The 57,671-nt window shown below is 53.5% G+C and carries 45 protein-coding genes (1 of these 45 running past the window's edge); 6 read left to right on the plus strand and 39 right to left on the minus strand.

Annotated elements, in window-relative coordinates:
• Positions 1-196 precede the first annotated feature (196 nt).
• The 16 genes from ACMWKA_RS21375 to ACMWKA_RS21450 all read right to left on the minus strand — a co-directional run bounded on the left by ACMWKA_RS21375 (position 197) and on the right by ACMWKA_RS21450 (position 24,511).
• The gene (locus ACMWKA_RS21375) at positions 197-619 is read right to left on the minus strand and encodes a DUF1240 domain-containing protein (protein WP_414760589.1); all 423 of its coding nucleotides are present in this window, start codon (positions 617-619) and stop codon (positions 197-199) included.
• On the minus strand, positions 619-1,884 hold the full coding sequence (locus tag ACMWKA_RS21380; RefSeq protein WP_250182141.1) for a PAAR domain-containing protein: 1,266 nt from the start codon (positions 1,882-1,884) through the stop codon (positions 619-621). Before ACMWKA_RS21380 ends, ACMWKA_RS21375 begins: the two co-directional genes overlap by 1 nt.
• Positions 1,885-1,917: 33 nt before the next feature.
• Positions 1,918-3,516, minus strand: a complete 1,599-nt coding sequence (tssA, locus tag ACMWKA_RS21385) for a type VI secretion system protein TssA (RefSeq protein ID WP_250182142.1) — start codon at positions 3,514-3,516, stop codon at positions 1,918-1,920.
• On the minus strand, positions 3,516-6,989 hold the full coding sequence (locus ACMWKA_RS21390; protein ID WP_414760590.1) for an ImcF-related family protein: 3,474 nt from the start codon (positions 6,987-6,989) through the stop codon (positions 3,516-3,518). The genes tssA and ACMWKA_RS21390 overlap by 1 nt, the downstream gene beginning before the upstream one ends.
• Entirely contained in the window at positions 6,986-8,194 is a 1,209-nt protein-coding gene (locus tag ACMWKA_RS21395; RefSeq protein ID WP_414760591.1) for a hypothetical protein, read from the minus strand. The genes ACMWKA_RS21390 and ACMWKA_RS21395 overlap by 4 nt, the downstream gene beginning before the upstream one ends.
• An 82-nt stretch (positions 8,195-8,276) precedes the next feature.
• On the minus strand, positions 8,277-8,750 hold the full coding sequence (locus ACMWKA_RS21400) for a hypothetical protein (RefSeq protein WP_040023730.1): 474 nt from the start codon (positions 8,748-8,750) through the stop codon (positions 8,277-8,279).
• A 3-nt stretch (positions 8,751-8,753) separates the two neighbouring features.
• Positions 8,754-10,829 carry a kinase gene (locus tag ACMWKA_RS21405; protein ID WP_414760592.1) on the minus strand — a complete coding sequence of 692 codons (2,076 nt, stop codon included), beginning with the start codon at positions 10,827-10,829 and terminating at the stop codon, positions 8,754-8,756.
• Positions 10,830-10,840: 11 nt separating this feature from the next.
• A complete protein-coding gene (locus tag ACMWKA_RS21410; RefSeq protein WP_414760593.1) occupies positions 10,841-13,192 on the minus strand; it encodes a type VI secretion system Vgr family protein in 2,352 nt (783 codons plus the stop codon).
• Positions 13,189-15,825: a type VI secretion system ATPase TssH gene (gene tssH / locus ACMWKA_RS21415; RefSeq protein WP_414760594.1), complete on the minus strand. Its 2,637-nt coding sequence runs from the start codon at positions 15,823-15,825 to the stop codon at positions 13,189-13,191. The genes ACMWKA_RS21410 and tssH overlap by 4 nt, the downstream gene beginning before the upstream one ends.
• Before the next feature lie 172 nt (positions 15,826-15,997).
• On the minus strand, positions 15,998-16,489 hold the full coding sequence (hcp, locus tag ACMWKA_RS21420) for a type VI secretion system effector Hcp (RefSeq protein ID WP_038985100.1): 492 nt from the start codon (positions 16,487-16,489) through the stop codon (positions 15,998-16,000).
• A gap of 5 nt (positions 16,490-16,494) precedes the next feature.
• On the minus strand, positions 16,495-18,201 hold the full coding sequence (locus tag ACMWKA_RS21425; protein WP_250181656.1) for an OmpA family protein: 1,707 nt from the start codon (positions 18,199-18,201) through the stop codon (positions 16,495-16,497).
• Positions 18,198-18,890 (minus strand): type VI secretion system protein TssL, short form, encoded by a 693-nt coding sequence (tssL, locus tag ACMWKA_RS21430; protein ID WP_129318172.1) that lies wholly within the window; start codon positions 18,888-18,890, stop codon positions 18,198-18,200. The genes ACMWKA_RS21425 and tssL overlap by 4 nt, the downstream gene beginning before the upstream one ends.
• The gene (gene tssK, locus ACMWKA_RS21435) at positions 18,887-20,227 is read right to left on the minus strand and encodes a type VI secretion system baseplate subunit TssK (RefSeq protein ID WP_414760595.1); all 1,341 of its coding nucleotides are present in this window, start codon (positions 20,225-20,227) and stop codon (positions 18,887-18,889) included. Before tssK ends, tssL begins: the two co-directional genes overlap by 4 nt.
• Positions 20,228-20,244: 17 nt before the next feature.
• On the minus strand, positions 20,245-21,780 hold the full coding sequence (tssC, locus tag ACMWKA_RS21440; RefSeq protein WP_045903418.1) for a type VI secretion system contractile sheath large subunit: 1,536 nt from the start codon (positions 21,778-21,780) through the stop codon (positions 20,245-20,247).
• A gap of 40 nt (positions 21,781-21,820) precedes the next feature.
• Positions 21,821-22,312 (minus strand): type VI secretion system contractile sheath small subunit, encoded by a 492-nt coding sequence (gene tssB, locus ACMWKA_RS21445; RefSeq protein WP_414760596.1) that lies wholly within the window; start codon positions 22,310-22,312, stop codon positions 21,821-21,823.
• Between the two features lie 582 nt (positions 22,313-22,894).
• The gene (locus ACMWKA_RS21450; RefSeq protein ID WP_335279013.1) at positions 22,895-24,511 is read right to left on the minus strand and encodes a peptide ABC transporter substrate-binding protein; all 1,617 of its coding nucleotides are present in this window, start codon (positions 24,509-24,511) and stop codon (positions 22,895-22,897) included.
• A 182-nt stretch (positions 24,512-24,693) separates the two neighbouring features.
• Here ACMWKA_RS21450 and mpaA point away from each other — a divergent pair, with 182 nt between their 5' ends.
• Positions 24,694-25,407, plus strand: a complete 714-nt coding sequence (gene mpaA / locus ACMWKA_RS21455) for a murein tripeptide amidase MpaA (RefSeq protein WP_100168871.1) — start codon at positions 24,694-24,696, stop codon at positions 25,405-25,407.
• On the opposite strand, the gene ycjG is transcribed toward mpaA, so the two are convergent.
• Positions 25,398-26,363, minus strand: coding sequence for an L-Ala-D/L-Glu epimerase (gene ycjG, locus ACMWKA_RS21460; protein WP_414760597.1), 966 nt, complete (start codon positions 26,361-26,363; stop codon positions 25,398-25,400). The genes mpaA and ycjG overlap by 10 nt on opposite strands.
• Positions 26,364-26,470: 107 nt before the next feature.
• On the opposite strand from ycjG, the gene tpx reads away from it, so the two are divergent.
• On the plus strand, positions 26,471-26,977 hold the full coding sequence (gene tpx / locus ACMWKA_RS21465) for a thiol peroxidase (protein WP_250181657.1): 507 nt from the start codon (positions 26,471-26,473) through the stop codon (positions 26,975-26,977).
• Positions 26,978-27,296: 319 nt separating this feature from the next.
• Complete coding sequence (locus tag ACMWKA_RS21470; RefSeq protein WP_150056685.1) at positions 27,297-28,505, plus strand: aldose 1-epimerase family protein; 1,209 nt, start codon at positions 27,297-27,299, stop codon at positions 28,503-28,505.
• 36 nt (positions 28,506-28,541) lie between these two features.
• Here the strand turns inward: ACMWKA_RS21470 and tyrR are convergent, their stop codons facing one another.
• The 3 genes from tyrR to ACMWKA_RS21485 form a co-directional block, all read right to left on the minus strand.
• Entirely contained in the window at positions 28,542-30,083 is a 1,542-nt protein-coding gene (tyrR, locus tag ACMWKA_RS21475) for a transcriptional regulator TyrR (RefSeq protein ID WP_013096421.1), read from the minus strand.
• Between the two features lie 113 nt (positions 30,084-30,196).
• Positions 30,197-31,249 (minus strand): YcjF family protein, encoded by a 1,053-nt coding sequence (locus ACMWKA_RS21480; protein ID WP_020689208.1) that lies wholly within the window; start codon positions 31,247-31,249, stop codon positions 30,197-30,199.
• Positions 31,246-32,643, minus strand: a complete 1,398-nt coding sequence (locus ACMWKA_RS21485) for a YcjX family protein (RefSeq protein ID WP_013096419.1) — start codon at positions 32,641-32,643, stop codon at positions 31,246-31,248. Before ACMWKA_RS21485 ends, ACMWKA_RS21480 begins: the two co-directional genes overlap by 4 nt.
• Before the next feature lie 151 nt (positions 32,644-32,794).
• On the opposite strand from ACMWKA_RS21485, the gene ACMWKA_RS21490 reads away from it, so the two are divergent.
• Positions 32,795-33,805, plus strand: a complete 1,011-nt coding sequence (locus ACMWKA_RS21490; protein WP_013096418.1) for a LacI family DNA-binding transcriptional regulator — start codon at positions 32,795-32,797, stop codon at positions 33,803-33,805.
• 34 nt (positions 33,806-33,839) lie between these two features.
• Here the strand turns inward: ACMWKA_RS21490 and ACMWKA_RS21495 are convergent, their stop codons facing one another.
• The 15 genes from ACMWKA_RS21495 to pspA form a co-directional block, all read right to left on the minus strand.
• Complete coding sequence (locus tag ACMWKA_RS21495; RefSeq protein WP_038419574.1) at positions 33,840-34,754, minus strand: OmpG family monomeric porin; 915 nt, start codon at positions 34,752-34,754, stop codon at positions 33,840-33,842.
• A gap of 66 nt (positions 34,755-34,820) precedes the next feature.
• The gene (locus ACMWKA_RS21500; protein ID WP_414760598.1) at positions 34,821-35,903 is read right to left on the minus strand and encodes an ABC transporter ATP-binding protein; all 1,083 of its coding nucleotides are present in this window, start codon (positions 35,901-35,903) and stop codon (positions 34,821-34,823) included.
• A 2-nt stretch (positions 35,904-35,905) separates the two neighbouring features.
• A complete protein-coding gene (pgmB, locus tag ACMWKA_RS21505; RefSeq protein ID WP_414760599.1) occupies positions 35,906-36,583 on the minus strand; it encodes a beta-phosphoglucomutase in 678 nt (225 codons plus the stop codon).
• Entirely contained in the window at positions 36,573-38,852 is a 2,280-nt protein-coding gene (locus ACMWKA_RS21510) for a glycoside hydrolase family 65 protein (RefSeq protein ID WP_346720715.1), read from the minus strand. The genes pgmB and ACMWKA_RS21510 overlap by 11 nt, the downstream gene beginning before the upstream one ends.
• Positions 38,846-39,904: a Gfo/Idh/MocA family protein gene (locus tag ACMWKA_RS21515; RefSeq protein ID WP_414760600.1), complete on the minus strand. Its 1,059-nt coding sequence runs from the start codon at positions 39,902-39,904 to the stop codon at positions 38,846-38,848. The genes ACMWKA_RS21510 and ACMWKA_RS21515 overlap by 7 nt, the downstream gene beginning before the upstream one ends.
• Before the next feature lie 11 nt (positions 39,905-39,915).
• Complete coding sequence (locus ACMWKA_RS21520) at positions 39,916-40,704, minus strand: sugar phosphate isomerase/epimerase family protein (protein ID WP_038420918.1); 789 nt, start codon at positions 40,702-40,704, stop codon at positions 39,916-39,918.
• 18 nt (positions 40,705-40,722) lie between these two features.
• A complete protein-coding gene (locus ACMWKA_RS21525) occupies positions 40,723-41,775 on the minus strand; it encodes a zinc-binding alcohol dehydrogenase (protein ID WP_346720713.1) in 1,053 nt (350 codons plus the stop codon).
• 28 nt (positions 41,776-41,803) lie between these two features.
• Entirely contained in the window at positions 41,804-42,646 is an 843-nt protein-coding gene (locus ACMWKA_RS21530) for a carbohydrate ABC transporter permease (RefSeq protein WP_013096410.1), read from the minus strand.
• Positions 42,633-43,514, minus strand: a complete 882-nt coding sequence (locus tag ACMWKA_RS21535; RefSeq protein ID WP_013096409.1) for a carbohydrate ABC transporter permease — start codon at positions 43,512-43,514, stop codon at positions 42,633-42,635. The genes ACMWKA_RS21530 and ACMWKA_RS21535 overlap by 14 nt, the downstream gene beginning before the upstream one ends.
• Positions 43,515-43,537: 23 nt before the next feature.
• Positions 43,538-44,830, minus strand: a complete 1,293-nt coding sequence (locus ACMWKA_RS21540; RefSeq protein WP_348569066.1) for an ABC transporter substrate-binding protein — start codon at positions 44,828-44,830, stop codon at positions 43,538-43,540.
• Between the two features lie 15 nt (positions 44,831-44,845).
• A complete protein-coding gene (locus ACMWKA_RS21545; protein ID WP_414760601.1) occupies positions 44,846-46,531 on the minus strand; it encodes an alpha-amylase family glycosyl hydrolase in 1,686 nt (561 codons plus the stop codon).
• 209 nt (positions 46,532-46,740) lie between these two features.
• Complete coding sequence (pspD, locus tag ACMWKA_RS21550) at positions 46,741-46,962, minus strand: phage shock protein PspD (protein WP_013096406.1); 222 nt, start codon at positions 46,960-46,962, stop codon at positions 46,741-46,743.
• Positions 46,963-46,974: 12 nt separating this feature from the next.
• Positions 46,975-47,334: an envelope stress response membrane protein PspC gene (gene pspC / locus ACMWKA_RS21555; protein WP_013096405.1), complete on the minus strand. Its 360-nt coding sequence runs from the start codon at positions 47,332-47,334 to the stop codon at positions 46,975-46,977.
• Positions 47,334-47,558 (minus strand): envelope stress response membrane protein PspB, encoded by a 225-nt coding sequence (gene pspB, locus ACMWKA_RS21560; RefSeq protein WP_013096404.1) that lies wholly within the window; start codon positions 47,556-47,558, stop codon positions 47,334-47,336. The genes pspC and pspB overlap by 1 nt, the downstream gene beginning before the upstream one ends.
• A 54-nt stretch (positions 47,559-47,612) precedes the next feature.
• Entirely contained in the window at positions 47,613-48,281 is a 669-nt protein-coding gene (pspA, locus tag ACMWKA_RS21565) for a phage shock protein PspA (RefSeq protein ID WP_013096403.1), read from the minus strand.
• Positions 48,282-48,447: 166 nt separating this feature from the next.
• Between pspA and pspF the strand changes: the two genes are divergently transcribed.
• A complete protein-coding gene (gene pspF / locus ACMWKA_RS21570) occupies positions 48,448-49,425 on the plus strand; it encodes a phage shock protein operon transcriptional activator (protein ID WP_284958549.1) in 978 nt (325 codons plus the stop codon).
• 56 nt (positions 49,426-49,481) lie between these two features.
• Here pspF and ACMWKA_RS21575 read toward each other — a convergent pair whose 3' ends face one another.
• Genes ACMWKA_RS21575 through ACMWKA_RS21590 form a run of 4 tightly spaced genes read right to left on the minus strand, consistent with a single transcriptional unit; the run spans position 49,482 to position 55,634 of the window.
• Positions 49,482-51,215, minus strand: a complete 1,734-nt coding sequence (locus tag ACMWKA_RS21575; protein WP_414760602.1) for a lipase — start codon at positions 51,213-51,215, stop codon at positions 49,482-49,484.
• A 27-nt stretch (positions 51,216-51,242) separates the two neighbouring features.
• Positions 51,243-52,601, minus strand: a complete 1,359-nt coding sequence (locus tag ACMWKA_RS21580) for a TolC family outer membrane protein (RefSeq protein ID WP_058660366.1) — start codon at positions 52,599-52,601, stop codon at positions 51,243-51,245.
• A 2-nt stretch (positions 52,602-52,603) separates the two neighbouring features.
• Complete coding sequence (locus ACMWKA_RS21585) at positions 52,604-53,917, minus strand: HlyD family type I secretion periplasmic adaptor subunit (RefSeq protein ID WP_414760603.1); 1,314 nt, start codon at positions 53,915-53,917, stop codon at positions 52,604-52,606.
• Positions 53,910-55,634 carry a type I secretion system permease/ATPase gene (locus tag ACMWKA_RS21590; RefSeq protein WP_414760604.1) on the minus strand — a complete coding sequence of 575 codons (1,725 nt, stop codon included), beginning with the start codon at positions 55,632-55,634 and terminating at the stop codon, positions 53,910-53,912. Before ACMWKA_RS21590 ends, ACMWKA_RS21585 begins: the two co-directional genes overlap by 8 nt.
• Positions 55,635-56,336: 702 nt before the next feature.
• Between ACMWKA_RS21590 and sapA the strand changes: the two genes are divergently transcribed.
• On the plus strand, positions 56,337-57,671 hold the 5' portion of the coding sequence (gene sapA, locus ACMWKA_RS21595; protein ID WP_038419595.1) for an ABC transporter substrate-binding protein SapA. The gene runs 306 nt beyond the window's last position; the window shows 1,335 of its 1,641 coding nt (coding positions 1-1,335); it begins with the start codon at positions 56,337-56,339; its stop codon lies off the right edge, out of view.

The raw sequence follows: 57,671 nt of genomic DNA on the forward strand, positions 1-57,671 counted from the left end.
ACATATAACACTTTTCAATGGCTCAATTGTTTCACTCTCCTCGTTTAAATGAATATCTCATTAATAATCCATTATGATTTTGCATTGTATTAACACAGCACAAAGTAATCCATGTTTATTTTTCCTTGATTAACTGCTAATTTATAAACGGTGAAAAATCCAGCTGCGCAATATAATAAGATGGTTTTAAATTTTTTCAATTTATGAGGCAGATAGACGGATCTTTAACGTAGCGGGTTGCGGTTCCTGCCATCCAGCCTGATGGAATACCATTACAACGGACATATCCCTTGCTGAGCAATTCTTTAGGGTACAAACAGGAAAATAACACCCCTAATATTAAGATAGCAATGCAACTCCACTTCAAATAAGAAACATAATTATCCATTGTTTTTAAAGCAAAGCCCCTCCCCTTAAAAATCATCAGAATAAAATAAGTAAGTGGGAAAATCATCACAACAGGCAAGGCAATTAATGCAAAGCTTAACCATGAGAACACAATGCTATCTTCGAAAGAGAAGTATGACTGAAATATACTATTCCCAAGATAAATACTCAGCGCACATAAGCCAAGGATTATTACTATAGCAAGAAAAGGACGCATTTTTTCTTCAAACATCAGTACAATCTCCGTTGAATACTCGTCAGATTATCACGAATATAATTGCGAACCTCCTCAATAATCACATCCTTTCCTCTAATTAGCATTTGTTCAGCAAACATCGCCCCAAGATCCAGTAATCCCTGTTCAGCCTCTCTGGCTTTGTTTGCAAATTCTTGTTGTGCTGACTCTATATAGGCTACAACCTTGTCAGTCGCACCAAATTTTTCATCAAGAACATTTAAGGTAATGGCAGCAACACCGCCAACGACAACAACTATTGCTAAGTTTGCAACGATCCATGGAGTTACCAGAACCAGTCCCACCCCCCAAACGACAGCAGATGCTATACCAATTTTAACTGCATCTGTTGCCAGACTACCAATAAATTCAGCGAAGGAAGTTTCATCATTCATTATGTAATCGATAGTGCGATATGCTGCAGCCACATAAAAGGTTAATCTTGCACCTTCTATGATCGATTTCTTCAGGCCATACTTGCCTATGCCTATATCTACAACCTTAGGGTTCTTTGCGGAAAAAACTGGCGCATTTAATATTTTCCTAACTCCAGGGTAGCCACTAATTTTAATCAATTCTGTGCCTTTATGATTCACATATACCGTGGCCTTTATCCCAAAACTACCTAACTGCCCCACCAACATGGATGTTGTGACGACATCCTTTATATTTGTACCATAGTTAACAATTATTTGACCTGGTGTGCTTTCAGTTATCGCAATCCAGCCGTATTTCCACGCCCCCCAGGATGACAATATATCAAACACTTCGGGTAAAGTTAATAACATGATGTCTTGGTTATTTTGCTTAAACATCATTCTTAACTTTTCATCAGGTAAATCATGTGTGTTTTTTAACACAGGGTAATCAGATACAAATCCCGTTGGCTTTTGTTCACCAGTGAGATAAGAGGGCAATTCCGGGGAAGTTTGCCCCGGCGCCACAAAACCTGCTGCTGATTCTGCTGTAGATGCTCCGCTACTCTTCTCGTACGTATCATCCATCATCGACGGAATAAACTTCGCCTTACACGGACAGGAACTGTAGCTGTCGAGTGTTCCGGCCATTCGCCTGCCGTGAATGGTATCGTTATCAATGCCACCGGCTACCTTGTAAAGCCCTACAAATTTACCACAGGTCACGCCGTCCTGCTCCCTGGCAACAGGTTTACCAAACAGTGTGTGATCTTCTGCGCCCGTGATAATTCTTCCGCCGCAGGTCGTTTTGTCACCCTGAACCAGATAAAAACCTTTTGCTGGCATATGTTTTTCCTTATTTGCTGAATTCAGTCCTGGTTACCCGCAAAGCACCGCACTGCCTGCCGGGTCAAGCGCAATCAGGCCAGCCAGAAGCTGGTCCATCTCCGGCTGAAGCCGTGACTTATCGGCTTCACTGCGTGTGGCTTTTATGCGCAGCAGTCGGAAGCGGCGTGATTTCACTTCAAACAACAGCGCCGGCGTCCACTGCGCGAGGGTGATGGACTGTGCGGCATTGTCGAGCTCATCCAGTAAATGCAGGGCCAGTTCATTTTTACCTTTCTGCTCTGCCACACGGGCCATCAGCAGACGCAGCAACCATCTGTCTTTGGTGTCGGTACCCGGGCGTGTCTGCAGCCAGTGGAGTGTGGCATCCAGTCCTTCGCTGTCTGCTTTCTCCAGTGCTTCAGGTTCAAGCGCCAGAATATCGTTATCACCCGTACTGATAGCGCTGACAGGTTCATCCCGCCAGCCGGACATATCGTCCAGCACGCTCTGGTTTATCCAGTTCAGCGTGACCTCATCGGCGAACGGTGTCCCGTCGTTAAAGGCCAGGGTTTCAAGCCCGGTAAGACGGCGCAGCAGCCCTTTCAGGTCGGCTGTGATGATGTCGGCCAGCACATCCTGCCCCGACTTCATCAGGGCCTGATGGGTATACCACTGCAAATCCAGCCAGAGATGATTGGCACCGCGCGAGAAGGTATTGTCCGCCTGCTCCAGTATTTCCAGCCAGCTCTGTTGCAGATAGAGTCGCTTGAGCATCGCCCGCTGGTCAGCTCGCGGCGGCTCGATGCGCGTTTTCCCGTCAGCATCCGGTGCCGGAATAGCACTCAGCGTGTCATGACGCAGGCTTTTCATCAGCCGGTGCGCCGCAAGCCAGCCACCGGGTTGCTCACGCAGGTACCCCGTCAGGGTGCGAGCCTGAGCCAGTAAGTCCTGACCCGAGGTGATGCGGCTCAGCACTGGCGCGTCCTGTTCTGTTGTGTGAGATGGCTGCTGACTACGTGTCTGATTGCTTGCGTTCTGCGGTACAACGGCATCCACGCCCCCGCCTTTCATCAGACGGGACTCAAGAGCGCTGTACAGGGCATTCAGCTCCGCCCGTGATGCTTCAGGCTCTGTCTCCAGGCTGTCAGCAATGAGCAGTAGCGCCCCGGCGGTACGCTGTGCATCCTCGCGTACGACCTCCGGGTACAGTGACAAACTGTCCAGTACACGGGTACCGCCGAGCCATTCCAGCGCGGCCTTGCGGCTGCGGTCCCGCCGGGGGTGAAGCTGCATGCCGTAGCGCTGCAGTAATCCTGCCACCAGTTCAAGCCCTTCGGCGAAGCCAGCTTCGCCGTCCTGGTGCAGGCGCGCCCAGCAGTAATAAGTGGCAACCCGGATATCTTTGGCAGTAATGGTCAGCAGTTTTTCAGCAAGCGTGCATATCAGCCCGGTATCGATGCCGGAAAGCTTATTAACCTCCTCGCGAATGCGCTGGAAATCATCGTCATATCCGGGGTCTTCTCCCGCCGGACAGGTTGCGCTCACCGGGGCAAGCCAGGGCTGCCAGTTTTCCGTGCGTACCTGCGCCTGCTGTCGCAACAGGGTTTCATCCGCCTGACAGGCGGCAACCAGATTCTGCAAAATATCCATTATTCCGTTCCGTCCATATCACTGCTTTCCGTACTGTCCATCAGCGCCTGCGCCGTGGCCGCGCTGTCGACGCTGAATATCTGATCGGGCAGCGTAAAGCCGCGCAGTGCCAGTAACGCCAGCGGCCCGCTGCCCAGCTGTGAACGCAGCACCCACTGCAGGGTACGGCCATCCGGCGCGGTGAAACTCATCATCCACTGACTGCGATCAAGCTGCGCACACTTGCCCTGGTCCAGCCAGCGAATAAAGCCCCAAGTCCCGCTGTAATCCCCGAACAGACGCGCACCGGCGTTGACCGTGGTCCAGGTCAGCATCGTCCCCGGCTTGTACGTGTCTCCCGGCCAGCGGAAGGACTGCCAGTCAGCCATCTGGTTGAAGTAGTGCAGCTTTTGTCCATCAACAGTCAGTTGCGTCTCCACCACCTGCGGTACCGGACGCGCCTGCAGTTCGAAGCTGATACCCTGGCTGCCGTCGGTAAACAAAATGTCCGACAGCTGACTCAGCTGATTAATCGCCCGCAGGAAGGCCGGGTTAAAACTCAGCCCCTGGCTGTTGACCTTATCCGGCACCCACTGGCTGCCCTCCTTGTGCAGAACACCACCGAGCTCTGTCGTCAGGAAGCGTTCAATACGTCCGCTGTCCTTACGCACAAATTCAGCCAACATCGGCAGGGAGGCATCACTTTTACTCGCGGCAAACGGGAAACGCCCGTCAAATGCGGTGTGCCAGTTCGCCACCACAGAGCAGCTCCACTTGTCATTGAGGCTCGCCGCCGAGGGCTGAAGCACGGTTTCCCATGCCTGGGTCAGCGGCTGCACAAACATCGTGCTGCCAAAACCACTCCACTCTTCGCCAAGACTTGCAGAAATGAGACTGCCGTACTGCTGGGTGTCGGTAAGGTCCACGCTTTTGCCCTGGAATACGGTCTGCGCCAGGGTCTGCATCATTGACTGCGGGTCAGAGGCGCTGGCCACCTGTTGCAGGCGCAGACGCACGCGGGTGATACGGGTCAGGTACGTCTGCAGGCTCAGGGAGTTATCAGCCGACATGACGTTGCTGCCCTTGTTTTTACCCAGAAGCTGAAGCAAAGGTCCAAAGGTGTCATCCAGCGGCCCCTGCGGTCCTGACGCAGACTGATCAATCGCAGGCTTATCTTTTCCGCCTACGAGATCTTTTGCCGATTTGATGATGGAGTCCGAAAGAGCTTCGCGCTGCTGTCCGGTCTGTCCCTGCCAGGCGAGGGTATTCATCAAGGCGATCAGCGGTGACTGGCGGACATCGCTCATCAGCGTCAGCTGGTCGGTGACATCCGCTATGTTGTTCGCCGGATTAAGTTGCAGGTTGTTGAGGAAGCTCAGCCAGCTGCCAGCAAAGTCAGTGAAGTAGCGTTGTGTCAGACGCGCTTTCAGTGCTTCCGGCGACAGGTCTGAGGAGACGGCTTTCCGGCTGTCGCTCAGTACCCAGTCGATTTCATCCCGGCGGGAATTTGCGGCCTTTTCGATAGCCTGCTGAATCCCCCCCTCCCAGGCCTGACGGGTGAAAATTCCCGGTACCACCTCATCGGTGGTAAACAGGCGACGGGCATCGGTACCGCCGGTCATGTCCTCCAGAGACACATCGGCAAAGTTACGGCGCACGGATTTGAGCATGTTCTCGTACAGCGTGCTTTCCGCGTTGCGCCGTCCTATCTGCTGCAGCAGCACCTGGCGGCCCTGGCTGACCAGCTGCACATCCGGCGTGATTTTCCACTGTGGCTGCGCTGGCAGTTCGGATATATAGAAAGCCCACAAATCCGGTGACAGGCTTTGCCACAGGCCTGCTGAGATACCCATTCGCGTCGGCTGCACGGTTTTCATGGTCTGCGCGTAGAATGCGCCGTCGGCTTTATCCGGACGAGCCATCATCAGCCAGGCTTTCAGCTGGTCATAGCCCGGTTTCGCCAGTCGTGCCCGTTGGTCACTGTTGGGGGCAGAATTTGCCAGCGCGCTGAGCTTCTGCTTAAGCGCCTCATTTTCCGGGTCGCGTATCAGGCGGTTGTTTGCCACGCCGTACCAGGGCAGCATCGCATCAAGCAGTTGCTGATTATGGTCGAGGCCGAAGCGCTGATACCAGGGCGCTCCGTCCTGGATACTGTGCTGCAGGCGGCCGGCATCATTGCGCAGAGTATGCAGGGCCGTCAGCTGGTAATCCGATACGGAAGGATGCTCCACCAGGGCATGCGCCTGCTGCGCAACAGAGACTATATGTGACCGGTTAACCGCGAACGACAGCAGCGTTCCCGCCCCCCAGACACCGATAATGGCCATCAGCGTCCAGGCAAGCGTCTGCTCCCACGCCATACCGACACGGCGGCCACGCACGCGGGGGCAGTCGTCAACGATACCCTGCCAGGTTGCCGGCAGGGTCAGCGCATGACGTTGTGACCCCGGAATATACTGCTCAGCGTCGGCTGTGCTCGCTGACGTACCGGCAGTTTTCTTCTCCGGCAGGCTGAACATCAGCCCCCGCAGCGGAACGCGCTGTTGAGAAACAGAGAGCCATGGCACCAGTTGCTGAGCCCAGCGGACGATACCGCCGTCCTGGAGATGCTGGCTCAGGCGCAGCAGGAAGTCGTGGCGGTTGTTCTCAGTGACCTGACTCACACCCTGCGTTCGCAATGCAGGCAGCATCCGCTCAAGCTGACGTGTAATATCGTCAGCTTTGGCACGCAGCGGGAAGCTTGCGCCTACCGCCTGCTCAGGACGCGTATCCTGCGACCAGTTGCTGTCGCACAACTGCCACAGCCAGACCGGGGCGGAATAGCGGAGCAGTTCGCTGATTTTTTCCAGCCCGCGTAAATCGTTGTCGCTGATTTGCGGGGTCAGCTTAAGCGACTGCGGTAGTACACGGATAATCCCGTCCAGCGGGCGTCCGCGTCGCAGCTTGCGCAGCGCGATGTATTTTTCGCGATCGGGCTCCGATGCCAGGCTGCCGCCGTAAATCAGCACGGTGCGGTTACTTTCAAGCCACTGCTGCTGTTGCAGGCCGGGAACCAGTTGTTCGATTGCCGCCTCATCGCCAGTGATTAACAGCAGACGGGTTTTGCTGCGCCAGTAAAGACTAATACGGGAGCGGAGATGCGCCCGAATCCTGTCACACATGACCACCGCAGGGTGAACAGGGTCGTTATCATTTTCCCGTTTCTTTTTCTCATCATCACCACTGGCATTGGCGACAAGCGCATCAAACTCCTTTTTACCGGCACTGAGAGCAGCCCACAGGTGCACAACCAGCATGATAAGTGTGCATCCTGAAATACATCCGCCAGCGATAAGCCAGTAAGTTTGCTGCTGACTACCGTACTGAATCCCGGCAATATCCGGATGCTTCCAAACCATGAACGTCATAGCGGCTAACAACAAAAAGAAAATCAATGTGACAGCAAGGTAGCGGCCTTCCGTAGACTTCGGTGCAAAAGCAAAAGGTAGCTTCACGGATCCATCTCCTGTCGGGAAGCAATCGGGGTAATGAGTGTGCTCCACAGCACATTCTGTGTCGTATCACCGCAGATAATCATCTGTGGGGACTGTGTCTGTCGGGCGATTTCAGTGGCGGCTGCGATGACCAGCCAGGGGGCTGCGGCACCGGCATGTCCCATAGACCTGTCGAGTGAAATGACGGAGTCGTCCGCTACAGACTGCGCAGGATGCGCATTCTGGCACGCGATCACTTCTGCGCGTTGCTCACCCGTCATCCCGGCAAGCCATAAATTTTTAACGATATTTTCTTTGAGCGGGACGTTCCAGGCGGCCATTTTCATTCCCTCGCTCAGTTCACCAGGAGGGGAAGCATCTGGCCGGTGTAACAACGCGAGAGGTTCAAGTACCTCCTGTGTCAGGCGGTTGCCAAGAAGCAGCGCAACGGCTGCTTCAGCAGTATTGTTTGATTCAACCGGATCAATCTGGAGACCGATAATCAAAAGCATCGCCTCATCTTTAATACAGTGGTCCAGCCAGTGGCTGACTATCCCCGGTCCATTACTGTCTATGTACTCAACAGCACAGGTTATGCCACTCTCGTGCCAGGCTTCCTGCCAGATATCTCTGACAGCAAGGAATGGCAGTGATGACGAAACATCGAGGATGACAACAAGCGAGGCGTTTTCCGGAAACTGGTCAACTGGCAGATCAGCAATGAGTTCAGAGAACAGACGTGAGACGACCAATTCAGGAGTATCTTCCGGCTCTGTGGTAATACGGCTCAGCCTCTTGCTTTTTTCACCTTCCCAGTCGGGCTGAGAAATTATAATGCTGTGATTATTGAGCATCTCAACAGCGACAGAACGCTGTTCGTCTTCCTGATGGGCAGTTATAAATGTTGTATTCAGTATCTGAAGCGCACGGCGTGCCCTGCGGATCTCACGCAAAATCCACTGTTCCCGGCGCCTGTCAAAACTACTCGCTTTACTGTCCTGTAATGACCAGAGCCACATACGAAAACCGAAACTAAAAATCCACACAACAACAGGCGAGCCTATAGCAAACAACCAGAAGTGCCTGGTATCGATGTAGCGTCCGAATATTCGCATGAGGATCACATTGATGACCAGCATTGCCGCCAGGACAGCAAACCAGCGGGATATTTTTGGTGTGGCCGGTCGTGGATAACATTCAGGAAGATGCTTTAGGGAATAAGACATATTTTCTCATCAAACTGAATACAATAAAATTTTAAAAATTTTATTTAACAAGATTTAATTTAGCAAAATGAAGAAAAACATACTAAGGATATCTATTGAATTCCCATGAACTATTCTTCTTACACTGCTCAAAGTTACTTTCATCTGTAGGGTCAAATTCTGGGCTTGCTGAACTCAGTCTTCCGTTTATTAGATTTAAAAATAAACCTTGGTTAGTTTCAACGTAGGCATAGCTTTTATTCTTTATAAAATCAATATGAAAGACACCTTCGCCTACACCCTTTTCAATCCTTGTGTACCCATGAACCAGATCTACTATAATTACATTTGTATCCTGTGGGTTACCTTCGTTGATTACTTTAGGCTTTCCCCAAATTATTAGCTTCTCTCCACTGCATTTAACAACATAACCATTAATGACAGTATCAAAATCCAATTTTTTGATATGGTTATTCATATTGATAGTTATTGAATCATTACCATTTAATGTAATATCTAATGCATATGCATTCAAGGAAATCAAGACACCAAAAATTGTTGTGATAATTAGTTTCATATTTTAGTCCATCAATATACGTGAGATTCTAGTTGTTTGTTTCCATCTTAATTCTTCGCCATTATAACCACCATTAATGGCATAGGTTACAACCTTAGAGTGTTCATGTGAAACATTCCATTCAATTATTTTTGCATTTATTGGGCGAAATCCAGCAGAACGCGATCCTGCAATCCAGTACCATGCTCCAGCATCAATGCAGTTATATGGGGAAATTGAAAGAAGTTGAGGGTTATCAATAGACGGTGCTTTACTTAAATTATCAGGCTTCCACCATTGGTTTATAAACCCTTTATAACTCATGGGGAATTTATCTAAACTAATCCACCCTCTGTAGCCCCAATACTTACTATAATTTTCGCGGCCAGTAAGTTGTTTCATTCCTCTGCCTCTAAATTTCGGACCATCGCCAGCCTCTATGTTTCCAAGCCTTCCGTTCAGATAGTCAAGGTAACTACCAGAAGGTGGGTTGTAATACCCATCTACTTCGGAAGCAAAACTGGAATGGAGAGGATTTCTTGAAAAGCTAGCAGCCCCTTCAATCATTAGAGATAACATTCCTGATTCAATTGCACCTTGTCCAAAAAAATGTGATTTTCTTGTTGGCGTTATTACGAAGTATTTTTCAAGACAGCGATTAATGATTGTTCTGTACTTCTCTCTGACTTCACTCGGAGTTACCCCAATTTTTTCTAATGCTCTAACAGGATAGAGGTTATCTGGATAGATTTTTTCTAATTCTTCAGCAGAAAGCCAATTGCATTTTCTGAATAACTTAATAAATGCTGTTGGTTCAAAATGCCACACCCTATTTTTTGGAATATCTCCACTTATGCAAAGAGCTCGTGCATGGTCTAGTAATTTCCCCCATGAATTTGTATCCAATGGAGGATCAATTGTTTCATTTTTTTCCTGTAACCAACCCAGGCGTTGTTCTAATGTGTTTTGATCCCATTCAAAGGGAAATCTACATATTAATCGACTTTTGTATTCATCTTTTGAATTTAGCACAATATGTGAATTGCACTGGCTATTCATGTCTGAATCATCGGACACTAAAACCCAGCCCACCCAATGAGGAAAATCTGCATCGCTATATTTTTTTATGAAATCAGATGCGACATTGATGAAACCACTTCCGCCAGGATAATTAACCTTAAGCCAATAAGCATAGCTTTTTTTAGAAAGAGGTTTACTTTCTGAGTTTAAAACACGACCGAATCGGAGCAATTCGTACCCTGATGAGATTGAGTCTTTATATCCTTTCAGAGCATATTCATACATATTATTTTCATTCAAACCACTTGCATCATTCATCGGCTCACCAACTATATCAAATTGGCCATCGACTATGCCCTTCTGCCTGGTGGTTATAATACGTTCATTTCCTTTGGTTTCGATGGTTACAAATAATTCGGATTTAGAAGTATATAATGACGAACTTTCTTCAACTACAGCCAATCCATTTATATATGTTCCATTATAGAAACAAGTTCCTGGTGGGATGTAAAAATGAACATCACCAAAGTACACATCATCCCTTCCATTTTTAGATGTATCAAGGTGAGGCTGTGATCTTCCTGTGATTTTTTCTATATACGGGTCTTCACAGTATATTTGTATATGCGTAGCATTCACACCATCGATCATACCGGTTGTGCCTAATGAATCTTTTCGTGCAATCTTTCCCCCTACAGAAAGAGCATTGGAAATAAAGTTCAAATGCATATACATTGAGTAAAAAGTAATTTTCCCGTTTTCTCCTGAACCAATTTCAGCATCATGCTTTATAACAATGCAACCGTTGTCAGTATAGCCATTGTAATTCAATGGCTCTATCTTCGTCTTGTCTTTTTCATCTGGCTTTCTAATAAATGTAATAGTTCCACCAGCTATCGCACGTAACATTTCCGGTGGATGACTCGAGTCATTATGTTTTATATGTACACCACCGTGCCAAGATTCTTTTCCATTAATCGGAAATCCACGATTAACATCAACAGGCATCATTTTACTTACCCATACATCATCACTTTCATTCTTTGAATGTGGTCTTAAATATGGAGGACTAATAATCATGTTAAAACCCTTTATGAAAAAATGAACTTGCCAGATGGACTACTTTGCTCTGGTGTTAAAGCAGGCACTGCTTCTTTATTATTCGCTTTAGCCTTTCTGCCATAATGTCCTGCTTTTGTTCTGTACTCACCCAGCGTGGCAGATTCAATGGCGTTCTCATCCATTGTGATGTAGCTTCCTCCACCGTTCAGGGTAAGCTTCTTCTTCGCGATGATTTTGATTTCATCTTCCGTGCTGACGATGCTGATTTCTTTTCGTGCCAGTAATGCCATCAGATCATTCTGCGCCTGTACCTGCACCGGCCCCTGGTTCGCGATAAGCCTGATCCCCAGCTTGCGCACAAACACGCTCAGGGCATTGCCCACCCCGATAAACAGATTTTTCACCACGCTGACGTCCGCATTTTTACCGGCGGTGGCAATCAGGTTCTGCCCGGCCGATACCTGCAGGTGTTGGCCGCTGGTCAGCGCCACACCGTCCGGTGCGCTCATCAACAGCACCGATTTTTTAAGATCCGTCAGTTGCTGTTCCAGCAGGGTGATTTGCGCCTGAAGATCGGCCGGGTTCGCGGTCGCCTTCTGCGCATCACCGGAGATGGATGTCATCTGCTCCCGGGCTTCGCCGAGATTGCTGACCGCCGGCTGCATCTCCAGTACCTGGCCCTGTGCTTTCGCCTGGCCGTCAGCACTGATAAAAATCCCTTTCTGCGCCCGGATGGCGCCCCAGCTGTCGGTTCTGAGCTCAAACCCCTCGCCGCGCTGCTGTTTTTCGCTGTCGACCAGGTGGCCGAGATTCAGCTGGCTCTTGCCGCCGTACTCCGTGCTGACCTTGATATGCTCTTTTCCGCGCTCGTCGTCGAGGCGGATTTTGTTGTTCGCCGGGGTGCGCAGGACGTTACGTTTATAGTTGCGGATAGTGACGTGGTCACCGTGCGCTGAGTCGTGCAGCACACCGGCGATGTACGGCCGGTCCGGGTTGCCGTCTTCAAAACCAATCGCCACCTCGGTACCCGCCAGCAGCGGCAGGTGCAGGCCGTACGTGTCGCCGGCATACGGGCGGGACTGGCGTACCCACAGGCTCTCGAATCCGGTCTCCCAGTTGTCGCGGTCAAACAGCATGTTGACGCGGTAGCGGCCGTCTTTATCGATATGCCCGTAGGTGTCATTTTCGGTGGTACTGGTGACGCGGGCCGGTAAGGTGCCGGCCATCACCGGACGGCTGCCTGGCGCCGGGCGGAAACAAAAATCAGGGCTGTCCGGGATACCGTCAAACCTGACGCCAAAATCTTCATCACGCCGGGCATGGCTGTGCATCGCCGTGACAATCACGCCCTGCGCAAACACGTCTGCCACTTCGTACCCACCGGTGACTTTCACTACCTGCCCCGGAGAGAGCACCGGGCAGCTGGTGAAGGCCCTGGTCTTCGTCTGACCATTCAGGTAGCGCTCGTGACGAATGCGGGCGTAAAACGCCCCGGACTCCGGCACCGGATTACGGTCATACGCGCTGCCCTGCGTCAGATAATTATCGCCGTAATGATAGGCCTCACCACAGGTGGTGGTATCCCCGCCGGTCGCGTCAACCCGGGCGTTCATGTCTTCCGTGGCCTGACGGTAGTTGTAATCGCGGGTACTGACCTGCTTCTGCACCACGTTATGGTGGCTCTCCATCTCCCACACCGAGTCCACACCCTGTGAGTGCTGCCCGGACGGCGGCACCGACGGCAGCGTCAGGCCTTTCTCATACCCCTGCTGGCTGTCGTAAAACTCCACCACGTCGATGTTCAGCCGCGTGTCGGTGGTGAAGCAGAACCAGATACCGACTTCACCCAGCAGGCGGGTGATAAAGTGCAGGTCGTTCTCACCGTACTGCATCACCTGCTCACGGCGTGGATACTCTCTGGTGAGCGAAAACAGGAAATCCTGGCCGCGCATGCCGTGGCGCTCGCGCAGGATTTTTTCCACAACCTGCGGGACGGACATGTCCTGATAAATGGCGTTCTGGTGCGAGCGGTCGAGCAGCGCCAGGCGCGGCTCAAGCGTTACCGCATAGCGGGTTTCATCTTTTGAGGTGCCCAGGCGTTCCAGGCCGCTCACCACTCCCTGTATCACCCGCACCGGCTGCTGCACCTTAATGCCATACCCCTGGTCAACCGGAGCCTGCAGCGTCAGGGAAGCCGCTTTCATCAGCATCATCTCTTTGCTGATGGCATGATCCGCGCTGGTGAACTCAATACGGTAGCGGAAGGGTTTGCTCAGGGCTTCATCGCCCTCAAACGCCAGCACATCAAGCCCTGCGTCACAGCCCTTCACCGAAAGCAGGTGATGGCTGTGGCTGAATCTCAACGGGGGATTACTGCTCATGCGTGCACTCCTTCTGTGAGGTCAAACGCCAGTCCGATGCCTTCTTCCTCGCACCATCCCAGAGTCAGGGAAGCTGGTTTCTGTTTCGCGGCCATGTGGGTCAGCAGCTGCTGGCTCAGTACCGGCAGGATCTGCTGATTGAGCAGGCTGTCAACGTTGCGCGCCCCGGTGTCCGGCAGCAGGCAGGCAGCGGTCAGGGCGTCGTACAGGCTCTCATCAATGTGCGTGGTCAGGCCGTAGTGACGGTTCAGGCGCTTACTGACCTGTGCGAGCTTCATCCCGACAATTGTACGCATGGCTTCCTGCGTGAGCGGACGGTAAATCACCGTCTGGAAACGGGCGAGTAAGGCTGGCTGGAAGTGGTCACGCAGCAGCGGACGCAGTAGCTCGTGCAGCTCCGGTTCGGTGGCTTCCGGCTGTGCATCCAGCAGTTGCATGATGTGGTCGCTGCCGAGGTTGGAGGTCATCAGTATTACCGTGTTGCGGAAGTCAATTTCCCGCCCCTCGCCGTCGCGCATAAAGCCCCGGTCAAACACCTGATAGAACAGGTTCATCACGTCCCGGTGCGCCTTTTCCACCTCATCAAGCAGTACCACACTGTACGGACGCTTGCGCACGGCTTCAGTCAGGATGCCGCCCTGTCCGTAACCGACGTAGCCCGGCGGGGAACCCTTGAGCTGGGAGACGGTGTGCGGCTCCTGGTATTCGGAGAGGTTGATGGTAATCAGGGATTTTTCACCGCCGTACAGCACGTCCGCCAGCGCCAGCGCGGTTTCGGTCTTGCCGGTGCCGCTCGGGCCGACCAGCAGGAACACGCCCTGTGGGCCGTTTTCTGGCGTCAGGCCGGCTCTGGACGCGCGCAGGCGCTGGGCGATGGCGCTCAGCGCCGCGCCCTGGCCCACCACGCGTTTACCGAGGTGCTCTTCGAGGTGTAACAGTTCCGTCTGCTCGTCCTTCATTAATGAGGAGAGCGGCACACCGGTCCAGTCGGCAATCACCGTGGCGACGGTACGCGCGTCCACATCCAGCCCCAGCAGCGGGTTCCCCTGCTGCACGGTGGCAAGCTGGCTCTGCAGGTCAGCGATTTCCGCCTGGCGGGAGATATCACTGCGGCAGGCCAGCAGGGCTTCCGTCAGTTTCAGCTCCTGGCCGTGCTGCGCTTCCAGGTCATCAAGTTGCAGAATGATGCGGACTTCGTCCTGTTCGATGGCCGCCAGACGTTCGCCGTGGGCGGTGTTACCTGTCGCGATATCCTGCAGCAGCGCCTGTTTTTCCATCGCCAGGGCCGTGAGTTGAGCCTTCAGGCGGGTCAGCGCTTCCGGCACGGTATCGAGACTCATGCGGATACGGGCGGAGGCGGTATCCAGCAGGTCAACCGCCTTGTCCGGTAGCTGACGGCCGGTCAGGTAACGACGGGAAAGGGTCACCGCCGCCCTGACCGCCTCATCGGTAATGTGCACCCCGTGGTGCTGCGCGTAGCGGGATTTCAGCCCCCGCAGCATCAGGCAGGCGGTGTCGTCGTCCGGCTCATCAACTTTCACCATCTGGAAGCGCCGCTCCAGTGCCGCGTCGCGCTCAAAATACTGCTTGTATTCACTCCAGGTGGTGGCCGCGATGGTCCGCAGTTCGCCGCGGGCGAGCGCCGGTTTCAGCAGGTTGGCCGCATCCGCGCCGCCCGCCTGGTTGCCTGCGCCAATAATGGTGTGCGCTTCGTCGATAAACAGCAGCACCGGGGACGGAGACTGCTGCACCGCATCAATGACGTTTTTCAGGCGCTGTTCAAACTCCCCCTTCACACCCGCCCCCGCCTGCAACAGACCGAGGTCCAGCGTGCGCAGGCTCACCGTTTTCAGGGATTCCGGCACATTCCCTTCGGCGATGCGCAGCGCCAGCCCTTCCACCAGGGCGGTTTTCCCCACGCCCGGCTCGCCGACCAGAATCGGGTTGTTCTTGCGACGTCGCGAGAGAATATCCACCATCTGGCGGATTTCATTGTCGCGGCCGAATACCGGGTCGATTTTGCCCTCACGCGCGTTAGCGGTGACATCAAGGGTGAATTTATCCAGCGCGTTCTGCAGGGCCGGATTCAGTTCGCCCTCTTTCACCTCACTGCCGGACAGCGGCACGCTGCCGCCCTGCGCCAGTTCTTCTTCCTGTTGTACCTCTTCGCGCTCATCTGACTGCGCATCCAGCAGCGGTCGCAGACGCTCAAGCTGGCTCACCCCCAGCGTCAGCAGCGGCCACAGACCGTCGCAGCGCACCAGGCTCTGCCGGTCCACCAGCGCCATCAGCAGGTGAATGCTGCGTATCTGCGCTTCGCCCGCCAGCGAGGCGCGCAGCCACGCGTCCTGCATCAGGGTCTGAGTGCTGTCCGAAAGCTGCGGGCGGCTGCGCACTGAACGGGGCAGCTTCTCCAGAAAATTCAGCAAATCCTGCCAGATGGCGTCCATATCCCACTCGTAGCGGCGTGCCAGCACCGTCAGATCACCTTCCCCCTGTTCGAGCAGCTTCAACAGCCAGTGCTCGGGCAGGATTTCCGCATGGGCGCGGGTCTGGCACAGGGAGGCCGCGCCTTCCATCGCACGGGCGCAGTAGGGGTTCAGACGACGTAACAGGCTGGCTGGATTTTCCATGAGACTCTCTCTTTATCAGTTCCGGACACGCTACCGCCCGTCGCTTTTCCTGGTATTCAGGAACCCAAAGCGCATAAGGTCAGGCAGGCAGATTGTGTTTTTCTTTGCTGAACGTCCGCGGTTACAGGCGTTCAGCAAAAACGGCGGACGGGAGAACCCGTCCGCACGAGACTCAGGCGGTGGCGCGTTCGTTCCAGGAATCGGAATGAATGATGTTGCCGTCCTTGTAGGTCCAGGTGATTTTTTCGTAGCGCAGCTCAATCTGCTCCAGATGGTTGTGCTTCTCGAAAGACGGATCCTTGATGTCATGCATCACCGGATTCACCTTCACCACCTTCACGTTTTCCAGTCTGGTGTTGAAGTACTCCACTTCCTGGCCGGCATCGTTGATTTTGTACCACTTGAATTCCGCAGACTTCAGGGTCTGACCGGTGGTCACCGCCTTGTACAGATACGGGCTGGAGGAGTCGATCTCCTTGGTGAACAGGAACGGCGTGTGGATACGGGTGCCGGTCAGCTTGCCGGTGTTGTTGTCGGTCGGGATGTACAGGTTGTGTTCCTGCGCCACCACTTCGATGCTGCCTTCACGATCCTGAACGTCCACGGAACCTTTGATGTCCGCGCCGCCATCGTCCTTCAGCCACAGATAAACAGGAATTGCCATGTTAATTACTCCATTTCATTTTTTGAGACGCCATCATCCTGCGATGGCGCGGGGGTATTGCCCGGCAGCTGACAGGCATTCGCCTGCGGCACCAGACTGATTTCGACACGGCGGTTCAGCGCCCGGCCTTCCGCCGTGTCGTTGGTGGCAACAGGACGGCTTTCGCCGTAGCCCTGCACCGCAAAGCAGCTCTCCGGCACGTCGCCGGTGTCGCGCATCCAGTCGCGCACAGACTCCGCACGCTTAAGCGACAGCACCTGGTTGGACGGGTCATCGCCCGTGCTGTCGGTATGACCCGCTATCACAATCAGCCAGCCGGGCTTCGCCTTAATTCCCACCAGCGAATTCACCAGCAGCTTCGTGGTGCCGGGTTTCAGCGCCCATTTGCCGGTGTCGAACAGCGACATGCTGTCGAGGCGGATGATTTTCGGCGCGACCTTTTCTACAGGCTTCGTTGGAGGAGGTGGTGGTACATACGAACGGATCGCTTCCAGCACCGGTATTCGCAGACGTACTCCCCGATAAAGCCCCTGGCCCAGCCGGGCCGGTACACCATTGCGTGCATGCTCATCCAGCAGCGCCGCATCCTCGCGCAGCACCTGTACGGCGCTGGCTTTCGGACCGTAATCATCCATGGCGATGCTGTTATAATGGACAATATCGAAGCTCACGCGTTGCAGCAGCTGGCGGTTGTTCCAGCCACTGCTGAGCAGTGCAGCAATGGCCGCCAGCGTGAAAATCCCGAGCGCACAACGCCAGGTTCGCTCACGCGGTGTCAGGCCCCGCCCTTCCGGCAGTAATGGCAGAATAAAATCCGGGAACAGGGAGATGACCGTACTGTCCGTTCCCACCGGCTGCCAGCCAGACACCTGCTGCATCGCGGTGTGACGGGAAAGCCACGTCGTCCAGGCCGATGTGGCCAGGCTTCCGGCCAGGATCGGCCCCATTCCCCACAGCACCGCAACAGGTGCAATGACCGGCACATCGGGGTTCTCATCCATAAAGACGGCCTGGACATGCTGACGGAACCAGTTCATCAGACTATTCATCAGCACCTGTTGCTGCAGCGCAGGCGTTCCGCCGGAGGTAACCCATTCAGCAACAGACCCCGGGGCTGAAGATTCACGCCAGACCCTCACCCCTTCTCCCGGGAAAACCGCCTGCCAGAACATGTCATTCGTCATCGCGCTGCCGACCTGACCATTCAGCACCAGCGGCACAGAGTGATCGGTTGCTTTACGCAGCTGACTGATGTGCCAGCGCAGGGTCAGCAGTCGACTGGTCAGGGCTTCGCTGTCAGGGTGCTGCTGCGGGCAGACGCTGACCATCACCGACAGCTGACGTCCCCAGTCAGGACGTAACCACAGTATCTGACGGGCGACCTGCGCCAGATCATGATGATCCTCCACGCGGATCCAGCATCCCTGCGTGACAGTGAGTACCGGTGACGAATGTGGCCAGGCCAGAGGCAGATCGCCACAAACCAGCACTACGGGCTGACGGTAAGTGGCGTCAGGCAGGTCCTCCAGGCGCAGGGTGACATCATGCTGTTCACGGCGACTGGCGACTGTCCAGAACGCCAGGATAACCCCCAGTACCACCAGCAGAATGAGCACAGAAACCCACCTGGATACCGGCAGAAAACTCAGGCAGACCACGGCACTTAGCAGGACGGCCCACAACGCCAGCCCGCGCTGTTGTGCAGGACTCATTTCACGGCCCCCGGTAAAAGGGTTAGCAGCAACTGGTCCAGCCAGCGATCCAGTCCCCACCAGAGTGCAGCGACCACAATCACGCTCAGACCAATACGTACGGGCCATGACGCCAGCCAGCCGCCCATGATTCCCCGCCCGGTATGACTTTCCGCCAGTACGGGGTGGGACTGTGGATAGCTGAACGGCGTGACATATTCACTGAGTGCATTGACAAGTTTCTGGCGCTCCGGGTCATTCAATGATCGGTAACTGCCGAGAAAACCCAGCATCATGACCCGCTGGAAGCAGGTCACGACAGCGTGGTCAGGCGCCGGTTCACGCAGCACATCGCGCATCCGATCGCACAGCGTGTCGCCGGCGTCCATAGTGCCGAGGAAGTGCCCCTGCAGGGGAATGTCATACCACTGCACACAGGCGTCATCTTCCACACCACGACCTTTCACCGCCTCATCGAGCAGGGCGCACTGTGCGGTAAGAATATGCTGACAGCTGGCTTCATCGAGTTCGCTCGCTTTCAGCTCACGCTGCACACGTTCGACATCAGCAATACAGCGCTCCCACAGCGTGCGCCCTTCGCCCTCCTGAAACGTCGGACCGTGACGCAGGCTGATCACCTGAAGCCAGGTGTCCTGCAGCAGGGCATCAATATCAATGGCCGCGGCAGTGCCGCGTTTACGCTCACTCATGTTCTCAGCACCGCAAAGAGTTCAAGTTCAGGCTCGCCGAGCATGCCCGGAACGTAAAACATGCAGGTCCCACCCTGAAGCATTTCAGTGGCCTGAGGATGAGAGACATCAAGACTGAAATACTGATTTTCCAGACGTAACGGAATGGCTGCCGGTACATGGCGCAGCGGCGTCAGAGGCACGCCGACCCGCGATGAATTGACGATACTTCTGACATGATCGGGGCTGCCGACCTTGCACTGGCGCGGGAACTGCTCCTGCAGTTGTGCCACCGGTACCGTTGAACGCACCGAGAGGTAGTAATCAGCCCCTTCACGCAGACGTGGGTCATGCAGACGGGCCTGCCAGAAGTGAAGCCGGGCATCATGCTCAAGCTCAATCGCTACCACCCGCGACGGCAGGCTGGCTTCCAGCAGGTCGCCCAGTAAATCAAACAGCGGCGGGAATACGTTATTCTGTTGCTCATGCTGCCAGACCGGGATCGCACTCACCTGATGCTCCAGCGAGAAAGTCAGCAGACTGCCCGCCAGGCGTGCCAGTTCCGGATACAGACGCTCCGGCGGGCTTTGCGGGTGGCGCTGAAACTGTCCGAGCACGGGTTCTGCGCTGTTAAGGGCATTGAGCAGCCAAAACAGGGACACATCCGCCACGGCAAAATCGGCCATCCGCTCATTACTTTCCCGGCGCATGGCCATCAGCCGACTCAGGCGTACACGTAGCTGGCTCATCAGCTGTTCCAGCTGGGTCATCAGCCAGCGGCTGCCCTGCAGAGCCAGCAGTGGCGGAAGAAACGTCTCATCCAGTAACCATGCCCCCTGCGAATCCTGCAGCAGGCGGGCAACCGGGCAGGTCAGATAATCGCTGTTGTCCTGACAGGCAAACCGCAGCGTCAACTCAGGTTTCATCACCGCAATCTGGCGGGTATCGTCCCCAAAAGCGTTGCGGATATCCCGCCAGCGCTGGCGATAGCGAACAGGGCGTTCGGCCACCGCATCGGGTGTAAGACAGTTGCCGCCATTCGCCCGCAGCAGCGGGAGGGCCAGCACCACCACCGCATCCTGTGATCCACTCTCAAGCGCCAGCACCGGTGGCAGATCGTCAGCATTATCAGTGTCGATAAGCGTCCCGTCAGGGAAACGAATGTGCAGATGACGAGCCTGCAGGCGGCCCAGTTTCAGTGCATCCGGTTCGAAAGTGGCATCAATCACTCCCCAGGGCTGGGAGAGACCTAACCGGGCGATGCATTCCGCAGACCAGGCCGCATACGCGGCCTGTTGCTGGAAGTGCTGGGGAGAGACCATCTGGCCCCTGCCCCATAACGGTTGTTCCGTTTTCATTGGCTTCCTGCCTTAACTTACGCTTTCGCCTTCGGCATCTGGCTCACCAGCGACAGGTTCACGTCCATGCCTTCCACCTGGAAGTGCGGCACCGCGAACAGCTTCACGCGGAAGAAGCCCGGGTTGTCCTCAATATCTTCCACCACCACCTTCGCGTCGCGCAGCGGGTGTGAGGCCTGCAGTTCGTCGCCCGGATCGGTCATTTCGGTCACAAGACTGCGTACCCATGTATTGAGTTCCAGCTCCAGCAGACGGCGATCTTTCGTCGTACCGATATTTTCGCGCTGAATCAGCTTCAGGTAGTGCGCGATACGCGACAGCAGGAAGATATACGGCAGACGGGCATTGATGCGGCTGTTGGCAGTGGCGTCGGCGGTGTCGTACAGCGCCGGTTTCTGCGCCGAGTTCGCCGAGAAGAAGCAGGCGTAATCACGGTTCTTGTAGTACGACAGCGGTATAAAGCCCAGGTTAGCGAATTCAAACTCGCGGGTTTCCGGGATCATCACCTCTGACGGGATCTTCACCTGGTTGCCGGTACCCAGATCGTACAGGTGGATCGGCAGGTCTTTCACGGCCCCACCTGCCTGCGGGCCACGAATTTGCACGCACCAGCCGTTATTGATGAAGCTCTTCACCATGTTGGAGGCGAAAGAGAAAGATGCGCTTGTCCACAGGTATTTTTCGTGGTCCGGACCTTTCACCTGCTCAACGTAGTTGAAACTGCGAACCGGCACCGTGTCCGGACCGTAAGGCAGACGCCCCAGCACGCGCGGCATCACCAGGCCGATATAACGGGCATCGTCGGTGTCGCGGAAGGATTTCCATTTGATGTATTCGGCACGGTCGAAGTAATTACCGATGTCCTTAATCGCGGCCACCTCTTCCATCGATTCCTTGAGGAAGAATTTCGGCCCGACGGCACCGATAAACGGCATATGCGCGGCGGCAGAGACTTTCGAGATATTGCGCAACAGCGCCACGTCCTGCGGACTTGCGTCAAATTCGTACGCTGAAATAACCGAGCCAATCGGCTCGCCGCCCGGGGTGTCGTATTCAGCGGTATAGGTGTGCCAGTACAGGCCGCTCTGGATAAGTTCCGGCGCATCTTCGAAGTCCTGGCGCAGATCCTCTTTTGACACATCCAGAATTTCCGTTTTCACGTTCTGGCGGTAGTCGGTGTTGTCCACCAGCTGCTTCAGGCCGCGCCACAGGGATTCCACTTTCTGGAATTCTGCATGATGCATCACCGCATCCAGCTGGCGGCTGATTTGGAAATCCAGCTCTGCAATATGGTGGTCAATCAGGGTTTTATCGAGTTTTTCAACAGGCTGGCCGGATTTGCGGATGCAGTCCATAAATACCTGCATTGCCGCGGTCAGGCGCTCACCTGCCGGAGCATCAGACAGTGCGGCATCGTCCAGAAACGCATTGATATCGCCCAGGCTTGTGGCCGGGGTCAGGTTGATTTTGTCGAACAGGGAGGCGTAGACGCTCTCTTTTTCCAGCACAGTGGTCTGCCCCTGCGCGGAGCCATTTTCAGTATTAACAGACATCAGCATTCTCTCGTTTAATCCATTAAAAGACGCGCCCGTTTTATTTCGGGGCCAGGGCACTCATTTCGTTACGTAATTCCTGAGACAGCGCCGGGTCCTTAAGAATTTTCTCGAGCTCTTTTCTGAAAGTGGCGTTATCCAGCAGATTGGACTTGAGGTCACGTAATAAATTACGCATCGCCAGCATGGCACGAAGCTGGGGAATTTGTCGGGCCACCTGTTCGGGTTCAAAATCTTTCATATCTGAAAAGCGCAGCGTCACATTCTCTTCCGTACGCTCACCCGCCAGCGTATTCGAAACCGTCATGTTGACCTCCGGGTTAAATTCCGAAAGTACACTGTTGAGGTTATTTTTGTTGACGTTGATTTTCTTTCTTTCAGATAATGGTCGGCTCTCTTTACCGTTACTGAAATCACCGACAGTGAGTAATTTAAGGGGTAACTCAACTTTCTTCTGTGCCCCTCCGGTATGCAATGCAAGTTTTAAATTAATGCGTGCCTTAGGCACTTCGTTCTGGAACGTATCAGCCATAGCAGTCCCTTTCCTTAAGGAATGTTTGTTGAAGTTAACGACGTTTCTGAATAAATCGATATTAGAACAAAACGCTACAATAGATCAACTACCTGGAATCAAAGGCCAAATTAAGACATTCCTTAAGAATTTTACTCTATAGAAATAAAATATGGTTTTGCAGCATGCCTTTTCATAAAGAAATATCAACCACAACTCCGAAAATAGTCAGCATTAGTGGCTATTTCTGTGAAAAAATGAAGATCCATATCCAAACAAAGCAACGTTATTGATTTAAATCAATACAAGAGAAAATATCTACAGCGCCACCTAATAATATGACCCGCATCAATGTTTACACGCTGCCGCAAGACGCGAAACCCATTAAAAAGTCCAATAATGGACAGTTTTTTTAACGAAATGCAATATATTCAAAATATGAATATTTCTCTTAATTAAAAAAACAGAGCAACACCCAGCTCTGTAAAACACAGTATCAATGCAGCGCCGTCTTCAAGATCTAAAATGAACAGAAAAGCGCTGGCACGTGATATCGGGCCAGCGCAGTATCAGGAGGGGAAATAAATTAGCGGACTCGCGTTTTCAGTGCTTCACAATATACATCGTACGGCTATACGCCACGTCTTCAGGGTTATTGATCGGATATCCCTTCACCCAGGGTTTAATCAGACGTCCGTTGGTGTACTGGTAGATCGGCGCAATTGGCGCTTTTTCCGTGAGGATCTTCTCCGCACGATTGTAATCCGCATTACGGGCTTCCGCGGTGGTTTCAAGCGTCGCCTGATTGATGATCTTATCGTATGCCGGGTCGTTAAAGCGGGAGATATTGCCGCTGTGGGTTGATGTCAGCAGCGACAGGAAGGTCGATGGCTCGTTGTAGTCCCCGACCCAAGACGCGCGGATCACATCAAAATTCCCTGTGTTTCGGCTATCGATATAGGTTTTCCACTCCTGGTTTTGCAGTTTGACGTCTACCCCCAGGTTCTTCTTCCACATCGAAGCCACCGCAATTGCGATTTTCTGATGATTCTCTGAAGTGTTATACAACAGGGTCAGCTTCAGTGGACGCTGAGGACCATACCCCGCCGCCTGCAGCAAGGTTTTGGCCTGCGCGTTTAGCTCCTGCTGCGACATCTGCTCAAACGGTGATGTCTCTGGCGTGAAACCTGCCGTCACATCAGGCGTGAAATGCCAGGCTGGTTTTTCTCCCGTACCTAACACTTTCTCCGCCATAATCCGGCGATCGATGGTCATACTCAGCGCCAGACGCACGCGGGAATCGGCGGTCGGCCCCTTTTGCGTGTTAAATGCATAGTAATACGTTCCCAGCTGCGGTGGCGTGTATACCTGTCCAGGAATATCCTTGAGCAATTTCTGATAAAGGTTTTTCGGGAACGACTCGGTGATATCAATATCACCTGCCAGGTAGCGTTTGGTGGCGGAAGACTCCTGATTGATCGGAATAAACGTCACTTTTTGGAGAACAGTTTTCGCGTTATCCCAGTAGTGGGTATTCGGCACAACGACCAGCTTCTCATTCACCACACGATCTTTCAGCACATAGGCACCATTGCCCACCAGGGAGCCCGGACGCGTCCACTCTTTACCGCTTTCGACGTTCGCTTTCTGAACCGGATAGAATGCGAAGTTTGCCGTCAGGTTGCTGAACCACGGCAGCGGTTTATCGAGCTGAACGCGTAACGTTCTGGCATCCACCGCCGTTACCCCCAGCGTATCGGGCGCGGCTTTGCCATCAATAATCGCCTGAGCGTTGTTGATTCCTGCCAGAGCAGCAAACCAGGCAAACGGCGAGGTGGTTTTCGGGTCAACCAGACGCTGCCAGCTGTAGACAAAATCCTGCGCCGTGACCGGCGTGCCGTCAGACCATTTTGCATCATCGCGCAGGGTAAATGTCCAGATGCGGTTATCGTTACTCTGCCAGCGCGTCGCCACGCCCGGCATCAACTCCCCTTTCTCATTCTGATTAACCAGGCCTTCAAACAGATCGCGAATCACCTGAATCTCGGGTAGCCCCACGGCCTTGGCCGGGTCCAGTGACGCGGGTTCGTCTTTGATGTGTCTGACCAGTTCCTGTTTTTGCGCCAGCACCGTCCCCTTTGGCACATCAGCAGCGTAAGAAAATGACGATAGCCCGCAAAGGCACAGTGCAGAAAAAAGCAGCGAAACAGGATGCTTCATGAGATCCCCTTTAGAAATCGGTAATACGCGAATGCGTAATTATTTGTTTCGAAACGGCGAAATGCAAATACCTTAAGCCGGAAAGGTGATATCTGGCAATCTTCGTCCTTCGATGAAACTATTTGATTAAACGTGGTTTTTGCACAACACTGCGAGTAAGCACTTCTTTATCAGGATTTCCTATGGCAGTTACCCGACCAAGAACGGAACGTGGCGCTTTCCCGCCAGGCACCGAACATTATGGCCAGTCTTTCTTAGGTGCACCGCTAATCTGGTTTCCCGCACCGGATGCCGATCGCCATAGCGGCCTGATTATTGCGGGAACGCACGGCGATGAGAACTCCTCGATCGTCACCCTCTCCTGCGCGTTACGCACCCTTGCACCGACACTACGCCGGCATCATGTGATCCTGACCGTCAACCCGGATGGCTGTCAGCTTGGGCTGCGGGCGAATGCGAGAGGGATAGACTTAAACCGCAACTTCCCGGCGGCCAACTGGCGTGCCGGTGAAACGGTCTACCGCTGGAACAGCTCGGCTGAAGAGCGTGACGTGGTGTTACTGACGGGAGAAAAACCCGGCTCAGAGCCAGAAACACAGGCGCTCTGCCAGTTAATCCACAAGATCCACCCCGCGTGGGTTGTCTCATTTCACGATCCGCTGGCCTGTATTGAAGATCCCCGTCACTCCGCGCTGGGGCAGTGGCTTGCCGATGCCTTTGCTCTGCCTCTGGTCAGCAGCGTCGGCTATGAAACACCGGGGTCATTTGGTAGCTGGTGCGCCGATCTGGACTTGCACTGCATCACCGCTGAATTCCCCCCGATATCTTCCGACGAAGCCAGCGAAAAATACCTGAAACCGATGGTAGATCTTCTGCGCTGGCAGCCTCAGAGATGAAGCACTCCGCTGGTGAAGGTGAGCGCAGGCGAAACGTCAACCGCCAGCCAGGTCGGGCCATCGAGATCGGCAAACCGGACCTGATTCACCAGCGGTAGCGCCGCATTAATCGCCCGGGAAGTACAGAGCATGCATCCCAGCATCAACGCAAACCCCTTCGCCTGTGCCTGCGACGCCAGCGCCAGCGCCTCGGTCAGCCCACCGGTTTTATCGAGTTTGATATTCACCATCTCATAGCAGCCCGCTAAACCGTCGAGACTCTCGCGGGTATGGCAGCTTTCATCGGCGCAGATCGGCAGCGGGTGGATAAAGTTCTTCAATGCCGCATCATCCTGTACGGGAAGCGGTTGCTCCAGCATAGCCACACCCAGATCGGCCAGCAGCTGGCAGCGCGCGGCCAGCCCTTCCGGGTGCCATGACTCGTTGGCGTCGACAATCAGCGTGGCGTCCGGCACCGCCGCGCGAATAGCGACCATGCGTTCACTGATCAAGCGATCGTCGAGTTTCACCTTAAGCAGCGTGGCACCAGCCTCAAAGAGCGCTTTTGCGCTGGCAGCCATCTGCTCCGGCTCGCCAATCACCACCGTTTGCGCGGTAACCACTTTCTCCGGAAGCGTCACGCCAACCAGCGACGGTAAGGATATCTGCTGCCTCGCCGCCTCAAGACTCCACAGCGCACAGTCAACTGCATTACGGGCCGCCCCGGCAGGTAAACGCTGCTGTAACGCCTCACGCGTCAACCCGGTTTGCAGGTCAGGTACCAGGGTCATAATTTGCGCCATCACCGAGGCAAGGCTTTCTCCGTAGCGAGGATAAGGCGTGCATTCACCAACCCCTTTAACCCCTTCTTCTTCTATTTCGACCACCACCACGCAGGCTTCACTTCGGCTGCCACGGGAGATCACAAACGGGGTATGCAATGGCCAGGCTTCTTCATAGACCTTAACGCTTCTCATCACTGACTCCTTGCAGCCCGGTAAGGCGAAAAAATTGGTTTGCCGTGTTATCCGCTGATGGCATACACTAGCCTCGACGTTAACTATATGTAAACAGGAAGATATCTATGTCACAACTCGTTCATTTCCAGGGCAACCCGGTTGCTGTAGCAGGTTCCATTCCTCAGGCTGGCAGCAAAGCGCAGGCTTTTACTCTGGTGGCTAAAGATCTGTCTGACGTCACACTGAGCCAGTTTGCTGGCAAACGCAAAGTACTGAACATTTTCCCAAGCATTGATACCGGCGTCTGTGCCGCATCCGTGCGCAAATTCAACCAGCTGGCCACTGAAATGGACAACACCGTGGTGCTGTGCGTTTCAGCAGACCTGCCATTCGCGCAGTCCCGTTTCTGCGGTGCTGAAGGTCTGAGCAACGTCATTACCCTTTCAACTCTGCGCAGCCCGGATTTCCTGGAAAAATACGGCGTTGGCATTGCTGAAGGCCCACTGAAAGGCCTGGCGGCGCGTGCCGTGCTGGTAATCGATGAAAACGATAACGTCGTGTTCAGCGAACTGGTCAACGAAATCACCACCGAACCTGACTACACCGCTGCGCTGGAATCACTGAAAGACTGATTATTTACAGGCATTTTATAAAGCTTAGCAATGTAATGAAATAAAAGGTTTATTTAAGAATAGACCTTGCGTTCCAAACCTCGCCGATGCGGGGTTTTTTATTGCCTCAATAGCTGAATCGTTAAAGCAAAAACGTTCTAAAATCACATATATCATGAAATAAAAACGATCCATTCTCACCATAACGAGATCGCTAACACATAATAAAGGTTTAAAAACCGCAATTTCTCCGCCAGTGAAGCCCGTCACATTTCCCTTCTCGCCTAAACATTAGATTTGCTTACGTGATAAAAAATCGTTTCAGCAAAAGGGATTAAATATGAAGATTAAACTGGCTTTTACGGTCCTTGCGGTACTGATATCTGGACATGCCGCCGCTAAAACCTGGGTGCTGACAAGCGCTGAAAGCGGCGTGGATAAAGGAAACTGGAAAATTTCCAGCGATGAGCTGAAGTTTCAGGGACAGCCTTTCAGCATCGAGCAAAAAGTCCTGCATGGTGGCAAGCAGGAAGGCAGCAAGGTAATCGTTATCAGCAGCAAAAATGGTCTGACAATTACCCTCAGCCCGACGCGTGGGATGAATCTGCTGCATGTCGAAGGCTTTGGTACCCGAATGGGGTGGGATTCTCCTGTCAAAGAGGTGGTGAATCCGGCCTATATCAATCTGGAAAGTCGAAACGGACTTGGCTGGCTGGAAGGTTTCAACGAAATGATGGTTCGTTGCGGCTATGAATGGACAGGCCACCCGGTCACGGCTGACGGGCAGATTTATACCCTGCACGGCAAGGCGGGAAATACGCCTGCGTCGCAGGTGGAAGTCGATGTTGCTGATGCCGCACCGCATGAAATTCGCATTCGCGGATTAATCAAAGAGAGCACGTTTAAAAAAGCAGATCTGCAGACGATGACCGAACTGCGTTACGTACCGGGCAGCAACCAGTTCAGCCTGCATGATGTTCTGACTAACCATGCTGATTATCCTCATGATTATCAGATTATCTATCACAGCAACTTTGGTACGCCAATCCTCGAAGAAGGTGCCCGCTTCCTTGCGCCGGCCGCCAGCATTGGTCCTTTCAATGACTATGCCAAAGCGGGTCTGGATAACTGGCAAACCTACGCTGGCCCCACTCAGGGCTTTGATGAAATGGTCTTCAATATCAAACCGCTCGCGGATAATAATCATGAAACCCTGGCGGCAGTGGTCAATAAAGCGGGAGACAAAGGTGCGTCAATTCAGTTCGACACGCGGCAGTTGCCTGTCCTGACCTTATGGAAAAATACCGATACGCTCAAACAGGGCTATGTCACGGGTATTGAGCCGGGAACCAGCTACGCCTATCCCGTCACCATCGAACGCGAGCAGAAACGCGTTAAGCAGTTACAACCTGGCGCCAGCACGCAGTTCGACCTGACCTATACCCTGCTTCACAGCAAGGAACAGGTGAAAGAGGTTGAACAGAAAATTGCGGGGATTCAGGGAGAGACAAAAGTCGAGGTAGTTACCACGCCTCTGGCGAAAGAGTAAGTGCAAAAAAAAGCCTCTTTACAGAGGCTTTTATCGTTATTCGTCACCCTTCTTGTGGTTGAGTCCATATTCACGAAGCTTATTCGCAATCGCGGTATGGGATACCCCCAGGCGTTTTGCCAGCTTACGCGTGCTTGGGTAGCTGCGATAAAGCTGTGTCAGCACGGAACGCTCGAAACGGCTCGTAATATCATCCAGCGAGCCTTCCATCGCCTCTTCGCCCACCGATACCGTACCAGCATCGTAATCCGGTAACAGGATATCCTGTGGACGCAACTCGTACCCTTCCAGCTGCGTCAGCGCACGATAAACGGCGTTTTTCAGCTGACGAATATTTCCCGGCCAGCCGTAGCGCGTCAGCACCGTACCCAGATCGGCTGACAGTTTCGGACGCGGTACCCCCTGCTCGTCGGCGAAGCGTGCCACAAACAGCTCCGTCAGCGGAATGATATCTTGTGGACAATCGCGCAGCGGCGGAATGTTTAGCGTCAACACGTTCAGTCGATAGTAGAGATCTTCCCGGAACATCCCTTTCTGTACCAGCTCAACGAGGTTTTTCTGAGTGGCACAAATCACGCGCACATCCACGTGAACTTCGTGATCCTCCCCTACGCGACGGAAGGTCCCATCGTTCAGGAAGCGCAGCAGTTTGGCCTGCATGCGCGGCGACATTTCGCCAATTTCGTCCAGCAGCACGGAACCGCCGTTCGCCTGCTCGAAGAAGCCTTTTTTGCCTTCCGGGGCGTGGCCAAACAGCTCGCTTTCGACGGCATCCTCAGGAATAGAGGCACAGTTCAGCGCCAGATACGGTTTTGCCGCGCGTGGGCTGGCAAGATGCACGGCGTGGGCCAGCAGATCCTTCCCGGTCCCGGTATCGCCGGTAATCAGCAGCGGCGCGGTCAGGCTGGCGAGCTTACGGGCCTGATCGACCACATGACGCATTTTCGGGCTGACGGCAATGATCTGGCTGAACGCTCCCACATCCTGGCTGGAGAGATTTTGCAACTGACGGCCCATCCGCACGGTAGAGCGCAGCATGATAACGGCCCCGGTCAGAACGCGAGTGTCGTTCTCTCCTTTCAGGTACACCGGCGTAATCTCCATCAGGAAATTCTGCCCGTTGATCACCACATGCTCGCTATGCGTATTTTGCGGGTTGCTGTCCAGCCAGCGCTGGAAATTAAACCCCGGGATCAGCTGCGCGGCATGGTGATGAGTGAGCTTGTCCTGACTCTGGGCGAACAGCTGGCAACTCGCATGGTTTACCCGCTCAACTTTGCTTTTCAAATCCAGTGACAGGAAAGGCTCTGGCATGGCTTCAAGCAAGGCGCTCAGGGCGAGGTGCTCGCGCTCAGACGGCATCCAGGGAATGGTGCGTACATCCGTAACGCCAGCGATACGGCGGATTTCAGCCATCAGGCTGCTAAAAGTATTAAATTCAATTTCGGCAAAATTGAGGTAAATTCGCCCGACAGGATCAATCTCGATGCCACGTAAATCAATGCTACGTAAAACAAGGAGATCGAGTAACTCGCGGGTCAGACCGAGACGGTCTTCACAGAAGACTTCAAGACGCATGGGAAATTCACCGTTTTAAGCCAATAACCTTAAAATGATATGTCAGAACACGGTGATGCGGAAGATGGCTGTCAAGAAAGATTGACAGCCAGCACGATAAGTAAACAAACCGGTTACTGAACCGGTTTTTTATTGAGCGTCTCTTTGAGCTGCCCAATCAATTCACGACGAAAATCGCCCAGGCGCGGTTTATCTCCGTCGATCCACGGCAGTGGTCGGCAGACTTCCATCGCTTTAATGCCCAGACGTGCGGTTAACAACCCTGCCCCAATTCCCTGCGCGGCACGCGCTGAGAGACGGGCCGCCAGATCCTGCGACATCCAGTCCATGCCGACTTCGCGCACCAGCTCACTGGCACCTGCAAAGGCGATGTTCAGCAACACCAATTTAAAGAGCCGCAGCCGGCTGTAGTAGCCAAGCTCAATACCGTAAAGACTGGCGATACGGTTTATCAGGCGCAGGTTACGCCAGGCGATGAACGCCATATCCACCAGCGCCAGCGGACTGACCGCGATCATCAGCGTTGATTCCGCCGCAGAGCGGCTAATCTCGCGCCGCGCCTGAGCATCCAGCACAGGCTGCACCATATGCGAATAGAGCGTCACCACCTCCCGGTCATTTTGCGTTTCGTGAATGGCGGCATACCAGCGCTGCAGTGCCGGGTGCGACTGGTCAATCCCCGCCTGCGCCGCCAGCTTTTCGCAGAATGCCCGGCCTTTTCCGGTACCGTGGCTGTGCAGCAGATCGCGTGCTTCATCCCGTTCATGCGCACGCTGCCTCAGACGCCACAGTCGACGCCACTCGGTGACAACCGACCCTACGCCTGCCCCCACGATCAACGCCCCCGCAGCACAACCGCCCAGCGCCACCCAGTCCTGGGTTTGCCAGGCGTTGATACCCCATTGCACGCCTTGTCCCACCACGCTTACGCCGAAGAGCGCCAGCCCGGCCGTGACCATCTTACGCCACAGGCTACGTTTCGGACGTAAAGCAGCCTCAACGACCGCTTCCGCCTGGCCCTCCTCAACGGACGGCTCGTCAGTCAGGGCCGGCGCAAAATGTTCTGCCTGCTCGCCGCTGAACGTCTGCGCCGTTTTAAAGGCCTCCTGCTGCGCCTGCTCAAGCGTCCCGGTAAAGTCAATGCGGGGTTTTAACGGTTCCGTCATCGCAATTTATCTCCAATCAAAAACTCCAGCGCCGCATCCAGACGAATGTGCGGTAATGGCTGATCGACGGTCATGACCTGTGGGCGGAAGGCTTCAAACTGGAAGCCCTGACTCTGCCAGAATGCCTGCCCCGGAAGGCGTGCAGGCACTTCGCCCGGATACACGGTCAGCGGTTCGCCGTCGCTGAGGCGATTCCCCCGCAGGGCCGGGATTTTCTCGCCGTTAAGATCAATCAGCCCACTTTGCGTCGCCTGTACGGACGCCAGCCCAAGACAATCCATGCTGATCCCTTCGAACGCCGCATTTTGCCAGGCGTCCTGCACCAGTTGCTGTAACAGCGACACCATGTTGGCATGCTGATCAACCGTTACGTGATCGGCTTTGGTTGCCGCAAACAGCAGTTTGTCGATCACCGGGGAAAAGAGGCGGCGAAACAGCGTACGCTGTCCGTAGTGAAAACTTTGCATCAGTTGCGTCAGCGCCAGGCGCATATCGTTGAAAGCCTGCGGCCCGCTGTTAAGTGGTTGCAGGCAGTCCACCAGTACAATCTGACGATCGAAACGTAAAAAATGGTTTTTATAAAAACCTTTCACCACTTTTTCACAGTAGTAGTTGTAGCGCTCGCGCAGCATACCGGCGTTGGTGTGTTTGTCTGCCTGCGCCAGTTTTGCCTCTCCGACGCCATCCACGTCGGGCCACGGGAAGAACTGCAGCGCAGGCGCACCCGCCAGGTCGCCCGGCAAAACAAACCGTCCCGGCTGGATGAAGTGCAGCCCTTCCTGTTTGCACTGATGCAGATAATCCGTCCAGGCTTCGGCAATCGCCGCCAGGCGGTTCTCATCTGCGGGCGCCAGCGGATCTAATCCTGCGCATAACTGCCGCCATTTTGCCGACCACTCCGCGCGGTGACCCTGTAACAAACCGGTCATTTGTCGCGACCAGCTGAGATAATCCTGCGCCAGCATGGGTAAATCGAGCAGCCATTCGCCCGGGTAATCCACAATCTCCAGATAGAGCGTGGAGGTATCCTTGAAGTGGCGCATCAATGATTCATTGGAACGAAAACGCAGCGCGAGACGGATTTCACTCACCCCTCTCGTGGGTGTCGGCCACGCGGGTGGGTCACCGTAAAGCTGTGCCAGCCCTTCATCATAGGTAAAGCGAGGGATGCCGAAATCGCGCTGGGGAACTCGCTTAACGCCCAGCAGACGCTCTTCCCGCACCGCACTGAGCAGCGGCAGGCGTGCCCCGGCGTGCAGGTTCAGCAGCTGGTTAACCATCGCCGTGATAAACGCCGTTTTGCCACTGCGGCTAAGCCCGGTGACCGCCAGACGCAAATGGCGATCGACGCCGCGGTTCACCAGAGAGTTGAGTTCGTTTTTAAGTCGCTTCATCGCCGTCCTTCGTCGCTGGAAGCCTGGAATGACTTGCTTCAGAATACAGTAAATGGGGGCAGATCGTTGATTATCAATTCATAATTATTGCTATTGCCGTTTTTTCTCCAGTAAGATGAACGACATTGCCGTCCCGGAGTGAGTAAGGTGTATGTCACCCACCATCTATGATATTGCGCGCGTTGCTGGTGTTTCTAAATCAACCGTGTCCAGAGTGTTGAATAAACAAACCAATATTTCTCCTGAAGCGCGAGAGAAAGTGCTGAAGGCGATTGAAGAGCTAAATTATCAACCAAATAAACTTGCCCGCGCTCTGACCTCATCTGGCTTTGACGCCATTATGGTGATTTCCACCCGCTCAACAAAAACCACTGCCGGTAATCCTTTTTTCTCCGACGTATTGCACGCCATAACCGCCAAGGCGGAACAGGAAGGGTTTGATGTTATTTTGCAAACGTCAAAGAGCAGTGAAGATGACCTGCTAAAATGCGAAAGCAAAATAAAGCAGAAAATGATCAAAGGGGTCATTATGCTGAGTTCGCCTGCCAATGAATCCTTTTTCTCACGGCTCGATATGTACGGTGTGCCGGTAGTCGTAATCGGTAAAGTTGAAGGCGACTTTCAGAATATTTACTCCGTCGATACCGACAATTTTCGTGACAGCGAGATGCTGACCGACACGTTTATTAAAAACGGGCGGAAAAAAATTGCCTGTCTGCATGCGCCACTCGATTATCACGTGTCTATTGATCGTCTCGCGGGTTATAAAGCCAGCCTGGAAAAGGCGAATATTGCTGTTAACCCGGACTGGATCATTGATGGCGGTTATACCCACGAGAGCGCACTTTCAGCGGCCATTACGTTGTTGTCTTCTTCCACCCCACCGGATGCGGTATTCGCCACCGACAGCATGAAATTGCTGAGTCTTTATCGCGCTGCGGATGAGTTAAATTTGATGCTACCTGAGCAGGTTGCCGTGGCGGGTTACAGCGACCCGATGCTCTCCCTGATTCTGACGCCTGCGCCAGCTGGATTTGATATTCCCACCCGCAAGCTGGGCGAAGAGAGCTGCGACCTGCTTTTCAGGCGTATCTCCGGTAAACCCGCCCCGCATAAGGTGCTGATTGAAACCCACTTTTCGTTCGCTGATTCCCTTCGCTAAAACCAGGGGCTGATAGCCCCTGGTGAACAGCCGATCAGAAGGCGTAATTCACGCCCACGCCCGCATAGTGGAATCGATCGCTTTCGCCTTCATCGTGGTTTTCCCATTCATAGGCATACTCCAGCGTCATTGAAAGACCGTTATTGAAATCGTAGGCATAAAGCAGGCCCAGACGGTTGAAATCATGCCCTTCACGCTCAGGATCGTCTTGCCAGTCCCAGTTTGACCAGCGGTCGAGCCCCAGGCGGGTATACGGCGTCAGCGTGGTATTGCCTAATGAAATGGGTAAATAGGCGCGGATCTCCTGCGTTGAAAACTCACCGTTATTACGTGAACTGTCCATATTAAAACCGCGCTCTAAATAGTAATTCACTTTTGCCGCGAAGGTTTCATTAATGGTCCAGGTAAAGCCCGTTTCTGTTTCAACGCGACTGTCGGCATAACCCGTTTTTTCCAGGTCGTTGGCAAACTGATACATGGCAAACCAGCCGCCGAAACGCCAGTCATCGCTTAACTTAATATCCCAGTCTGGTTGTATTTTGTAGCGCTGCATATTCGCGCTACCGTCTTTCGCGCCGTGTTCATCTTTGAAATGATAACCGTAATTACGGAAGCCGCCGGTCAGGCCGAGGGTAAAATCATCGGTTCCAATAAAACGATAGCGCAGCTCGAATTCGGGACGATCAAAATAGGTCCCGCGGGTCATACTGCTGTAATCAACGGGGCCTTCCTGATACATGGCAAGGGAAATCGTCCACGCATCCCATGTGGCGTTAAACCACACGGAGGGTTCATATAATCCGTCTTTATCATCCCCCTGACCTTCGACGTTTTCAATTTCATACATGGCACCTATATTAAAATTCCAGTGTGGTGCCGGTTCTGAGGCGTGTGCGTAGCTGACCCCTGCGCATAGAATAAGCGCAGCACTTCTTAGTAGAGTACTCATTAAAATATTCCTTTATAATGGACAAACAAAAAAACCGGAAATTAATATTTCCGGCGAACATTTTTATTATCTGATTGCCGCTTCTGTTTCCGCGTCAAAAAAATGACACTTATTCATATCGAACTGAATGCCGATATTATCCCCTGCAGCATAATCAGTGGCAGCCCCTGCCCGGACGACCAGTTCGTGGCCCCCGACGGTGGCATACAGCATAAATTCAGCACCGGTCAGTTCGGCAACGCTGATTTTAGCGGCAATCACCTCACCGCTGGCTTGCGAGGTGAAAATATCCTCCGGTCTGATGTCAAAGACCACGGCTTTACGTTGATACCCCTGAGCGTTAAGTACCGAGAGCATATCTTCGGGGATCTCCAGACGCAGCGTTTCCGTCACGAAGAAGCGTTCATTGATCGCCCCCCGAATAAAGTTCATTGCTGGCGAACCAATGAAACCTGCCACAAACATATTTGCCGGTTCGTTATAGACCTGCTTCGGCGCGCCCACCTGCTGAATGTATCCATCTTTCAGGATCACAATGCGGGTTGCCATCGTCATGGCTTCGGTCTGATCGTGCGTCACATAAATCATGGTGGTATTCAGCTTTTGATGCAGCTTGCTGATTTCGGCACGCATTTGAACACGCAGTTTAGCGTCCAGGTTTGAGAGCGGTTCATCCATCAGGAAGACGCCCGCTTCACGCACAATCGCCCTGCCTAACGCCACGCGCTGGCGTTGGCCACCCGACAACGCACCGGGCTTACGCTTGAGGTAATCGCGCAGTCCAAGAATCTGAGCGGCCCAGTTAACGCGCTCTTCAATGACGGCGGGAGCGATCTTCTGCATCTTCAGCCCAAACGCCATGTTGTCGTACACCGTCATATGGGGATACAGCGCATAGTTCTGAAAGACCATCGCGATATCCCGGGACTTGGCCGGGACATCATTCATGCGCACGCCGTCAATCACCAGCTCACCGGCGCTGATCTCCTCCAGCCCGGCAATCATGCGCAGCGTCGTCGATTTACCGCAGCCCGATGGCCCGACGAAAACGATAAATTCTTTATCCTCAATGTCGAGGTTGAAATCTTTGACCACATGGACCTGGTTGTCATAGATTTTCTGGATATGTTTTAGCGATAGTTGCGCCATTCTTAATTCCTTATCTGTACCGTCCGGGAAGCCCAGAAATCTGTCAGGCATTTCCAGGTCAGCTCCCGCGTTGAATGAAGTTGAAGTCCCGCATGGTTGAGGCCTGCCCCTATTCCCACCGACAACATTCCTGCGGCGTTGATCGCCTCAACACCTGAGGCGGCATCCTCAATCCCGATGGCCTCCTCCGGGCGGACGTTAAGACCCGCGCAGGCGGCAAGGAAGATTTCCGGGTCCGGTTTGGAGCGGGCAATGCGGGACGCATCGGCACAGAAATCAAACGCCCTGTGGATCCCCAGCGCCTGCAAAATGCCGGGAGCGTTAAGTGAAACAGATGCCAGCCCAATTTTGACGTTTGCCGCGCGTATGTCGGCCAGCACCTCACGAATGCCCGGGAGCAGTGACGCTTGCGTAAGCGAAGCCAGCGACTGGACATAGAGCGCGTTTTTTTTACACGCAAGCGCCAGGCGCTGCTGTTCGTCGAACGCGTCTTCTTTGCCACCGTGACGCAGGATCCGCTGCAGGGAGTCCATGCGGCTAATCCCTTTCAGCGTTTCATTGAAGGCTTCATCAATGGTGATCCCGACCTCCTTCGCGACAGCGCGCCAGGCCAGGAAGTGCAGATGAGCGGTGTCGGTGATCACCCCATCCAGATCGAATACAACGGCATTAAGGTTCATCTCTTCCCTCCGTGGTAGCGGTCCCAGCAACAGACGTAAGAAAATCCTTGCAAGACAAGACCTGCCGTCCCGAAAGCTGGAGGGTTTTACCCCAGAGCGTTAGCGTGACGGGAGCAGAACTGGTCACCGTAAGTGCCTCTTTCGTAACGATGAAGTGCAACTGCGCATTCTGCCAACGCAGCGGAAACGCCAGCCTTTGCCAGTGCGCAGGCATCCTGGGTGCCAGATGTAACTCCCCGTCCACGATCTGCAGCCCGGCAAATCCCTGAATAACGCCTGACCAGATCGCACCCGTTGCGGCAGCATGAATACCGTCATCACTGCTGTGCGGATCGTCGCCCAAATCGATAGCAATGCCATCACGCCAGAAGGCGTAAGCCCCTTCTGTATCACCACAGCGCGCGTTCACAATGCCGTGGATGACTTTGCTCAGGGATGAGTCATGAATAGTGCGCGGCTCATAGAATGCCAGGTTGGCCGCGCACTGCTGCGGCGTAAAGCGTTCCGGCAACAGGTAATTAAGCATTACCACGTCGGCCTGTTTGAGGATCTGCATCTCGTTAACTTCAGCGCGCGAGTAATCCAGCAGAATGGTCTGCTTGCCCGCTTTGGCTTTATAGCGGCTCAGATCGATCGCTGGTTTGGACATGAAGGTGTCATCCTGCGGTATGACCCCGTCGGCGTTAGCCTCGGGCAGCCATAAGCGCGACAGGAACCGTTGCGCATTTTCCGTAAAACGCGCATCTTCACGCTCAAACATCGACATAAACCGGCAGGCACTGGCGACGTTGTGCCACGCCAGATAGTTGGTGTAGGCGTTGTTATTTACGTGCTCCGTGTATTCATCCGGCCCGATCACGTCATGGATCTCCAGACGGTCGCCAACTTCCGTCGCGCGTCCCATCCAGAACAACGCGGTTTCCATGAGCAGCGTCAGGCCTTCATTGCGCATAAAGGCATCATCGTGCGTTGCCTGCCAGTAGGCGACAATGGCCCACGCGATATCCGCCACGATATGATGTTCAGCCAGCGCGGAGGCCACTTTCTGACGAACGCCCGTGCGGATGTTGATCGCTGCGAATTCCGGCGTCTCTTCCTGACCGCTCGCGGCACTCTCCCAGGGGAACAAGGCGCCTGGCCAGCCGTTCCGGCGTGCTTTTTCCCGGGCCCCCGGCAGGTTAAGCCACCGGTAGCGCAGCAGACGACGGGCAACATCTGGTCGGGTAAAGAGATGGAAAGGCAGCAGGAAAATTTCGGTGTCCCAGAACACGTGGCCTTTATAGCCCTCCCCGGTCAGGCCCTTGGCCGCAATACTGCTCCGTTCATCATGGGCAGGCGTCATGGCCGTGAGGTGCCAGACCGCGTAATCCAGCGCCAGCTGATCCTGATGTTCGGTCGACGTAACGTCCACCCGGCAGTCATGCCAGACCTTTTTCCAGGCGCACGCCGCGCTTTCGACTAACGCAGCATACCCTCTTGTCGCGCAGGTTTTGAGCTCAGCCAGAGCATTGCGGGCAAACGTGTCCTGTGAAAGCGCTTTATCGCTGCGATGCGTCACCCAGACCAGCTTCTCAAGCGTGACAGTGTCACCCTGAGCGACCTTCACGGCGTGATGAACCGTGATACGCCGGTTTTTCGCGGTAAAGCAGCTGTCGCTGGTGGTTGAGAGACGACAGCATGCCGATATCACCACATCCGCAGCACGATCCTGCGTTTCATACACGCCCTGCATGTAGTATTGGTCAAAGACTCTGACCGAGATTTCATCCAGATGCTGACGGCCGCTGTTGGTTTGCGTCGCATCAATCCCCGTGCTCAGCATAACGTCTGATGCGGCATCCAGCGGAGTGACGGAGAGCTGCATTGCCACCAACGGCAGTTGATCCAGTGAGACAAAACGGCGGCTTTCCACACGGTAGCGCTTTCCGTCTGGCGAGCGCCACACTACGCGACGACGCAGTTCGCCATTGGCAAAATCCAGCTCCCGCTGCCAGTCAATAATCTCCCCTGACAGCAAGGTGAAATTGATGCCGTCCAGTTCGATATCCATGCCGATGATGTCAGGCACGTTGATCAGCTCGTTGGTCTCATTACGACCAGCACGATGATAAAGCCCGGCAAGATACATTCCCCGGGTCTGCTGCGTGTAGTTTTCCTCATGCGCCGCACGTATGCCCATATAGCCGTTGCCGCAGGCCATGATTGACGCGTATTTATTGAGGCTGTGAGGGCAAAAAACCGGATCGTTTAATACAGACAGGTTCAGCATAACGTTACGCTTTCCCCTTTTTCTGCCGCCTCGTACAGTGCGGCGACCAGTTGCTGGATCACCAGCCCTTGTTCGGCATCGGCAATCATGACCGGCTCTCCCATGACGTGACGGACAAACGCATCCATGCTGCGTAAATGCCGCTGATCGTCTGCCTCTTCGCGCAGGGTTAGGGTCTGCAAAACTCCGCCTTCATCGGTGTAAATATGGGCCGGGAACAGCGTCGCCCCCGCTTTTTCACCGCAAAAAGCGACATTCATGATGGACTGCTCGCGGATGTTGAGCGCAAAGGAGGTATCCAGACGCAGAATGCCGCCATTGCAAAATTCAATCGTCCCGAACAGGGCATCTTCAACGGTAAACTGTGCAGGATCCCATTCACCAAACTGGCCACAGTTTTTGCGGTTTCCCAGTTTTTGAAAGCTGTGCGCCGTCACGCGTTTTACCGCCGGGAAACCCAGTACATACATCGCGGCGTCGAGCATATGGATCCCAATATCAATCAGCGGCCCGCCCCCCTGCAGTGCTTTATTGGTGAAAACGCCCCAGCCGGGAACGCCGCAGCGGCGCAATGCCTGCGCCGTAGTGAAGTAGATTTCGCCCAATGCCCCGTTCATTACCGCCTCACGCAGCAGTTGCGTATCACGTGCAAAGCGGTGGTGAAAATCATAGGCCAGCACTTTTCCCGCCGTTCGGGCCGCCACACGCATCCGGTCGGCTTCATGTGACGTCATGGCCGGGGGTTTTTCGCACATTACATGGCACCCGGCTTCCAGGGCTGCCATCGCATGTTCAAAATGAAAACGGTTGGGCGAACAGACGCTCACCACATCCGGTTTGACCGCCTGCAGCATTTCATTCACGTCCTGCCATGCCGACGGAATGGCATGGCTTTCAGCAAACGCCTGAGCCTGTTCAGGATGGCTGTCCATGACAGCCACCATCTGAACATCACTGCGCGTGGAGTAATACGAGGCATGCACTTTGTCCGCGACCTGCCCGGCACCAATAATGGCGACACGCAGAGGCGAAGGTGTTAAGGCACTCATCACGCTGGTCATCCTTAGCATTCACGCAGATAAGTGAGAGAATCCTGATAGGCCTTCGCAGGATCGTCAGCGCGAACGCGGCACTCGTAAACAACGTAACCCTGATAACAATCGGCACGCAGCTGGTCGAACAGAGCGGCAAAATCAAGAGAGCCGCTTCCCGGCTGATAACGATGGTTATCGGCAATATGCACATGGCCCAGCAGGTCCCGGTTCTGGTGCAGCGCTTCCGTCAGCGAGTCTTCTTCAATATTCATATGATAGAAATCGCCGATAATCTGAACATGTTTCAGCCCATTCTCTTCGATGTAACGACGTGCATCCGCGAGGGTGTTGATCATGTGATCCTGATAGCGGTTCAGCGGCTCCAGGTAAACGGTGGTGCCGGTGCGCGCCGCCACCTCGTCCAGCCAGCGCAGCGAGGCGCTCACCGCCTTGCGGTCTCCTTCAAGGCTACGCGGCGACGTCATCGGCGGCAGGCGGAAGGTAAACATCCCCCAGGCAGCAGGAACAACGATTCCTTTACCGCCCACCTCTGCTAATGCTTCAAGGATACGTTCGATCTGCGTTAATCCGTTCAGGCGACGCTCTTCGATGAAGTCACCAATCCAGCCATCGTACCCGCCGCAGGCCGTGGTAACCGGCAGCCCTGTAGCCTTAATGGCCGCTTTAACCTCTTCAAGGTTCTCCACCAGCAGCTTGCCGTCTATCTCATACCCATCAAAGCCCATAGCCTTGATGTATTGAAATTTTTCCAGGATATTGGTCGGGAAAAAGGCCTGGTTTTGCGTTGCGATTTTCATTTTCATGCTCTCCTTAGCTCAGAACGTGACGCCCATTTTGATACTCAGTTCAGGATGCTGATCGACATAGGTCATGTAGCTCTCAGCGCTGGTGGTAAACGTTACGACCGGGTCGATTAAATCTTCGCAATTGAGATAGCCGTTCATCAGCAATTCCCAGCAGGACTCTTCAATACGCTTACGGTTCCAGCGTGGGTAATCAGGATTTGGTTCGCTGCAGGCGCGGGAGAAGACAATTTTCGCATTATTGAAATGCGCTTCGCGGCCGAGGTTAAAGCCTTCCGCGAACGGTTTCGCAAAGGCCACGTATGAGATGGTGCCGCCGTAAGCGAGCCCGCGCAGCGCAGACTGCAGCGCATCAGCAAAGCCGCTGGTTTCGATAATCACATCCGCGCCCTGCTTGCCGGTCAGTTTTTTGATTTCCAGACCAACATCCGTGCCAATCGGATCCAGACAGTAGTCTGCCCCATGGCGACGGGCGATGTCGCAGCGGTGCGCGATAGGGTCGACACCGATAACGATTGACGCACCGGCTTTCTTTGCCAACTGGATGGCAATCTGACCAATCGCGCCAAGCCCAACGACGACGACAAAATCCCCTACCCGCACATTGGCGTCACGTACGCCGCTCATTGCAAATTGTGCCGGGTCGTAGCAGACCGCATTTTTCCAAGAGGCGCCCTGAGGCATTTTGCGCAGTTTGTAGTTGTTGACGGCATTCACAATGACCGTTTCCTGTAGCGGTCCATAACAGCAAACGCGGTCTCCGACACGGTATTCCGTTACGTCAGCGCCACACTCAATGATGTCCCCGACAATCATGTTCCCGAGCTGGAATTTACCAAACTCGATCCCGCGAGCCGCCCCCTCTTCACGCGGCGTAAACAACTGCCAGTCAGGGTTAAACTCTTCATCGATAAACGGACTCGCCGCCCTGAAATCCACCACTTCGGTGCCGTGTTTCGGTGCGCCAAAGCGGGCGCGAATTTTCACTTCATGAACGGCAACGGGACGGTCTTCATATTCGACCAGCGCTGCCACACGCGGCGCTGTCGCAACTAACTTCTTCATTACTCACTCCTTGTTAAAATTGGCCGCCTCAGCCCTTAACGCCACCGGCGGTCAAACCACTTTTAATAAAACGTTCAGACAGCGCATACATGATGACCACCGGCAGTGCCGTCACCAGCGATGCCGCCATCATGCGGCCCCAGATGTAATCTGGCGTACTGAAAAGGGTGTTCAGCCCTACCGGCAAGGTGAAGTTGCTGGCGCTGGACAGGAAAATGGAGGCAAACAGATAGTCGTTCCACGCCACCATGAAGCAGTAGACAAAGACCGACACCAGACCCGAAATCGCTAACGGAACGGTAATGCGAAAGATGATTTGCAGGCGGTTAAGGCCATCCATCATCGCGGCTTCTTCTATTTCGTCCGGGATAGTGTCGAAATAGCTGCGCAGCATAAATACCGCCGTGGGTAACGTCTGAGTCACCATGGTGATAATCAGCGCCAGTTCGGTGTCATAGATGCCGAGCGCGGTGATGATTTTGAACAGCGGCACCACCAGCAGAATCCCTGAAAACATGTAGACGGTGTAGAAGCTGGCGTTGATCGTCGTGCGCCCTTTAAAACGCAGTTTGGATAAGGCGTAAGCCCCCAGCGTGCCGAGAAACACGGCAACGATCGACGAGGTCAGTGACACCACCATGCTGTTACGGAAGTAATCCACAAACGGGAAAATCAGCGGGTTAAAGATGTCGATGTAATGCTGTAACGTCCACTCCTGCGGCAGAATGGTCGGATGCAGCGATATCGCCTCTCTGGCGCTTTTAAAGGAGGTCATCAGCATCACGAAAAATGGGAACAGCGTGATGATCAGGAACGCCGCGAGCCCCAGATAAAAACCAATACGTCCCAGTACGCGTTTATTTGTTGCCATTGAGATTTACCCTTTTTCTGGTCAGCAGAATGACGGCGAAAATGATCACAAACAGCACCACTGAGATAGCCGCAGCTTTACCCAAATCGTTAAAGGCAAACGCCGTTTTGTAGAGATAGACGCCCAAAATATCGACTTTGGTAGTCAGCAGGTACACGTCCGCAAACATGTAAAACATCCAGATGGTTCGCAGCGTGATGACCGTGGCCAGCACCGGCATAATCGCGGGCAGCGTGACGATGCGAAAACGTTGCCAGCCATTCGCACCATCCATTTCTGCGGCTTCGTATAACGATTTATCAATCGTTTGTAAGATCGCGAGAAACGAGATAAACGCATACGGGAAGTAGCGCCAGATGGCGAATAGCACCACCAGCACAAAGCTGCTGCCGGGGTTGTCAAACCACAGCGGTGCCTGGTCATACAGATGCAGCAGGTCTACCCCCAGGTAGTTCACGATGCCGTAACCGTTGTTGAACATGTATTTCCAGGCAAACACCAGTGAAATAGACGGCGTGACGTAAGATAAAATCACCAGCGAACGCGCCGTTTTGCGCAGCCGAAACTCCCGGTTAAAGAAGATGGCGACAGCCAGCCCTAGCCCCGTGCTACCTATCACCACCAGGGCCGTATACCAGAAGGTCATCCACAGGGAGTGCCAGAACGCTGCATCACTCAAAATACGGATGTAGTTATCCAGCCCAACAAACACCGCGCTAATGCGCGGGTTGAGCGGCAAGCGTAAGAAACTGATTTCAATGTTGGAAATCATTGGCCAGGCCACAAGGCCCCCCAGCAAAATCAGGCTGGGGGCCAACAGCAGCATGGCGAAAGGCATATCTGAACGACCAGAAAACAACGTCTTCATAATTTCCTTCCGCAGAAGCGCTCCTATCGTTGTGAAACCAGGTCAGTCAGGCGTTTCTGGCTGTTGCTTAACGTGGTGTTGAGGTCTTGCTGACCTACCGTCACGTTATGCACCATCGAACTGATGATGCCGGAACCTGTCACGTCGCCCATGCGGGTAAAGTTTTTGTCGCCCACGGCCCCAAATACCTGCACATTCGGGAACTGTGCGATCAGCTCATACGGCAGTTGACCAAAGGCTTTGATGACCTCGTTGTTTTTCCAGCTCTCGGTATCCACCACCAGTTTGTTCACCGGTAACGCCGCCCCCGGAGACATCATGACCCAGTCCGAGGCGTTTTGAGCCTGCTCCATCCAGGTCACAAATTTCTCAGCGGCTTTGGTTTCTTCTTCAGTCTGGCCGGTCGTGATCGTCAGCGACGTCACCATGCCGTAAACCGCAGACGATTTTTCCGTTGGAACCACGAAGCCCAGGTTGGCAGGATCCCCTTCTTTAAACACGGCAGGCAGAATATAGGTGGAGTAAACCGCCATTGGCGCAGAACCGTTCATGAACGCGTCTTTGATCTCCATGACGTCGTTTGAGCCTGGCATCGTGTTCTTCGCCAGTTCTTTATAAAACGCCAGCGCGTTTAACATTTCAGGCGTATCGATCTGGATGTTGCCCTGCGCGTCGAAGACGTTTGCCCCACCTGAAAGGGCAAACTGGGAGAAGGCCTGCTCGGTCATGACGCTTTCAGCGGTTGGAAGCGCGATACCGTAGTGTTTCTTAGCCGGGTCGTTGAGCATCTGACTGGCTTTCAGCAGCTGTTGCCAGTTATGCGGCTCTTTAATACCCGCCGCGGCGAGAACATCTTTGTGGTACCAGACGCCTGACAGCCAGGCGCTAATTGGCACCCCCGTCCACGCGGTGCCGTCTTCCGTGCGAACAACACGGAGAATGCCGTCATAAAACGTCTTTTCACCGACGGCTTTAATGGCTTCGCCAATTGCGTCACGGTCCAGCAACTGCTCTTTATCCATCACTTTTGCATAGTCATGGCTGACCTCAATCACCTCCGGCAGTGCGCCGGTCCGCGCGAGGGTAATGACCTTGGTGTTGTATGCATCCTCTTCCACCGGCACCTGTTTCACCGTGATGGAGGGATTCTCTTTCTCGAATTTCTCAATCAGTTTCGTGATGACGGCCTGACGCTCCTGCTCCACCGACGAATGCATAAACTCGATGGTCACAGAAGATTGTGTGTCGTCCTTGCAGCCTGCTAACAGGGCGCACGAAACCAGTGCTGAAATCAGCACAATTCTCGGCATTTTCATTGTTAAGGTCCTTTTTTAGTTTTCTTTAATCCACATAACCTGCCATGGATTTAGGGTCAACGTCGTATCGTTAATATTGATCCCGGTTATTAAATCTTTTCCTGTCTGACTATTTGAAGGGAGGTGTTGAATATCATTACTGAAATTAAAGAGCGCTGTTATTCGCTCGCCGTTATCGGCAATGCGAACTATTTTCAAAACATGCTCCCCGGATGTTTCAAAGCGCGCCTGACTGTCCGGGTGGAACGCTTTTTCCTGACGGCGTAACGAAATTAGCGCACTCAATCCAGAATAAACTTTATGACGAAGGCTATTAATATCGTCGAGTTTATGATCAATTTCACCGGACTGATATTTCTTTCGGTTTATTGCTCTATTATACCCTAACCGCTCCACACCCTCATAATCATTACGGGAGCCAATAATACTCTGAATATAGATTGCAGGCACACCCGGGAAACTCAACAGAACGGCATGAGCCAGAATAAAACGGGCGATGCGCAGAGTATCTTCATCCTTCTTAGCACTTAATGCATCCAGATAGGTTACATTGATTTCATACGGGCTGCGCGTACCGTCAGGGTTATTTTTCCAGTTAACCAGCGCGCCTTCCTGCTGGAGTGTTTCCACCAGCGACAGAATTTCCGATTCCGGTAAAATTCCGCGTAACGGATTAAGTCCGATCCCGTCGTGCGAGGCCAAAAAGTTAAACCAGGTGGTTTGCTTTGACGGCAGTTCCAGCGATGTGGCCCACTGACAAAGTGCCCGTACATCCTGACGATGAACGGCATGCAGAACCAGTGGTGGCAAGGAGAACTGATACACCATCTGGGCTTCATTCTTGCCGTCACCAAAGTAAGAAACGTTGTCTTTATGCGGGACATTGGTCTCAGTGATGATCACCGTACCCGGTGCCACAGCGTCCGTAATGGCGCGGAAGAGCTGAATCAAACGGTGCGTTTGTTCAAGATGGATGCAGCTTGTTCCGGGGATCTTCCACATAAAGCCAACCGCATCAAGGCGGATATAGCGCGCCCCTTCCATCAGGTAATGGAGAAGCACATCCACCATTGCAATCAACACCTCAGGAGAGGCGAAATTGAGGTCAATCTGATCATCGCTGAAGGTCGTCCACAGATGCCGAACGCTTCCATCATCAAGTGTAAAAGGTGTCAGGAGAGGCAATGCGCGAGGCCGTGTCACAGCAGATAAATCAGTTTGCGGATCCACGGAAATAAAGAAATCTTCATAGCCCGGTTTTTGCGCAAGATAATGAGCGAACCATTGGCTTTTCGCTGACATATGGTTGCAAACAAAATCGAACATTAAACTGGCATATTGTTTTAATTCAGCAACGTCTTGCCATGCTCCCGTTTCAGGCGCAACGTCATGGTAATCGATAACGGAAAAACCATCATCAGAGGACCACGGGTAAAAAGGTAAAAGATGCACATGAGAAAATGAACGAGAAAGCCATTTGTTATAAAAACGGGTAAAAACAGGCAGCGCTTTCTCCCCTTTATTGTAGAACTGATCGGCATAGGTTATCAGGACGATATCTTTTTCATCCCAACCGGCTTTACGCTTTTCGGTAATAACAGCAGCAGCTCTGGAGATTTTCCCTGACAGTGTTTCACGGTGCGCCTCAGAAAACGATTCGCCGTAAACAAGATTGATTAAATTTTTAATTTTATCGTTCACTTTATTTTTCCATGGTAGCGGTCCCACGAAACGCAATCTACTCCCATGAAAAATATCTGTCAACGGACCTGAGGGGGTAAAAACGTCTTCTCAAGGCAACTCAGCGCAGTAATGTGAGCTGCCGCAAAGAAAGACAGAAAAGGAAGAAAACGAAGAGAAATGCCGACAGCCCTCCTCTCATAAGAGAAAGACTGCGGTATACGCGGAGATCAGGATAAGTATCGACGGGAAAAACGTTTGGCCAGTTTTTGCAGCAGCGGCTCCAGCGCCACGGCCAATAACAGTCTTACCGGCTTACGGGCAACAGATTTTATTGCCCAGCCAGCCACGCCTGCCGGACCATAACGTAACGCCGTCAGCAGGACCAGTTTACCTGCGATTTTCAGGCCGGGTTTTACCTTCTGACCGGCCTGTTGCCAGTTTTTGTTCATCTATGTTCTCTCTTAAAGCTGACGAAAACGACTTCTCAGCGTAAAGGTATCAGACGTGACGTAACGTTCCATTTCGCGCAACCGCTTTTCACCTGCGGCGAGTTCAGCATCCACCTGGTTCAGAATGTCACTACTGCTCGGTGCGCCTTCTGCAGCCAGTTCACCTTCCGGCATGGGGTCGAGCACAAACGACAATACGATGTACGCCACCAGAGTGATAAACGCCAGACCGAAGAAAATCGATAACACCGTTACCACGCGCACCAGTTTAACCGGTACATCCAGATAGTGGGCAAGCCCCGCACAGACGCCGCGAACCATGCCCTGCTGTGGGATCCGCCACAGCTTTTTATTCAGATTCAGTCCTGACATTAACGCTCCCTCCAGTTCGGGTGTTCCGCATCCAGGATAGCTTCCAGCGCCTGAATACGTTCACGCATCTTGTTCGCCTGATCGGACAGCTGTACCAGACGTTGTTGCTCGCTCTGGGAAAGGGCGTCCCGTGAAGAACGGTTGCTGTAGTGCAGCCATAACCAAATCGGCAGCACGAACAGCACGAAAATGGTCAGGGGAATAGCGAGAAAAAGCGCGCTCATGTGTACTCCTTGTCGTACGATGCGTGGCGGCACGCTCAGGTGCCGCATGAATTATTATTGATTGTCTTGCTTCATTTTGGCTTTCAGGGCCGCCAGCTGCTCGCTGATTTCATCGTCGGCTTTCAGATCGGCGAACTGCTGATCGAGCGATTTTTGCTTACCGATGCTGTGGCTTTCCGCTTCCGCTTCCATCTGATCGATACGACGTTCGAAGGACTCAAAACGCGCCATTGCTTCATCAAGCTTACCGCTGTCCAGCTGACGGCGTACATCGCGGGAAGAGTTTGCCGCCTGGTGACGCAGCGTAAGTGCCTGCTGACGCGCACGGGTTTCGCTCAGCTTGTTCTCAAGCTCGCCAATCTCTTTCTTCATACGGGTGAGCGTGTCGTCCACCAGCGTAACTTCATGTTCCAGCGCGGTAACCATATCCGCCAGTTTCTGTTTTTCAATCAATGCGGCACGGGCCAGATCTTCTTTATCTTTACGCAGCGCCAGTTCGGCTTTTTCCTGCCATTCATTAAGTTGGGCGGTAGCCTGCTCAATACGGCGGGTTAACTGCTTTTTCTCAGCCAGCGCACGGGCGGAGGTAGAACGCACTTCAACCAGTGTATCTTCCATTTCCTGAATCATCAGACGCACCAGCTTTTGCGGATCTTCCGCTTTCTCAAGCAGCGAGTTGATGTTGGCGTTCACGATGTCGGCAAAACGAGAAAAAATACCCATAATTCAATCCTCACATTTCTGTTATCGAGCGATGCCCTGCTGTACAGATAATACAATTCCCGTGCCAACTTTTTATCTTATTGATTTCACTGAATGTGATTGATTTTCGATCACGTTGGAACTAAGCTCACCTGGTGAATCTCGCTAAGGAGTGGTTAATTTCATCATGGCTGAATATAAAGACAATTTACTCGGTGAGGCTAACAGCTTTCTCGAAGTACTGGAGCAGGTTTCACGCCTCGCCCCTCTCAACAAACCGGTGCTGATTATCGGTGAGCGCGGCACGGGCAAGGAGCTGATCGCCAACCGACTCCACTATCTGTCCGGGCGCTGGGATGGTCCTTTTATTTCGCTTAACTGCGCCGCGCTGAATGAGAACCTGCTGGATACCGAGCTGTTCGGCCATGAAGCGGGAGCCTTTACCGGGGCGCAAAAGCGCCACCCTGGCCGTTTCGAGCGTGCCGACGGCGGCACCCTGTTCCTTGACGAGCTGGCCACCGCGCCAATGCTGGTACAGGAAAAATTGTTGCGCGTCATTGAATATGGCGAGCTGGAACGCGTCGGCGGCAGCCAGCCGCTACAGGTTAACGTGCGTCTGGTCTGTGCGACAAATGCCAACCTGCCGGAAATGGTGGCTGAGGATAAATTTCGCGCCGACCTGCTCGACCGCCTCGCTTTTGACGTCGTCCAGCTTCCACCGCTGCGTGAACGGCGCAGCGATATTATGCTGCTGGCGGAACAGTTTGCCATTCAGATGTGCCGTGAGCTGGGTCTGCCGCTCTTTCCGGGCTTTAGCGATAATGCCCGGGAGACGCTGCTTAACTATCCCTGGCCGGGGAATATTCGCGAGCTGAAGAACGTCGTCGAACGCTCTGTCTACCGTCACGGCAGCAGCGAAACGGAACTGGACAACATTATTCTCGATCCTTTTCAGCGTAACGCGCCATCTGTTACCGCGCCGGCGCGTTCGAACGATGGGCCCTCACTCCCGCTCGATCTGCGCCAGTTTCAGCATAAGCAGGAACAACAGCTACTGGAGCAGAGCCTTAGGAAGGCGAAATATAACCAGAAAGGGGCAGCTGAACTGTTGGGGCTGACCTACCACCAGTTAAGAGCATTGCTCAAAAAGCACCAGATGCGCTGACGGGCAGGACCATTCTGCTGGGATTTATCCCCGCGAGGATCCCGCGGGGATAAGAGTCATGCTACCGCAATATGCATCTGCGAAAGCATATCGGTATTCACACCGACCAGCGTGACGCTGCTGTCGCCGTAGGTGAGTAAGGCATTATCACCTTCAAACGACAGGTGGTTGAGATAGCTGTCATTATCGGCAATGTTCTGGTTAGCCATAAAGATCAGGCTGTCGCTGGCGGAGAGGTTATAGACCGTGTCATGACCAAAATCACCGTAGAAGAGAAGCGTGTTTTCGCTGCCGTTAAGGTGGATGGCGTCGTCGGCATACCCGGAAACCACATTGTTATTGTTCCCGTTTACGCTGATCTCACTGTCATTGGCCCCTGAATAGAACCAGCTGTCATTACTGGCAGTCGAGATAGTGAAACTGTTCTCTGTATCGGCATAATAGCTTTTCGCATACGCGATTGAGCCGCTGTCACCTTCTAAGCCATAATCCGTGACCTGCCATGTCGCGTTCTGGTTGATGTTAATACCAAACAGGCTAAACAAGGTGTGGTCTGCGTTAACGTAATGGATATCTTCCGCCCGTGTAATATCGCCGGTGGAATATTTAAAGTACAGCGTCCCTTCTGCATCGTGGCTAAACGTAAAATCGGCAATATGACATTCCGTTACGTAGGTGTTAGTCCCTGCGCCACCATAAATAACGTTATAGCCGCTGTGATCTTTAAAACTGTCATCTCCCCCACCACCGCAGAGATAATCGTTACCCTTCCCGCCTTGTAATAAATCATTTGTTTCGGTACCAATAATAAATGTCGACCCCACATGCGTTACGGATTTATTGAGATCCGAAACCCAGGTCGTGGAACGGTATGCTTCAGAAAGATTAGAAACAATGATATTGGAATTTTGATGGGTGAAATCATAGATTTCAGAATCCATAATTCGTAATGCACCATCCGTATAGCCCTGACCGGAGTGCCCGGCCCAGGACGCCATATTCGCGATCGAAAAGATCTTACAATCGTTGGTCAGGCCGGCATAGTAATCATTAAAGGAGACGATGTTGTTGGTGCAGGTTTCAAGCGGCGTGTCGTGGTTAAATAAACTGTCCAGCGTCAAGCTGTGACCCGTTAACACACGAAATACTGGATCGTTCTCATAACCAATATTAAGCACTTTGTCATCGGCCAGGTTTTGAGTCGGAGAGGCGAATGCGATGTAGCTTGCGTCCTCAAAGAAACCACCCCACTGGCCCTGTGCGGACAGGGTTGCCATGCTGTTAACAGCCAGTCCGCCAAGACTATGTCCGGTAATGATGATGTCATTACCGGTCAGGCCATTTGCCGTGGCAAACGCGGCCACCGAACTCATGAGGTTTTTATACGCGTTGAGAACATAGTTATCCGCATAGCCGTCGACCAATGCAGATAATACGTCGCTGACGGTATCCATCGCGGTATTGATGGTATGCTGAAGTGAAGGCGCGCTGGCGTAAGTGCCCGTCCCCCAGAAGCTAATGCCTATATTGACCAGCTTGCCATTGGCGTCATATTTTCCCATAACATTGCATTCGGCGCTGGTTTCAAGAAGACTTTCGCCATAAAAAGCACCATAGGGATTAGTACAGCCGCTGTAGTTAAGCGTGGTCCCGTCTAATACTTTCCAGCCATTTTCTTCTGTATAGGTATAATCAGCATACGTAGCTGCACCAAAATTGATACTTTCAATGGTCAGTGCATCCTTAATAAGCTGCGTGTTTTTCTCGCCCTGATAATCGAATACAGGCATAGTCGTCCCTCTGTTTATTATCAACAATCATTGAGCAAAATACGAATCAAGTAACATAACGTTATCATTGTTTATTTCGCCCGTCTGCGCGAGCAAACTGACCCATGCCTTAATGACAGCATGTTTTTCTGCAGTAAGCTCAACTTTGGTTTTATAGAAAGATTGTTCTGCATTTAATAAATCGATATTCATGCGCTGACCAGCCTGAATGCTTTTTTTCGTCGCTTCAATCTGACGCCTGGCGGCGTCCACCGCGGAAGCATAGGCAGCAAGGCGCTCTGACGCATGGAGGCATTTATTTAAGGATTTTTTAATTTCGCTGTAGGTCGCCAGCCGCTGTGCATCATGAAGATATTTTGCCTGCTCATAGCGGGCCGCTGCCTGACGCAGGGACGCTGAAACGCCGCCCCCGGAAAAGAGATCCATGCTGACGCGCAGGCCTATGCTGTCGGTACGATATTTCTGATGAATGGTATTGTCGTTGCTTGAATCGTTCTCAGAATGCATCGCGTAAAGCTGTACCCGGGGAAGCGCGCCAGCGCGGCTGCGTTCAATTTCATAGCGTTTTTCTTCCACGCTATGTCCGGCAGAAAGGATATCGGGATTATGCGCGGCCGCCTTTTGTTCCCAGTATCGATAGTCTCCTGATGCCAGCGGCAGCTTAAGCGGCTTTTCACCGAGTATCGGTAGCGCTGCCGTCTGCGAGAGATCCATGCCCACGATCGCTGATAACGCAACGTTAGCCGTATCCAGCGTATCGCGCGCCTCCACCTCATCCGCAATCGCCAGGCTGAGCGCAGAGGCGGTCTCGGTGACATCCGTTACTGCGCCCTCACCGGCCTCGAACTGTCGCTGAGCCTGCTTTTTCTGCTCTTCCAGCCCCTGACGATGCAGAGTCGCAAGCTGGAGCCGTTGATGCGCCTCGGTAAGATCCAGCCAGGCGGTAATGAAGCGGTTTTGCAGATCAATCAAACTGCTTCGGTAGCGTTCATCAGACTGCATTTTTTTGATAATGCCGATGCGATACCCCGCATAGGCATCGTAATCAAACAGCGGCTGAACAACGGTAACCGATCCCGAATAACTGTCATATTGTTGATGTTGCACCACCTCAGAATGCTCCCCCAACAAATTTGTCTGCTGGTACTGCTGCCGCTGCCAGTTACGCGGTGCGCGTTGATAGCTAACGCTGACTTTTGGCAGTAACCCGGCGCGACCGATGGGGATGTACTCTTCTCCGGCAAGCTGATCCTTCACGGCAGCGCGGTATTGCGGATCGTTGTCCAGCGCCATGAACCAGCCCTGAGTCAGTGTCAGCGCACCTGCTGAAAAGGACGCCATCAGCGTGAGCAGATACACAACAGGTATGAATTTTGCGGTAAGCATCTTTACTCCTCGATGAACGACCGCGATGCACGATCCACAATGGGTTTCAGCAGATAGCTCAACAGCGAGCGCTCTCCGGCTTTAATAAAGACCTCTACTGGCATACCCGGTTTAACCTCCTCGCTCTTCAGCTTTTTCATCCCCTCCGGCGTAACGGCGATCTGAATCTTGTAGTACGGCTGCTGGGTGGTGGGATCGGTCTGGCGATCCGCTGACACCAGCGATACCCGGGCCGGGATTTTCGGCGTGCTTTGCTGGTTGAAGGCGGTAAACATCAGGGTAACGGGCATGCCCTTATGGACTTTATCGATCAGAGCGACGTCAATTTGTGAGTCGATAATCAGGGGGGAGGCCTGCGGGACAATTTCCAGTAGCTGCTCGCCCGCGCTTACCACCGCGCTGTCGCTGGCAAGCGCGAGGTTCATTACCACACCATCCTGCGGTGCGACAACGCGGGTCAGGGAGAGATCGACACCGGAGAGCGTCAGCTGTTTTTTGCTCTCGCTGACCTGCAGGCGAAGCTGGTCAATTTGCGTTTCAATATCTTTCCGGTTATCAATCAACCGCTGCTGCATGCCGCGTTTGAGCTGGGCGATCTGATTCCCTAACTCTACGATTTTGCTGCGGGTTTCACCCACCTCGCCCGCCAGAGACGCCGATTGCACCTGGATATCGAGATAGCGGTTACGGGGGAAATAGCCCTCTTCCATTAGTGGTTTCAGGTCTTTGAGTTGACGATTTAACAGTGCGAGTCCTTGCGCTTTCGTCTCGCAGGTTCTGGCAAGAGAATCGCGCTGGCGAGCCAGCCCTGCAATGGCCTGAGCGTCATTTTCCTGAGCATTTTTCAGCGCCTCCTGCCGGGCATGCATAAGCTGGCGTTGCTGAGCCACTATGGGCTTGATCGCATCCCGCAGGGCTTCGTCTTCTGTCTCAGGGGGCAACGTCAGCGTTTGCATGCCCGCCAGCTCAGACTGCAGGCGGCTTTCAGCAATGAGCGACGTCAGATAATGCTGGCGCGCAGCGGAGAGTTGGGCGAGCGTCGATTGCTGGCTGAGCAGCACCAGCAGATCGCCTTTATGTACCGTCTGCCCCTCTTTGACGGCGATGCTTGTCACCACACCGCCTGTGGGTGCCTGTACGGCCTTACGGTAGCCGTCCACCACCACGGTTCCGGTGGAAACAACACCTTTATCCAGCGGCGCAAATGCCGCCCAGAGCAAGAAAGATCCCAGACCTGCCAGCAACACTACCGAGCCAAGGCGGACAAACGGAACGACGTCAACAAGGGGCGTCTTCTGCGCATCGCTATTATGCATGGACTTTTCCTTGTTCAGCAGGGACGCTGTTTGTCTTATTTACCGGGCGAGCTGACTGCTGTAAGAGTTGTGCCGTTGGGCCATAAACCTTCGTTTTTCCGCCTTCGAGGACGAGCAGATGGCTGGTCAGCGGCAATATTCCCGGACGATGAGAAATGATGACGACGCTTTTTTTCTGCTGCCGGAGCTGCCGGATAACCTGCTGCAAAGCCTGCTCACCCGATTCATCGAGGTGAGCGTTGGGCTCATCAAGGATCACCAGTGCCGGATTGCCGTACAGCGCCCGGGCCAGGCCAATGCGCTGTTTTTGCCCACCCGACAGGGCCATCCCCTGCTCGCCGGTCAGGGTGTTATACCCGTCAGGCATACGCAAAATCATGTCGTGGATCCCGGCCATCTTTGCCGTGGCGATCAGTTGCGTTGAATCAATCTCACCAAACTGGGCAATATTCTCAGCGAGGGTTCCCGTAAAAAGCGTAACGTCCTGCGGCAAGTAGCCGATTCCGGGACCCGGCTTCTGCTTCTGCCACTGGTAAATATCTGCCCCATCCAGCCTGACATCCCCCTCTCCGGCAGGCCAGACACCGCACAACACTCTGGCGAGACAGGATTTCCCCGATGCACTGGCTCCCACAATTCCCAGCACCTCACCCGGGTTTACCCGCAGAGTGATGTTTTGCAGTATGGGTTGCCGGGGGTTTCCCGGAGGGAAAACGGTGACATTCTCAACCGTGAGCACTCCCTGCGCAGCCGGCAGGCGTATGCTCTCCTGCGCCGGGGGAAAGTCTCCCGTCAGACGAACCACGCGTTCACATGCCAGACGAGCTGACCGGTAGCCTTTCGCCACGCTGATGAGTTGTTCCACCGGTGACAGCGCTCTTCCGAGCAAAATTGAGCCCGCGATCATCATACCCGGCGAGATGTCTCCCAGAATCGCCAGCCAGCAGCCCAGCCCCAACATCAGGGACTGAAGCGCCATGCGTACGGTTTTGGTGACGGCAGACATCAATACAGCGCGTTCACTGGCCGCACTCTGGCAATAAAGGAACTGTTGATGTCCGCGCCACCAGCGCGCCTTCACGTTGTCAGTCATCCCCAGGGCATGCAGCGTCTCAGCAGATTGTAAGGAGCTGTTAGCCTGGTGATTTGAGATCAAGGCATACCCCCCCGCTTCATTCAAAAGCTGACGCGTCGTTTTTTCGTTAATAAGCGCCAGGGCCAGCAGCAGACATGCGCCTGAAAGCGAGAACACCCCGAGCCAGGTGTTAAAAAGAAAAATAACGCCGAGGTAAACAGGAAACCAAATGGAATCAAAAACCGCAAATAACGCCGGGCCGGTAACAAACTGGCGTATAACGGTGAGGTCGCTGATAGCCTGCCCGGCATTCGGGCTGTGCTTAACGAGATTACTTTCACATGCAGCGGTATAGATTGCAGGCGAAAGCGCATTATCAAATTGATTACCCAATCGGATGATGACGATGCCACGCGCGTAATCAAGGAGTGCCATGACGGCAAACATAAATAACACCAGCAGCGTCAACATAAAAAGCGTTGTGGTATTCCCGGATGACAGCGCGCGATCGTAAACCTGCAACATATAAATAGATGGTGCCAGCATCAGTATATTTATGACCGATGAGAAAAACGCAATCGTCACGAATATGCGCGTGCGAACGCGTGCAAAATTCTTAATTAGCCCCAAAGGTTCAATCATTCCCTAACTCTCTGATGTTTTGGTCACTTCTCATGCCATGAGAAAGACGCGAGACGTCCATGATGAAAAAGATTTAACATTAAATATAAAAAAGCAGACAAACAGACGCAGTGCCGCTCGGTATGCCCCAACAGAAAACTGTAATTTTCTTAGATGTTATGATGATTCATTTTATTCTTTTTTCTTTCGCCCTGCCAAATTGCAGGAACAGAGGGTCAGTATATAAATCAACATTACTCGTAACGCAACCATTAATTAAGCAAGTATACGTTTAGTGAATATTTCTTATTGTAATACATCGACTCAATAATAATTCACGCCATCGCATCATGCTTGCACAGGATAAACAGCGCGCACTTTATTATAGGGGATTTATTGCCCACCCAATATCGCATCGCGAGGTAACGGGAAGATGTCTGCCGTGAGTTCCATCAGCCAATCACGCACACAGTTGCTAACCGCATACGGTCTGTCGGGGCGAATCCTTCGTTTATAGCGAGTCAGACAGGGCATGAAAATGCTAAGATGGTTTATGAGGTATATTCAAAGTGGAGAGTCGGTATGAATGCCGATCAGGTTGGTATGCTGAATGAGCGACTGCAAACGCTACTGCCCCCAGGATGCCCTCAGGGATAAACGACACTGGATAATTTCGTTTAATATTAGTAAGATAGCCACTTAACATATCATACCTTAAAAATTATGCGTCTGGTTTTATCGTCCTTTTTTGCACTCAGTCTGTTCAGTAGCCAGGCCTTTGCTGCCCCCGAGCCAACTGAGCAGCCTGATATTCGTGACAGTGGCTTCGTCTACTGCGTCAGCGGACAGGTTGATACCTTCAACCCACAAAAAGCGGGCAGCGGCCTGATTGTGGATACTCTCGCCGCTCAGCTTTACGACCGTCTGCTTGATGTTGATCCGTACACCTACCGTCTGGTGCCGGAGCTGGCGGAAAGCTGGGAGGTGCTGGACAACGGCGCAACTTACCGTTTCCGTCTGCGTGATGACGTTGCGTTTCAGCATACGCCGTGGTTTACCCCCACGCGCAAGCTGAATGCAGACGATGTGGTCTTTACGTTCCAGCGTATCTTCAACCGCCATCACCCCTGGCATAACGTCAACGGGGGGAACTTCCCCTATTTCGACAGCCTGCAGTTTGCCGACACCGTTAAAAGCGTGCGCAAACTGGATAACCGGACGGTTGAATTTTCCCTGACGCGCCCGGATGCCTCTTTCCTCTGGCATCTGGCGACCCACTATGCGTCCGTCATGTCCGCTGAGTACGCGGCAAAGCTGAACAAGCAGGATCGTCAGGAGCTGCTTGACCGCCAGCCGGTCGGTACCGGTCCGTTCCAGCTGGCCGAATACCGCGCCGGGCAATATATTCGCCTGCAGCGCCACGAACACTTCTGGCGCGGCACGCCGCTGATGCCGCAGGTAGTGGTCGACCTCGGGTCCGGCGGTACAGGACGGCTCTCAAAGCTGCTGACCGGCGAATGTGACGTGCTGGCCTGGCCTGCCGCCAGCCAGCTCACTATTTTACGCGACGATCCGCGCCTGCGCCTGACGCTGCGCCCGGGTATGAACATTGCCTATCTCGCTTTTAACACCGATAAGCCGCCGCTGAATAACCCGGCTGTTCGTCATGCACTGGCGCTGGCCATTAACAACCAGCGTTTGATGCAGTCCATTTATTACGGCACCGCGGAAACCGCCGCCTCTATTTTACCGCGCGCCTCGTGGGCGTATGACGGTGAAGCCAAAATAACGGAATACAATCCGGCAAAAGCACGCGAACAGCTTAAAGCGTTGGGTGCTGAAAACCTGACGCTGCAGCTCTGGGTACCGACCAGCTCTCAGGCATGGAACCCTAGCCCGCTGAAAACCGCCGAGCTGCTGCAGGCTGATATGGCGCAGGTGGGTGTAAAAGTGATCATCGTTCCGGTTGAAGGGCGTTTCCAGGAAGCGCGCCTGATGGATATGAACCATGACCTCACGCTGACGGGCTGGGCGACTGACAGTAACGACCCGGACAGT

This window comes from Enterobacter sp. 03-F-07-AD-ECC, assembly GCF_047530935.1.
GTDB classification, from domain to species: Bacteria; Pseudomonadota; Gammaproteobacteria; order Enterobacterales; family Enterobacteriaceae; genus Enterobacter; species Enterobacter cloacae.

What these genes read in the sequence shown, in the direction of transcription:
- ACMWKA_RS21375 (WP_414760589.1), bottom strand. Translation starts at nt 619, where the DNA reads ATGTTTGAAGAAAAAATGCGTCCTTTTCTTGCTATAGTAATAATCCTT.
- ACMWKA_RS21380 (WP_250182141.1), bottom strand. Translation starts at nt 1,884, where the DNA reads ATGCCAGCAAAAGGTTTTTATCTGGTTCAGGGTGACAAAACGACCTGC.
- tssA (WP_250182142.1), bottom strand. Translation starts at nt 3,516, where the DNA reads ATGGATATTTTGCAGAATCTGGTTGCCGCCTGTCAGGCGGATGAAACC.
- ACMWKA_RS21395 (WP_414760591.1), bottom strand. Translation starts at nt 8,194, where the DNA reads ATGTCTTATTCCCTAAAGCATCTTCCTGAATGTTATCCACGACCGGCC.
- ACMWKA_RS21400 (WP_040023730.1), bottom strand. Translation starts at nt 8,750, where the DNA reads ATGAAACTAATTATCACAACAATTTTTGGTGTCTTGATTTCCTTGAAT.
- ACMWKA_RS21405 (WP_414760592.1), bottom strand. Translation starts at nt 10,829, where the DNA reads ATGATTATTAGTCCTCCATATTTAAGACCACATTCAAAGAATGAAAGT.
- ACMWKA_RS21410 (WP_414760593.1), bottom strand. Translation starts at nt 13,192, where the DNA reads ATGAGCAGTAATCCCCCGTTGAGATTCAGCCACAGCCATCACCTGCTT.
- tssH (WP_414760594.1), bottom strand. Translation starts at nt 15,825, where the DNA reads ATGGAAAATCCAGCCAGCCTGTTACGTCGTCTGAACCCCTACTGCGCC.
- hcp (WP_038985100.1), bottom strand. Translation starts at nt 16,489, where the DNA reads ATGGCAATTCCTGTTTATCTGTGGCTGAAGGACGATGGCGGCGCGGAC.
- ACMWKA_RS21425 (WP_250181656.1), bottom strand. Translation starts at nt 18,201, where the DNA reads ATGAGTCCTGCACAACAGCGCGGGCTGGCGTTGTGGGCCGTCCTGCTA.
- tssL (WP_129318172.1), bottom strand. Translation starts at nt 18,890, where the DNA reads ATGAGTGAGCGTAAACGCGGCACTGCCGCGGCCATTGATATTGATGCC.
- tssK (WP_414760595.1), bottom strand. Translation starts at nt 20,227, where the DNA reads ATGAAAACGGAACAACCGTTATGGGGCAGGGGCCAGATGGTCTCTCCC.
- tssC (WP_045903418.1), bottom strand. Translation starts at nt 21,780, where the DNA reads ATGTCTGTTAATACTGAAAATGGCTCCGCGCAGGGGCAGACCACTGTG.
- tssB (WP_414760596.1), bottom strand. Translation starts at nt 22,312, where the DNA reads ATGGCTGATACGTTCCAGAACGAAGTGCCTAAGGCACGCATTAATTTA.
- ACMWKA_RS21450 (WP_335279013.1), bottom strand. Translation starts at nt 24,511, where the DNA reads ATGAAGCATCCTGTTTCGCTGCTTTTTTCTGCACTGTGCCTTTGCGGG.
- mpaA (WP_100168871.1), top strand. Translation starts at nt 24,694, where the DNA reads ATGGCAGTTACCCGACCAAGAACGGAACGTGGCGCTTTCCCGCCAGGC.
- ycjG (WP_414760597.1), bottom strand. Translation starts at nt 26,363, where the DNA reads ATGAGAAGCGTTAAGGTCTATGAAGAAGCCTGGCCATTGCATACCCCG.
- tpx (WP_250181657.1), top strand. Translation starts at nt 26,471, where the DNA reads ATGTCACAACTCGTTCATTTCCAGGGCAACCCGGTTGCTGTAGCAGGT.
- ACMWKA_RS21470 (WP_150056685.1), top strand. Translation starts at nt 27,297, where the DNA reads ATGAAGATTAAACTGGCTTTTACGGTCCTTGCGGTACTGATATCTGGA.
- tyrR (WP_013096421.1), bottom strand. Translation starts at nt 30,083, where the DNA reads ATGCGTCTTGAAGTCTTCTGTGAAGACCGTCTCGGTCTGACCCGCGAG.
- ACMWKA_RS21480 (WP_020689208.1), bottom strand. Translation starts at nt 31,249, where the DNA reads ATGACGGAACCGTTAAAACCCCGCATTGACTTTACCGGGACGCTTGAG.
- ACMWKA_RS21485 (WP_013096419.1), bottom strand. Translation starts at nt 32,643, where the DNA reads ATGAAGCGACTTAAAAACGAACTCAACTCTCTGGTGAACCGCGGCGTC.
- ACMWKA_RS21490 (WP_013096418.1), top strand. Translation starts at nt 32,795, where the DNA reads ATGTCACCCACCATCTATGATATTGCGCGCGTTGCTGGTGTTTCTAAA.
- ACMWKA_RS21495 (WP_038419574.1), bottom strand. Translation starts at nt 34,754, where the DNA reads ATGAGTACTCTACTAAGAAGTGCTGCGCTTATTCTATGCGCAGGGGTC.
- ACMWKA_RS21500 (WP_414760598.1), bottom strand. Translation starts at nt 35,903, where the DNA reads ATGGCGCAACTATCGCTAAAACATATCCAGAAAATCTATGACAACCAG.
- pgmB (WP_414760599.1), bottom strand. Translation starts at nt 36,583, where the DNA reads ATGAACCTTAATGCCGTTGTATTCGATCTGGATGGGGTGATCACCGAC.
- ACMWKA_RS21510 (WP_346720715.1), bottom strand. Translation starts at nt 38,852, where the DNA reads ATGCTGAACCTGTCTGTATTAAACGATCCGGTTTTTTGCCCTCACAGC.
- ACMWKA_RS21520 (WP_038420918.1), bottom strand. Translation starts at nt 40,704, where the DNA reads ATGAAAATCGCAACGCAAAACCAGGCCTTTTTCCCGACCAATATCCTG.
- ACMWKA_RS21525 (WP_346720713.1), bottom strand. Translation starts at nt 41,775, where the DNA reads ATGAAGAAGTTAGTTGCGACAGCGCCGCGTGTGGCAGCGCTGGTCGAA.
- ACMWKA_RS21530 (WP_013096410.1), bottom strand. Translation starts at nt 42,646, where the DNA reads ATGGCAACAAATAAACGCGTACTGGGACGTATTGGTTTTTATCTGGGG.
- ACMWKA_RS21535 (WP_013096409.1), bottom strand. Translation starts at nt 43,514, where the DNA reads ATGAAGACGTTGTTTTCTGGTCGTTCAGATATGCCTTTCGCCATGCTG.
- ACMWKA_RS21540 (WP_348569066.1), bottom strand. Translation starts at nt 44,830, where the DNA reads ATGAAAATGCCGAGAATTGTGCTGATTTCAGCACTGGTTTCGTGCGCC.
- pspD (WP_013096406.1), bottom strand. Translation starts at nt 46,962, where the DNA reads ATGAACAAAAACTGGCAACAGGCCGGTCAGAAGGTAAAACCCGGCCTG.
- pspC (WP_013096405.1), bottom strand. Translation starts at nt 47,334, where the DNA reads ATGTCAGGACTGAATCTGAATAAAAAGCTGTGGCGGATCCCACAGCAG.
- pspB (WP_013096404.1), bottom strand. Translation starts at nt 47,558, where the DNA reads ATGAGCGCGCTTTTTCTCGCTATTCCCCTGACCATTTTCGTGCTGTTC.
- pspA (WP_013096403.1), bottom strand. Translation starts at nt 48,281, where the DNA reads ATGGGTATTTTTTCTCGTTTTGCCGACATCGTGAACGCCAACATCAAC.
- pspF (WP_284958549.1), top strand. Translation starts at nt 48,448, where the DNA reads ATGGCTGAATATAAAGACAATTTACTCGGTGAGGCTAACAGCTTTCTC.
- ACMWKA_RS21575 (WP_414760602.1), bottom strand. Translation starts at nt 51,215, where the DNA reads ATGCCTGTATTCGATTATCAGGGCGAGAAAAACACGCAGCTTATTAAG.
- ACMWKA_RS21580 (WP_058660366.1), bottom strand. Translation starts at nt 52,601, where the DNA reads ATGCTTACCGCAAAATTCATACCTGTTGTGTATCTGCTCACGCTGATG.
- ACMWKA_RS21585 (WP_414760603.1), bottom strand. Translation starts at nt 53,917, where the DNA reads ATGCATAATAGCGATGCGCAGAAGACGCCCCTTGTTGACGTCGTTCCG.
- ACMWKA_RS21590 (WP_414760604.1), bottom strand. Translation starts at nt 55,634, where the DNA reads ATGATTGAACCTTTGGGGCTAATTAAGAATTTTGCACGCGTTCGCACG.